The 46,326-nt window shown below is 62.8% G+C and carries 45 protein-coding genes and 4 pseudogenes; 30 read left to right on the top strand and 19 right to left on the bottom strand.

Going from position 1 to position 46,326, the window contains the following annotated elements:
- Nucleotides 1–728 precede the first annotated feature (728 nt).
- Complete coding sequence (ald, locus tag ACLRGI_RS19495) at nt 729–1,844, bottom strand: alanine dehydrogenase (protein ID WP_253033914.1); 1,116 nt, start codon at nt 1,842–1,844, stop codon at nt 729–731.
- 413 nt (nt 1,845–2,257) lie between these two features.
- Between ald and ACLRGI_RS19490 the strand changes: the two genes are divergently transcribed.
- The 6 genes and pseudogenes from ACLRGI_RS19490 to ACLRGI_RS19465 form a co-directional block, all read left to right on the top strand.
- A complete protein-coding gene (locus ACLRGI_RS19490) occupies nt 2,258–3,514 on the top strand; it encodes an aminotransferase family protein (protein ID WP_253033902.1) in 1,257 nt (418 codons plus the stop codon).
- Between the two features lie 206 nt (nt 3,515–3,720).
- Complete coding sequence (locus ACLRGI_RS19485; RefSeq protein WP_263661286.1) at nt 3,721–4,491, top strand: MFS transporter; 771 nt, start codon at nt 3,721–3,723, stop codon at nt 4,489–4,491.
- Nucleotides 4,492–4,530: 39 nt separating this feature from the next.
- Nucleotides 4,531–5,043 (top strand): annotated as a pseudogene (locus ACLRGI_RS19480) (MFS transporter); the annotation flags it as partial.
- 1,083 nt (nt 5,044–6,126) lie between these two features.
- Entirely contained in the window at nt 6,127–6,345 is a 219-nt protein-coding gene (locus tag ACLRGI_RS19475; protein ID WP_253033905.1) for a hypothetical protein, read from the top strand.
- On the top strand, nt 6,324–6,773 hold the full coding sequence (locus tag ACLRGI_RS19470) for a hypothetical protein (protein ID WP_253033906.1): 450 nt from the start codon (nt 6,324–6,326) through the stop codon (nt 6,771–6,773). The genes ACLRGI_RS19475 and ACLRGI_RS19470 overlap by 22 nt, the downstream gene beginning before the upstream one ends.
- Before the next feature lie 65 nt (nt 6,774–6,838).
- Nucleotides 6,839–7,339 (top strand): annotated as a pseudogene (locus tag ACLRGI_RS19465) (transposase); the annotation flags it as partial.
- 78 nt (nt 7,340–7,417) lie between these two features.
- Here ACLRGI_RS19465 and ACLRGI_RS19460 read toward each other — a convergent pair.
- The 6 genes and pseudogenes from ACLRGI_RS19460 to ACLRGI_RS19435 form a co-directional block, all read right to left on the bottom strand.
- Complete coding sequence (locus ACLRGI_RS19460) at nt 7,418–8,101, bottom strand: LysR family substrate-binding domain-containing protein (protein ID WP_253033915.1); 684 nt, start codon at nt 8,099–8,101, stop codon at nt 7,418–7,420.
- 48 nt (nt 8,102–8,149) lie between these two features.
- Nucleotides 8,150–8,323, bottom strand: a pseudogene (locus tag ACLRGI_RS19455) (LysR family transcriptional regulator); the annotation flags it as partial.
- Between the two features lie 276 nt (nt 8,324–8,599).
- Entirely contained in the window at nt 8,600–9,799 is a 1,200-nt protein-coding gene (locus tag ACLRGI_RS19450) for an acyl-CoA dehydrogenase family protein (protein WP_253033907.1), read from the bottom strand.
- The gene (locus ACLRGI_RS19445) at nt 9,799–11,046 is read right to left on the bottom strand and encodes a CaiB/BaiF CoA transferase family protein (RefSeq protein ID WP_253033908.1); all 1,248 of its coding nucleotides are present in this window, start codon (nt 11,044–11,046) and stop codon (nt 9,799–9,801) included. Before ACLRGI_RS19445 ends, ACLRGI_RS19450 begins: the two co-directional genes overlap by 1 nt.
- Before the next feature lie 174 nt (nt 11,047–11,220).
- On the bottom strand, nt 11,221–12,096 hold the full coding sequence (locus tag ACLRGI_RS19440) for a 3-hydroxyacyl-CoA dehydrogenase family protein (RefSeq protein ID WP_253033909.1): 876 nt from the start codon (nt 12,094–12,096) through the stop codon (nt 11,221–11,223).
- Nucleotides 12,093–12,854, bottom strand: coding sequence for an enoyl-CoA hydratase/isomerase family protein (locus ACLRGI_RS19435; protein ID WP_253033910.1), 762 nt, complete (start codon nt 12,852–12,854; stop codon nt 12,093–12,095). The genes ACLRGI_RS19440 and ACLRGI_RS19435 overlap by 4 nt, the downstream gene beginning before the upstream one ends.
- A 172-nt stretch (nt 12,855–13,026) precedes the next feature.
- On the opposite strand from ACLRGI_RS19435, the gene ACLRGI_RS19430 reads away from it, so the two are divergent.
- The gene (locus ACLRGI_RS19430; protein WP_342451805.1) at nt 13,027–14,448 is read left to right on the top strand and encodes an NAD-dependent succinate-semialdehyde dehydrogenase; all 1,422 of its coding nucleotides are present in this window, start codon (nt 13,027–13,029) and stop codon (nt 14,446–14,448) included.
- 92 nt (nt 14,449–14,540) lie between these two features.
- Entirely contained in the window at nt 14,541–15,755 is a 1,215-nt protein-coding gene (locus tag ACLRGI_RS19425) for a thiolase family protein (protein WP_253033867.1), read from the top strand.
- Between the two features lie 552 nt (nt 15,756–16,307).
- On the opposite strand, the gene ACLRGI_RS19420 is transcribed toward ACLRGI_RS19425, so the two are convergent.
- Nucleotides 16,308–17,141 (bottom strand): IS5 family transposase, encoded by an 834-nt coding sequence (locus ACLRGI_RS19420; RefSeq protein ID WP_253033868.1) that lies wholly within the window; start codon nt 17,139–17,141, stop codon nt 16,308–16,310.
- Here ACLRGI_RS19420 and ACLRGI_RS19415 point away from each other — a divergent pair.
- Complete coding sequence (locus tag ACLRGI_RS19415; RefSeq protein WP_263661262.1) at nt 17,034–18,125, top strand: NAD-dependent epimerase/dehydratase family protein; 1,092 nt, start codon at nt 17,034–17,036, stop codon at nt 18,123–18,125. The two genes, ACLRGI_RS19420 and ACLRGI_RS19415, sit on opposite strands and share 108 nt — an antisense overlap.
- Here ACLRGI_RS19415 and ACLRGI_RS19410 read toward each other — a convergent pair.
- The 6 genes from ACLRGI_RS19410 to ACLRGI_RS19385 form a co-directional block, all read right to left on the bottom strand.
- Entirely contained in the window at nt 18,048–19,919 is a 1,872-nt protein-coding gene (locus ACLRGI_RS19410) for a hypothetical protein (protein WP_253033870.1), read from the bottom strand. The genes ACLRGI_RS19415 and ACLRGI_RS19410 overlap by 78 nt on opposite strands.
- 13 nt (nt 19,920–19,932) lie before the next feature.
- Nucleotides 19,933–20,724, bottom strand: a complete 792-nt coding sequence (locus ACLRGI_RS19405; RefSeq protein WP_253033871.1) for a hypothetical protein — start codon at nt 20,722–20,724, stop codon at nt 19,933–19,935.
- A gap of 60 nt (nt 20,725–20,784) precedes the next feature.
- The gene (locus ACLRGI_RS19400; RefSeq protein WP_253033872.1) at nt 20,785–21,120 is read right to left on the bottom strand and encodes a hypothetical protein; all 336 of its coding nucleotides are present in this window, start codon (nt 21,118–21,120) and stop codon (nt 20,785–20,787) included.
- A 12-nt stretch (nt 21,121–21,132) separates the two neighbouring features.
- Nucleotides 21,133–22,326: a MinD/ParA family ATP-binding protein gene (locus ACLRGI_RS19395; RefSeq protein ID WP_253033873.1), complete on the bottom strand. Its 1,194-nt coding sequence runs from the start codon at nt 22,324–22,326 to the stop codon at nt 21,133–21,135.
- 172 nt (nt 22,327–22,498) lie between these two features.
- Nucleotides 22,499–23,032: a hypothetical protein gene (locus ACLRGI_RS19390; RefSeq protein ID WP_253033874.1), complete on the bottom strand. Its 534-nt coding sequence runs from the start codon at nt 23,030–23,032 to the stop codon at nt 22,499–22,501.
- Nucleotides 23,032–24,159, bottom strand: a complete 1,128-nt coding sequence (locus tag ACLRGI_RS19385) for a M23 family metallopeptidase (RefSeq protein ID WP_253033875.1) — start codon at nt 24,157–24,159, stop codon at nt 23,032–23,034. The genes ACLRGI_RS19390 and ACLRGI_RS19385 overlap by 1 nt, the downstream gene beginning before the upstream one ends.
- Nucleotides 24,160–24,436: 277 nt before the next feature.
- Here ACLRGI_RS19385 and ACLRGI_RS19380 point away from each other — a divergent pair, with 277 nt between their 5' ends.
- The 8 genes from ACLRGI_RS19380 (at nt 24,437) to ACLRGI_RS19345 (ending at nt 31,363) form a co-directional block, all read left to right on the top strand.
- A complete protein-coding gene (locus tag ACLRGI_RS19380; protein WP_253033876.1) occupies nt 24,437–25,174 on the top strand; it encodes a hypothetical protein in 738 nt (245 codons plus the stop codon).
- Nucleotides 25,171–25,935, top strand: coding sequence for a hypothetical protein (locus ACLRGI_RS19375; protein WP_253033877.1), 765 nt, complete (start codon nt 25,171–25,173; stop codon nt 25,933–25,935). Before ACLRGI_RS19380 ends, ACLRGI_RS19375 begins: the two co-directional genes overlap by 4 nt.
- A gap of 14 nt (nt 25,936–25,949) precedes the next feature.
- Nucleotides 25,950–26,255 carry a hypothetical protein gene (locus tag ACLRGI_RS19370; RefSeq protein ID WP_349472055.1) on the top strand — a complete coding sequence of 102 codons (306 nt, stop codon included), beginning with the start codon at nt 25,950–25,952 and terminating at the stop codon, nt 26,253–26,255.
- A gap of 104 nt (nt 26,256–26,359) precedes the next feature.
- Nucleotides 26,360–26,662, top strand: coding sequence for a hypothetical protein (locus tag ACLRGI_RS19365; protein ID WP_253033878.1), 303 nt, complete (start codon nt 26,360–26,362; stop codon nt 26,660–26,662).
- Nucleotides 26,663–26,804: 142 nt separating this feature from the next.
- Complete coding sequence (locus ACLRGI_RS19360; protein WP_419203155.1) at nt 26,805–28,646, top strand: hypothetical protein; 1,842 nt, start codon at nt 26,805–26,807, stop codon at nt 28,644–28,646.
- A gap of 441 nt (nt 28,647–29,087) precedes the next feature.
- Nucleotides 29,088–30,002, top strand: a complete 915-nt coding sequence (locus ACLRGI_RS19355) for a ParA family protein (protein ID WP_253033881.1) — start codon at nt 29,088–29,090, stop codon at nt 30,000–30,002.
- The gene (locus tag ACLRGI_RS19350) at nt 29,999–30,370 is read left to right on the top strand and encodes a ParB family protein (protein WP_253033911.1); all 372 of its coding nucleotides are present in this window, start codon (nt 29,999–30,001) and stop codon (nt 30,368–30,370) included. The genes ACLRGI_RS19355 and ACLRGI_RS19350 overlap by 4 nt, the downstream gene beginning before the upstream one ends.
- Nucleotides 30,371–30,541: 171 nt before the next feature.
- The gene (locus ACLRGI_RS19345; protein ID WP_253033883.1) at nt 30,542–31,363 is read left to right on the top strand and encodes a hypothetical protein; all 822 of its coding nucleotides are present in this window, start codon (nt 30,542–30,544) and stop codon (nt 31,361–31,363) included.
- Between the two features lie 28 nt (nt 31,364–31,391).
- On the opposite strand, the gene ACLRGI_RS19340 is transcribed toward ACLRGI_RS19345, so the two are convergent.
- Nucleotides 31,392–31,961, bottom strand: a complete 570-nt coding sequence (locus ACLRGI_RS19340) for a recombinase family protein (protein ID WP_253033884.1) — start codon at nt 31,959–31,961, stop codon at nt 31,392–31,394.
- Nucleotides 31,962–32,192: 231 nt separating this feature from the next.
- On the opposite strand from ACLRGI_RS19340, the gene ACLRGI_RS19335 reads away from it, so the two are divergent.
- The 4 genes from ACLRGI_RS19335 (at nt 32,193) to yiaA (ending at nt 35,932) form a co-directional block, all read left to right on the top strand.
- Nucleotides 32,193–32,702 carry a hypothetical protein gene (locus ACLRGI_RS19335; RefSeq protein WP_253033885.1) on the top strand — a complete coding sequence of 170 codons (510 nt, stop codon included), beginning with the start codon at nt 32,193–32,195 and terminating at the stop codon, nt 32,700–32,702.
- A gap of 819 nt (nt 32,703–33,521) precedes the next feature.
- On the top strand, nt 33,522–34,811 hold the full coding sequence (locus ACLRGI_RS19330; protein WP_419203152.1) for an IS110 family RNA-guided transposase: 1,290 nt from the start codon (nt 33,522–33,524) through the stop codon (nt 34,809–34,811).
- Nucleotides 34,812–34,999: 188 nt separating this feature from the next.
- A complete protein-coding gene (locus tag ACLRGI_RS19325) occupies nt 35,000–35,236 on the top strand; it encodes a hypothetical protein (protein ID WP_419203151.1) in 237 nt (78 codons plus the stop codon).
- Nucleotides 35,237–35,404: 168 nt separating this feature from the next.
- Nucleotides 35,405–35,932 carry an inner membrane protein YiaA gene (yiaA, locus tag ACLRGI_RS19320; protein WP_253033887.1) on the top strand — a complete coding sequence of 176 codons (528 nt, stop codon included), beginning with the start codon at nt 35,405–35,407 and terminating at the stop codon, nt 35,930–35,932.
- A 754-nt stretch (nt 35,933–36,686) separates the two neighbouring features.
- Here the strand turns inward: yiaA and ACLRGI_RS19315 are convergent.
- Nucleotides 36,687–37,523, bottom strand: coding sequence for an IS5 family transposase (locus ACLRGI_RS19315; protein ID WP_253033888.1), 837 nt, complete (start codon nt 37,521–37,523; stop codon nt 36,687–36,689).
- A 97-nt stretch (nt 37,524–37,620) separates the two neighbouring features.
- Here ACLRGI_RS19315 and ACLRGI_RS19310 point away from each other — a divergent pair, with 97 nt between their 5' ends.
- Genes ACLRGI_RS19310 through ACLRGI_RS19295 form a run of 4 tightly spaced genes read left to right on the top strand, consistent with a single transcriptional unit; the run spans nt 37,621 to nt 39,042 of the window.
- Nucleotides 37,621–37,896 carry a glutaredoxin family protein gene (locus tag ACLRGI_RS19310; RefSeq protein WP_253033889.1) on the top strand — a complete coding sequence of 92 codons (276 nt, stop codon included), beginning with the start codon at nt 37,621–37,623 and terminating at the stop codon, nt 37,894–37,896.
- A 54-nt stretch (nt 37,897–37,950) separates the two neighbouring features.
- Nucleotides 37,951–38,493 (top strand): single-stranded DNA-binding protein, encoded by a 543-nt coding sequence (gene ssb / locus ACLRGI_RS19305; RefSeq protein ID WP_349472059.1) that lies wholly within the window; start codon nt 37,951–37,953, stop codon nt 38,491–38,493.
- Complete coding sequence (locus ACLRGI_RS19300; RefSeq protein WP_253033890.1) at nt 38,486–38,743, top strand: ParB family protein; 258 nt, start codon at nt 38,486–38,488, stop codon at nt 38,741–38,743. The genes ssb and ACLRGI_RS19300 overlap by 8 nt, the downstream gene beginning before the upstream one ends.
- Before the next feature lie 5 nt (nt 38,744–38,748).
- Nucleotides 38,749–39,042: a helix-turn-helix domain-containing protein gene (locus ACLRGI_RS19295; RefSeq protein ID WP_253033891.1), complete on the top strand. Its 294-nt coding sequence runs from the start codon at nt 38,749–38,751 to the stop codon at nt 39,040–39,042.
- A 478-nt stretch (nt 39,043–39,520) separates the two neighbouring features.
- Here the strand turns inward: ACLRGI_RS19295 and ACLRGI_RS19290 are convergent, their stop codons facing one another.
- Both ACLRGI_RS19290 and ACLRGI_RS19285 read right to left on the bottom strand, forming a co-directional pair.
- On the bottom strand, nt 39,521–39,841 hold the full coding sequence (locus ACLRGI_RS19290; RefSeq protein WP_253033892.1) for a hypothetical protein: 321 nt from the start codon (nt 39,839–39,841) through the stop codon (nt 39,521–39,523).
- A gap of 9 nt (nt 39,842–39,850) precedes the next feature.
- Nucleotides 39,851–40,090: a helix-turn-helix transcriptional regulator gene (locus ACLRGI_RS19285; protein WP_253033893.1), complete on the bottom strand. Its 240-nt coding sequence runs from the start codon at nt 40,088–40,090 to the stop codon at nt 39,851–39,853.
- Between the two features lie 427 nt (nt 40,091–40,517).
- On the opposite strand from ACLRGI_RS19285, the gene ACLRGI_RS19280 reads away from it, so the two are divergent.
- From ACLRGI_RS19280 to ACLRGI_RS19260, 5 genes and pseudogenes are all read left to right on the top strand, one after another.
- Entirely contained in the window at nt 40,518–40,907 is a 390-nt protein-coding gene (locus ACLRGI_RS19280) for a MobC family plasmid mobilization relaxosome protein (protein WP_253033894.1), read from the top strand.
- Between the two features lie 3 nt (nt 40,908–40,910).
- Nucleotides 40,911–42,551, top strand: a complete 1,641-nt coding sequence (locus ACLRGI_RS19275; RefSeq protein ID WP_253033895.1) for a relaxase/mobilization nuclease domain-containing protein — start codon at nt 40,911–40,913, stop codon at nt 42,549–42,551.
- A gap of 29 nt (nt 42,552–42,580) precedes the next feature.
- Complete coding sequence (locus ACLRGI_RS19270; RefSeq protein WP_253033896.1) at nt 42,581–43,777, top strand: hypothetical protein; 1,197 nt, start codon at nt 42,581–42,583, stop codon at nt 43,775–43,777.
- 59 nt (nt 43,778–43,836) lie between these two features.
- Nucleotides 43,837–44,877, top strand: coding sequence for a PDDEXK nuclease domain-containing protein (locus tag ACLRGI_RS19265; RefSeq protein WP_253033897.1), 1,041 nt, complete (start codon nt 43,837–43,839; stop codon nt 44,875–44,877).
- Between the two features lie 190 nt (nt 44,878–45,067).
- Nucleotides 45,068–45,371 (top strand): annotated as a pseudogene (locus ACLRGI_RS19260) (DUF4193 domain-containing protein).
- Between the two features lie 88 nt (nt 45,372–45,459).
- On the opposite strand, the gene ACLRGI_RS19255 reads toward ACLRGI_RS19260, so the two are convergent.
- Nucleotides 45,460–46,173 carry a hypothetical protein gene (locus tag ACLRGI_RS19255; RefSeq protein WP_253033898.1) on the bottom strand — a complete coding sequence of 238 codons (714 nt, stop codon included), beginning with the start codon at nt 46,171–46,173 and terminating at the stop codon, nt 45,460–45,462.
- Nucleotides 46,174–46,326: the final 153 nt, after the last annotated feature.

The following is a 46,326-nucleotide window of genomic DNA, read 5'->3' as shown; positions in this document are numbered from 1 at the left end:
CGCCGCATAAAGCACCTCAATGGCTTCTTCAACAATAGAACTCACGCCATAAATCTAGCCGTAGTGCTACTCGTCCCACTTCAACACGTCCCGCTGCCAGTCGAGTGGGACGAGTAGAAGTGGATGAGATAACTCGTCTCAACCTTGCGGATCGAAACTATTTGCCTGCTTGCTGCAGAGCAGTTCCGTCGAGCAACCGCACGTGGTCGTCGGCCAGACATTCGTAGATCAGCCCAGGGGGAATACGGGCGCTTATTTCGACCTTGTATGACCGAGGACAGTACCAGGTAACTAGTACCCCAGGCGGTTCGCCTGTAGGTATTTCCGCTACGAGCCGGTTCTGCCTTCCGATTCCCGCGGAAATAGTTTTGACCAATTCATTGCCGCTGGGAGACATGGGCTTCATGAGAGAGTCACAGCCGGTGGGGTCCTGAAGCCCCCTGGGTGACGGCGTCGTCCGGCCCTACGTCAAAACCCTCCGACCTCTCAAAGAGCCGCCGTGGTTCGGCCCCCTCTGAATCGAGCCACAGCACCCGGTCGTCCCCCGTAACGGCGTCGACAGTTCCGTGCCGTACGACTTCGCCGTGAAGCCGGATTACCACTCGTTGACCAACGAGGGGATGCCACGCGCGCTGCAAGTGAAATGCCACTTATGCCCTCACCTCTACCTGATGGACCCGTGCCCGGCCCCGGAGGGATTCACCCCGAGGCAAGTCACAGGACATGGATTACACGGATACCAGGTCCTGCCAGGAGGCAAGCTCGAGCCCGTGGGCGTCGCTGACGGACTTGTGGGCGACCCTGCCTGCGGCCACATTGAGGCCTGCCGCAAGGACCGGATCCTGCGCCAGCGCGGTCTTGACACCCTTGTTCGCCAAAGCGACAGCGTAGGGGAGGGTGACGTTGGTGAGGGCATAGGTGGAGGTGTTTGGAACCGCCCCCGGCATGTTGGCCACACAGTAGAAAACGCAGTTGTGCACCTGGAAAGTAGGGGACTCATGCGTGGTGGGACGGCTGTCTTCGAAGCAGCCTCCCTGATCGACTGCGATGTCAACCAGCACACTTCCCGGTTTCATTCGGGAGACCAGTTCGTTACTGACAAGCTTGGGGGCTTTTGCCCCCGGAATGAGCACAGAGCCAATCACCAGGTCGGATTCGACTACTGAGCGTTCGATTTCATAGCCGTTGGAAGCCACTGTCTGGAGACGGCCCCCGTACTGGGCATCCAGTTCCCGCAACCGACTGACATTGATGTCCAGGATGGTGACGTTCGCGCCCAGGCCCAGCGCCATGGCGGCGGCGTTGGTGCCTGCGACACCTGCACCGAGGACGGTCACCTTCGCCGGCCGCACGCCCGGTACGCCGCCGAGCAGAACACCTTTGCCTCCTGCAGGTGCCATGAGTGAGTTCGCGCCCACCTGGACGGCGAGCCTGCCTGCCACCTCGCTCATAGGCGCAAGCAGGGGCAGGAACCGTCCGGTTTGAACGGTTTCGTAGGCGACGGCCGTGACGCCGGATGAAAGGAGGGCTTCGGTCAGATCAGGCTCAGCAGCCAGGTGGAGGTACGTGAAAAGTGTGAGACCCTGGCGAAAATGACGGTACTCCGCCGCTACAGGCTCCTTGACCTTGAGGACCATGTCTGCGCGGCCCCAGAGCGCGTCGATGTCCTGGACAATCTCAGCGCCGGCGAGCACATACTCCTGATCCAGAATGCCGGAGCCTTCACCCGCGCCGGTCTGGACGAGGATCTCGTGGCCGTTGGCCTTCAGCTCGTGCACGCCAGCAGCAGTGATGGCCACGCGGAACTCATTGTTTTTAATTTCTTTGGGAACGGAGATGATCATGCCGATGCTTTCTGAGAGTGGAAAGTGGTTGGAAGACAACGACGGGTTCGGTGTCTCATGGCGTGTATCGCTCACCTCACCGTGAAAGATTGACGAGTCTTCAGGCGCTACTCTTCCACCTAGATTACGGCTCAGTCCAATACCAAAGGGTCCTTGACTGATGTCAAACAAATCATCAATGAGGGCGGCGGGCGGCGGGAACGCTGCGATCTGGCCATTTATGATTGGTTCCACATTAATTGTTTCAGGTTTGGTATTTGTTTGTCATCGATGCACAGAGGAAGCTGGTGTGGGGGGCAGCACATGCGCAGCGGACATGGGCCGTTCTACAACGCAGTCGCGTTCTATGCCTGCTCGTGGGGAAGCTAGTGCCAGCCGCGCTGAGCTGCACGCCAATATCTATAGGAGAAGAAATGTCAAGACAGCAGGCTCTGTGGAGCGCCCAAGCTCACATGCCAACCGTGCTCGCCAACGAACCAACGGTGATTGTCGAGGCCCATGGGGCTTATATCACGACTGACAAAGGCGAACGTTACCTCGATGGGGCTGGCGGGCTTTGGTATGCCAACGTGGGCCACGGCCGTGAGGAAATCGCCGAGGTGGCAGCGGCGCAGATGAAAAAGTTGGAAACCTGGCACGTATTCGGCCGTTACCTCAACGACCGCGCAGTTGAACTGGCAGAAAAGATCGCAGCTCTTGCGCCTATCGTCGACCCGAAGGTCATCCTCACGAGTGGTGGGTCCGATTCCGTCGACATGGCATTGAAACTGGCCCGGCGGCACTGGCAGTTGCAAGAGAAGTTTGAAAAGTTGACTATCGTCAGCCGGCACAACAGCTATCACGGTCTTCATGCCTTTGGGACCAGCGTCGCGGGCCTCGAATTCAATAGGGTTGGCCATGGACCCGGTCCGCTCATCCCAGACACACTCCTCGTTGATCCCTTCGACATCGACCTGGTTGAGAAAACCATCCGGGATTTCGGCGGCGAACGCATTGCCGCTTTCATCGCAGAGCCAGTAATGGGCACAGGCGGTCTTGTGCCTCCACCAGCCGGCTACTTTAAAAGGATCAAGGAACTCGCGGCGGAGTATGACTTCTTGGTTGTGGCCGATGAAGTGATTACCGGATTCGGGCGTCTCGGTACATGGTTCGCATCCGAGCGATTCGATATTCAGCCCGACATGATCACCTTTGCCAAGGGCATCACGTCCGGTTACATGCCGCTGGGCGGCGTGCTCGTCGCCCCGAAGATTTGGAAGCAGTTCTTCGAGGGTCAGGACGCTCCGATTCTGCATCAGGGGCTCACCTATTCCGGCCACGCCACGGCTGCGGCCGTTGCGCTCAAGAACCTTGAAATCCTTGAACGGGAGGATCTTCTCGGACGGGTCCGTTCGCTCGAACCCATCCTGGCCCAGGAGTTGGAGTCGCTCCGCGGCACCCCGGGCGTCCAGGACGTTCGCTACGTTGGCCTGATGGGCGGCGTTGATCTTGCACCCGGTATCTCCGGCGTAGAAGTGGTGGCGGAGATGGAACGCCGCGGTGTCCACCTGAGGAACCTTCCGAATGACATCCTCATGATCTCACCTCCGTTTATCGTGACGCAGGACGAGCTCAGGCTCATTGTGAGCACTATTCGCGACTCGCTTTCCACAGTCCTGAGTCGGCACTGATTCTGGGGAATTCCCCTAGGCCAACCTAGCCAGGTTGGCCTAGGGCCTCGCGCACTAAGGCCCCGTTTCAAGCATCAGGACTTGCGTGCCAGTGGTACCGCAGCCAGTAATAAGGGGCCCGGAAACCTGTGGAAAATATCGCTGCCACAACCTGCCTTCGATCATTGTCAGATTAACCGCACATTTACTTCAAGGGAGAAGTTTCGTTGATACCACCTCAGAAGAAGGGGTCTGGCGCTCGTCGGGCCGCCTTAGGCTCATTTATAGGTACCACCGTAGAATGGTATGACTTTTACGTATATTCCACTGCGGCAGCCCTCGTGTTCGGGACGGTCTTTTTCCCCGATACAGGGGATAGGCTGACCGGCATCGTAGCTTCTTTTGCCACCTTGGCTGTTGGGTTTTTCGCGCGGCCCTTGGGGGGAATCGTTTTCGGCCACATTGGAGATCGCTTTGGCCGGAAGAACACCCTCGTAATCACCCTGACGATGATGGGCATCGCCACCCTTCTGATCGGTTTCCTGCCTACTTATGCTCAGGTAGGTTCGTTGGCCCCTGTACTGCTTGTCATCCTGCGCTTCATCCAGGGATTGGCTGTAGGAGGCGAATGGGGTGGGGCAGTACTGATGGCAGTCGAGCACGCTCCGGAAGAAAAGAAAACCTTCTACGGAGGCATCGTCCAAGCAGGCAACCCTGCAGGCGCCCTGCTCGCCACCGGGGCATTCAGCATTCTGACGTTGAACGGCAAAGAGTTCCTGCTCGAGTGGGGGTGGCGCCTGCCATTCCTCGCTTCCGCCCTGCTAATTCTGGTCGGAATTCTTATTCGCATTGGTGTCCAGGAATCCCCGGTCTACGAGAAAGCAGAACGGAGCAATGCCACCGGCCAGCAAAAATCGCCACTCCGGGAAGCGGTCGGCAAGAACTGGCGCACGATCCTCCTGGGGATTGGAACTCTGCCGGCGGTTATCGGTGGCTAATACCTTGTAACTACCTTCGTTACGGCATATGCCACAGGACCGGAGATCGGTGCCTCAGAGACATTGATCCTGAGCGCACTGTCTGCCGCCTCCCTTGTTGAACTTGCGTTCACCTTCATCGCCGCACATTTCGGAGACCGATTTGGAAGAATCCGGGTTGTAAAATTTGGGGTTATCGGCATGGCGATCTTGGCGGTACCGCAGTTTCTCGTCTTCGACTGGGGAAATGAAACCGCGATCTTTGCCGTGTTTATACTCATGCGTGTCGCGATATCCAGTATTTACGGGCCCGCAGCCACCATGCTGGCCCAAATGTTTCCGCCAACTGCGCGCTACACGAGTGTTTCGCTTTCCTATCAAACGGCTGGTGCAATCTTCGGTGGACTTTCACCTCTCGTCTCGGCGATGCTGCTCCAGGCAACCGGGAGTATCTGGCCGGTTATCTTGTTGCTGCTTGCGATGTGCGCACTCAACTTCATTTGTGTAGCAGTTGCGCCGCAGAGGAACGATGCGGAAGACCTTGCCCGAGAAGTCGAACCAGCACACCAGTAACCAATCTCGGCCGTGGATCGGTGGTTTTGTTCCTAGTGACAGCCCCGTATTGAGGCACGGATAAATGGGGCCCGCGGTCTGCACGGTGACCGCGGGCCCTCGCCAGTGCACTCGAACAGTCGCTGCGGATGTGGCGGCCGCTTTTCCAAGTGGCCGCCACTCCCATGCACCAGCCCATCATGGAATCGTGGACCGCAATCGCGACGCGGTCCCCGCCAAGCTAAGCCAACGCAACCCCGACGAGCTATCCGAAGCCATCCCCTGTTGGACGCATTCCACGACCCGAAATGGGGCCCTTCGCAGTTAAGCATGGTTGGGCTGGAGGCCCGGCAGAGGCACTGGCGGTCGGTGTTGTTTAGACCGAAGACCGGGCCACCGGGGCGCGGAGAACGTGGCCTTGGAAGTTGCCGTTTCGTATTTGGCCGTGTTGACCGGGAGGTGCGCCCGGGCTTGCAGAGCCGTAGATCGTCCGCGCCGCAGGCCCATTCCGGTGGCGGACGGTGTGCCTGCGGCGCGGATGATCTGCAGCGGGACGAACCCGCCCGGAACTCCCCTTGGCGTACCGGGAGCACGTCGCGAAAGGACCACGGACCCTGAACAACCCGAAGGACAGACCGATGACCACTAATTCCTCCCGTCTGCCCCTCACCGCCACCTACCGGGGCGCCGGAAGGAAGCGTTCGCGCACCCATCGCGGGACGAGTCCCAAGCCCTGATCCAACCGTTGATCCTCGAAATTTCCGGCAGGATCAGCCGCCGGGTTGCGCTCCTGGAGGCGTCATCGAGTGACCCGGCTCAAGGCTCCGAGGACCTGGCCGCCCTCGCATGGATCCGGCAATCCCTAGAAGATATTGAAGCCACCATCCTTGGACTGTCGGAAGCAAATCGCCGCCGTTCTCCAGCGTCCCCGAATCCGGCCCCTTCTTCTGCCGGAAGCCTGGTCTCCTAAGTTCCGCCGGACCGGCCGCCCGCCTGGATTTCAGCCCGGACCATGCCGGCAGGCTGCCGCTCCTCCCCACGACGCCAGAACATCTGGCGTGTCCGAAGTACTCATCACCGCCCTGAGAATAAGGACTCATCACCATGCACGCACCACCCGAACGTCTCCTCATCGCCGTCCACACCCGAAAAGAACTGGACGCCGCCCTGGATAAAGCGGTGGATTTCCTGAAGCCGGCGGCGGTAGCTGAACAAGTCGGCATCTCTGTCACGCGGCTGGCACCGGGCCGCTATGAAGCGCGCCTGGACAGCAACGTTCCCCCGGGCGTGACACTCGAAAAGTGGGGGAACGAGCCGCGATGAACGGACGGCAGAGGGATCTCTCCGGCGCGCCGGCCGGCAGCGTGTTTAATCTGCTCTGTCCCGCTGCCCGCCGGGCCGGGTGCTCGCTGCGCACGGCGGCTCTGAACGCCGGGCCGGGGAGAACCGGGTTGAAAGAGTCGCTGACGGAATGCGAAATCGACATCTTCCTGTCCCTGGTCCGCGGCGACCGCGTCGTTGTGAGGGATCACGAAACCGGGGCACTGTGGGGCGGCTGGATTGACATGACGTTTTCCGACCACGGATTCATCTGGGTGATCACCGACGTCGGTGAGCGGAAGCTGCTCGACATCGGCGTGCACACGCTCTGGCGGCCGGAGGAGTCCGGAGCGTGTGGCAGCGTTCGCCGGGAAGCCGGTCGCCTTGAGGACGACAGGGCTCTGACCACTGACATCAGCCCCGGCAACTAGAATACGGTGCTGAGCCTGTTCCTTGCCCGGTCCAAGAGCGTGTTCCCGGCCCGCAGGAGCAGCCGCTGCCGGAGGCCATCACCACCGTGTGGGAACCCGCCGTGGTCCAGACCTGCATTGTTCACCTGATCCGCAACACCTTCCGCTATGCTGCCCGGCAGTACTGGGATGAAATGTCCCGGGATCTGCGCCCGGTCTACACCGCGCCCTCCGAAGCCGCGGCGAAGGAACGCTTCGGGGAGTTTTCCGGCAAATGGGGCAGGCAGTACCCGGCGATCACCCGGCTGTGGGAAACGCCTGGAGCGAGTTCGTGCCGTTCCTGGACTACGACGTGGAAATCCGCCGGGTCATCTGCAGCACCAACGCCATCGAATCCGTCAACGCCCGCTACCGGCGCGCGGTCCGGGCCCGGGGACATTTCCCCACCGGGTAGGAGGCCCTGAAATGCCCCTACCTGGCCACCCGGGCACTGGACCCCACCGGCAAAGGCAGGGCACGATGGGCCACACGATGGAAGCCGGCACTGAACGCCTTCGCTTTTCCCCTTCGAAGGAAGAATCAACTAAATGCCAACCGCGGATCCACCGTTAAACAGACACTCCCGAGTTCACCGACCCCATAGTAGAAATATGGCAGGCGAACACTTAGGCTCCCGGCAGTTCTTGAGGCAAAACCTCTTCCGCCAGGCTGAGGATGGTTTTGAGTCCGGGATTTTGCGAGTCCGTCTTCCAAGCCATCCGTAGTTGTACGCCGTCGATCTCGTCGGAAACAGGGATGAATGAAACTCCATGGTGATCGGTATTCTCCGCCACGGAGGAGATGGTGAGCATTGTCCCTACCTCTGCTGAGACAAGCGCCAGTCCGGTGTACGAGTCCGGGGCTTCTTGAACAATGCGGGGCTCGAATCCCGCTGCATGGCAGAGGCGGAAAAGGCGGTCCGTGAGGACCGACCCGGGATGGGCTGGCAGGACGACGAACGGCTCGTCTTCGAAGGCCGAGACTGGGGTGCTGTGCCTGCCTGCGAGGGGATGGTTTTTGGGCACGGCGAGCATAAGTTGCTCGTTGACCAGAACTCGCGTCTCGATGCCTGCGGGAATGTGATCCCAGCGGCCAATACCGATGTCCACCTCGCCCGTCAGAACGCGGGACATGGCAGGCTGTGCGTAGTTTTGGCTGGAGAGTTCGAGCACGAGGCCGGGAAGCCGGGAGCGTGCGGCGCGAGCGAGGCGGCCGACCATCACGTGGGTGGAAGCACCCGCGAAGGCAATCCTCACGCGGCCGGCTTCTCCACGGCCGGCCGCGGCGACGTCCTGCTTGACTCGTTCCACCTCTGCAAGTATCCGTTGGGCGGGGCCAATAAGCGCTTCGCCTGCTGCCGTAAGACTGACCGAGCGGGTACTGCGTTTAAATAGTTCAGCGCCAAGTTCATGCTCGAATGCTTTTATCACGCGGCTAACCGGGGGCTGAGCCATATGGAGCCGGCTGGCGGCTCGCCCGAAATGTAGTTCCGTGGCGACCGCCAAGAATATTTTGAAGTCCTTGATCTCCATGGCCTCATTATATCTGGATCAAGTAACATTGCTCCCCTCATCTATGACAAATGAATTATGGCTTTCAGGCTCCTCTTCCCGGCCCCGATGAGGCTAGACCGGTCACTTCATCAAGCACTAGCACTGAGGGATGGCGTCGGCTCGTTCCTTCCGCGCCTCTGGAGTACGAGCTGGACAAGGTCACCAGGCTGAGAAGCCAAGAAAGCACGGCCGTCCCGTCGGACGACCGTGCTTTTTTGTTACTACAAGCCCCGCCGGAAGCGCGGCCGGAACAGGTCAGGAGAAGGCCGAGATGCCGGTGATCTCACGCCCCAGGATCAGGGACTGGATGGAATCGGTGCCTTCGTAGGTGTGGACCACTTCCATGTCGGTCAGGTGGCGGGCCACATGGTGCTCCAGCAGGATTCCGTTGCCGCCGAACATGTCCCGGGCATCCCGGCACAGCGTCCGTGCCTTGTCCCCGGTGAACATCTTGGCCAGGGAAGCCTGCTCATTGCTGAGCCGGCCCTCGTCCTGAAGCGCCGCGGTGCGGAAGCAGATCAGCTGCATGGCGGTGAGGTCCGCGAGCATGTTGGCGAGTTTATTCTGCACGAGCTGGTAGCTGGCAATCGGGCGGCCGAACTGGACCCGTTCCCGGGCGTATCTGACCGCCATCTCGTAGGCGGCGGTGGCATGGCCGAGCGATTCCCAGGCCACGGTGCTGCGGGTGGTGTTGAGCACCGCTCCGACGTCGCGGAAGGACCGGGAATTGGCCAGCAGGTTTTCTGCGGGGATCCGCAGGCCGTCGATCTCGATCTGTGCCTGCTGGACGGCCCGCTTTGCCATCTTTCCCGTGATGGCCTCGGCGTGGTACCCGGCGGGGTAGCTGCCGTCGTCGTTCTTTTCCAAAACGAACGCCTTCACCTTCGCATCGGCGGTGTCCCGGGCCCAGATGATGACGAGGTCCGCCACATGGCCCAGCCCGATCCAGCGTTTGGAGCCGTTGATGACGTAGTGGTCGCCGTCCCGGCGCGCGGAGGTTTCCAGGGCCACGGAGTCGGAGCCGTGCTCCGGTTCCGTCAGTGCGAAGGCGCCCAGCTTTTCCAGTTTGGCCATCGCCGGGAGCCAGCGTTGCTTCTGCTCGCCGCTGCCGAGCAGGTTGATGCTGCCCATCGCCAGTCCCGAATGGACGGCGTTGAAGGTGTTGATGCTGCCGTCACCGCGGGAGAGTTCCATCGCGACGAGGCCGGTCTGCAGCCGGGTCAGGCCCGGGCAGCCATAGCCCTGGATCGCTGTGCCGATGATTCCCAGCTCCGCGAACTTGGGCACCAGCTGATACGGGAAGTCCGCCTTCTCCCAGTATTCGTTGATGACGGGGGTGACGTCTTGTTCGACGAAGGAACGGACACGGGCGATCAGTGCCCGGTCGGTGTCATTGAGGTAGTCGTCCACTACATAGAAATCGGAATTGACGGACAGGTCCGTGGCGGCGGTCATCAGTGCTCCTCAGGGGATCGTGTGGGAGTGCCGGCAAGGGCGCCGGCCAAAACGGGCTCGTCCGCGCCGAGCCAGGCCCGGACCAGCCCGGCGCCGCTGTCCAGATCGGGCGGGGTGAGGTCGTAGCTCACGGGGGTCTTGGACAGCCGGATGGGGTTGCGCACCCCGGGCTGCGTGCCCTCTCCGTGCCCTACCGTCACGACGGGCTCCAGACCGATCCGCTCGGCGAATGCGATCCCGGCGTGCAGGTCCTGGATCGGTGCGCACGGGAGCTTCGCGTCGGTGAGGATGTCGAACCATTCGGAGGCGGTCCGGGTCGAGAGGCATTCCACCAGGAGCGGCCGCAGTTCCGTGCGGTTGGTGCTGCGCAGCGGTGCCTGCTCGAAACGCGGATCCACGGCCAGTTCCGGCCGGCCGATGGTGGCGCAGAAGGTGCGGTACTGGGCGTCGTTGCCAATGGCGATGACCAGCTTCCCGTCGCCGGTGTCGAAAGGCTCGTAGGGGTAGATGCTCGGATGCTCGTTGCCCAGCCGGGCCGGGGCAACCCCGCCCAGCACCACGGCTGCGGTCTGGTTCACCATGCCGGAGAGTGCGGAGGACATCAGGTTCATTTCCACCAGCTGGCCTTCCCCGATGCGGTCCCGGTGCCGCAGGGCAGCGAGGATGCCGATGCAGGCATGCAGGCCGGTGATGACGTCGAACACCGCAACTCCGGAACGGAAGGGCTCGGTGTCCGGCGCTCCGGTGAGGTCCATCAGCCCGGACAGCGCCTGGATCAGCAGGTCGTAGCCTGGGAGCTGTGCACCGCCGGTGGTCCCGAAGCCGGTGATTGAGGCGTAGACCACGTCCTTGTTGGTGGCCGCGACGGTGTCATAGTCCAGGCCGTAGCGCACCAAGTCACCCGGTTTGAAGTTTTCCACCACGACGTCGGCCCGTTCCGCAATGCGCTGGGCGGTCCTGCGGTCGTCCGCATCACGGAGATCGAGCTTGATCGAGGTCTTATTGCGGTTGATCGAGAGGAAGTAGGTCGAGTCATCGCCGCGGGTGGGCGGGCGCCACGCCCGGGTCTCGTCCCCGGCCGGGCTCTCGATCTTGATCACGGTCGCCCCGAGATCGGCCAGCAGCATGGTGCAGTACGGTCCGGCCAGCACCCTGCCGAAATCTGCGATCAGGATGCCGCTGAGCGGGCCATCTGAACTGCGGCCGAATACCGACCTCTCAGCGGTGGCGGAGTGTTGGCTGTCCATCAATGGGCTCCTCGCATAGTGTTCTCTTCCTCCACCATGACGGACCGCATTGCTATCCGTCCAATACCTATTGATGGCGGTTTTATTGCACGACAGACATAATTGGCCGGATCAACAACAGAGCGCGCTTACCTGGCCATACTGACATCACGCTCGGTTGCTTGGGCTCACTGTTCAGGAGTAGTCGTAGAACCCTTTGCCGGACTTGCGTCCAAGCTCGCCGCGCGCCACCATGTCGCGGAGGATCCGGGGCGGGGCGAACCGCTCGCCGAGCGTTTCATGCAGGTATTCGGCGATTCCGAGGCGGACGTCCAGCCCGACGATGTCCGTGGTGCGTAGCGGTCCGGAGGCGTGCCGGTAACCGAGTTCCATGGCGGCGTCGATGTCCTGGGCACTGGCCACACCCTCTTCCAGCATCCGCATGGCCTCCAGCGCAAGTGCAACGCCCAGACGGGAACTCGCGAAGCCTGGGGCATCGTGGACCACGATTGGAGTCTTGCCCAGCCCGCGAACCCAGCCGGTAGCGGCGTCGGCAAGTTCAGGGGCGGACTGCGGGCCAAGCACGACTTCCACAAGCGTGGACGCCGGGACCGGGTTGAAGAAGTGCAGCCCGCAGAGCCGCTCCGGCCTGCTCAGTGGGGCGGCCAGCCGGGTGACGGACAGCGAGGACGTGTTGGTGGCAATCCAGGCGTCCGCGCCAAGGCTGCGCTCAACATTGAGCAGCGCTTCCTGCTTGAGCGTGAAGTCCTCCGGAACGGCTTCGACAACAAGGCCCGCACCGCCGAAGTCCATGGCGTCCGTCGAGATGGCGAACCGGCCGAGCAGCGAGCCCAGATCCTCCGTCACGGCCGCCCTCTCAATGGCCTTGGCCAGCGTTCCGGTGACACGGTCCCGGGCCGCTGCGGCCGCCGCCGTGTCGCGTTCGACGACGGTGACCTCCGCTCCGGAAACCAGGAAGGCGTGGGCGATGCCGGCACCCATCCGGCCTCCGCCGAGAACACCTACCTTTGTGGGGACGCCCGGGGTTTTTATTGAGGTGGAGTTGGTCATTTGGTGGTTCCTTTGTGTTTTTTTCGGTCCAGAAATGCCTGCATCCGCTCAAACTTTGCCTCTGATTCAAAGAGGATGCCCTGGGCGAGTTCATCGATGGCCGGGTGGGCGGACCTGGGCGCGTGGAGGACACTCTTGGTGAGGCGGACCGCAAGCGGATCCTGGGACGCGATCCGGGCCGCGAGGGCGAAGGCCGCGGAAATCAGTTGGTCCGGTTCATGCAGTTCAGTGACGAGGCGAACCGCCATCGCTTCTGCGCCGTCGAGCACTTTGCCGGTGAGCAGTATTTCCTTCGCCAGGGGCTCGCCCACCAGTTCCACGAGGCGCCAGCCTGCGCCGGCGGCAGCGAGGATGCCGAGCCCGGTTTCGGGATTGCCGATCTTTGCCCGTGCTGTGGCGATCCGGAAGTCCGCCGCATAAGCCAGTTCAGCACCACCGCCAAGCGCAAAGCCGTCGATGGCTGCGATCACCGGCATCGGCAGCCGGGCGATCCGCTGGAAGAGGCCCGAATTGATGCCGGCCAGCGCATCATCACGGCGGCGTTCGCGGAGCTGGGCGATGTCCGCTCCGGAAGCAAAGATGCCCCCGGAGGCAACGTGCGCCCCGGAGAGGATGAGGATTCGGGGATTCCGCTCCAAATCGGCGCAGACGGTGTGCAACTCGTCCACCATGAGCCGGTCTATGGCGTTGCGGACTTCCGGCCGGTTGAGTTCGACGTGGACGGTCGCGCCGGCGTCGTGGATCTGGATCGTCTTCACCCGCCCACTGTGGCATTACTCATTAGTCATCGTCCAATACCTAACATTGGTCAACTTATTACTTTTGAGTCATAGATGGGCCTTTAGGGAAATGGGTTACGGCGATTGATCCATAATGATCATTGATCACCCTACTAATAAGTATTGGACGGCATAGCCGGAAGCTGGGATCGTGAGTGCTAAGACAAGGCCGTACCCGCAGAAAGAGTTCCGGACCATGAGCAACTACGCGACCATCAACCCGGCAACCGGAGAACGCGTTGCCGCGTTCCCCACCCTCACCGACGAGGAAGTGCAGGATGTACTCAAGCGCTCCTTCACGGAATACCGCACCTGGCGCTGCGCCCCGCTGGCGGAGCGGGCCGCAGTACTGAGCCGCATCGCCGAACTGCACCGGGAACGCTCCGAGGAACTTGCCGCGCTGCTGACCCTGGAGATGGGCAAGCCTATCGCCGAGGCCCGCGGTGAAGTTGCCCTCGTGGCCTCGATCTACGCCTACTACGCCGACAACGCCGAACGCTTCCTCCGCGATGAACCCTTGGAGATCAGCGGCCCCGGCTCGGCCGTCGTCCGCACCGAACCTATTGGACCGCTTGTCGGCATCATGCCCTGGAACTTCCCCTACTACCAGGTCGCCCGCTTCGCCGCCCCCAACATCGTGTTGGGCAACACCGTGATCCTCAAGCACTCACGCAACTGCCCGCAGTCTGCCCTGGCCATCGAGGCTGTCTTCCGCGACGCCGGGCTGCCCGCCGGTGTCTACATCAACGCCTTCGCCACCAGCGGCCAGATCGCCACCATGATCGCCGACCCGCGCGTGCAGGGCGTCTCCCTGACCGGCTCCGAGAAGGCCGGATCCGCCGTCGCGGAGGTTGCCGGGCGCCATCTGAAGAAGTATGTGCTGGAACTGGGCGGCTCCGACCCGTTCATCGTCCTGCCGGATGCCGACCTGGACAAGGCCGTCGCCGGCGCCGTGGCGGGCCGGATGTACAACGGCGGCCAGGCCTGCACGGCCTCCAAGCGCTTCATCATTGTCGGCGACATCTACGACGAGTTCCTGCGCCGCTACACTGAAGCCATGTCCAAGATCACCCCGGGTGACCCCACGGATGCCCAGACGTCCTTCGGGCCGTTGTCTTCCCAGGCCGCTGTCGACGAAATCGCCGAACTCGTCCAGGACGCCGTCTCTAAGGGTGCGACCGCCGTCACCGGCGGTGACGCCCCGAACGAAGCGGGCGCCTACCACCCGGCGACCGTCCTGACCGGTGTTACGCCGGAAATGCGGGCCTACTCGGAAGAGATCTTCGGGCCGGCCGCAGTCGTCTACCGGGTGGATTCCCCCGAAGCTGCCGTTGACCTGGCCAACGACTCGCCCTTCGGCCTCTCGAGCTCCATCTACAGCGCCGACGTCGAGGCCGCCCGGCAGCTCGCCGACCAGCTGGAAACCGGAATGGTCTGGATCAACAGCATCAGCCGCAGCGCCCCTGACCTGCCCTTTGGCGGGGTCAAGCGCTCGGGCGTCGGACGGGAACTGGCCCAGTACGGGATCAACGAATTTGCCAACAAGAAACTCATCCGGATCCCGACGGCCTAAACACGCACTGCAATCGCTGCCCGACGTCCTCAACAACGGCGGGCAGCGCCAACCTGCGCCTGCAAGCGGCTTCAAAGGAAAACGAGGAAAGTGTGAACCAGGCCTATATCTATGACGCCGTGCGGACACCGTTCGGCAAGTTCGGCGGCAGTCTCGCCGGGATCCGCCCGGATGACCTGGCCGCGCACGTGATCGGCGAGTCCGTGAAGCGTGCCCCGAAGCTGGATGTGGAGCGGATCGATGAGGTGGTGTTCGGCAACGCCAACGGCGCCGGGGAGGAAAACCGCAACGTCGCCCGGATGGGCACCCTGCTCGCCGGGCTGCCGGTGTCCATCCCGGGCACCACGGTCAACCGGCTGTGCGGGTCCTCGCTGGACGCGGCGATTATCGCCTCCCGCCAGATCAGCACCGGGGACGCCGAGCTGATGCTCATCGGCGGGGTCGAATCCATGTCCCGGGCCCCGTGGGTGCTGCCCAAGACCGAAAAGCCCTACCCGGCCGGGGACCTGACCCTGGCCTCCACCACGCTGGGCTGGCGCCTGGTGAACAAGGCCATGCCCGCCGAGTGGACAATTTCTTTGGGCGAGGCCACCGAGCGTTTGCGCGAAAAATACGCCGTGGCCCGTGAACAGCAGGACGAATTCGCCGCCGCCTCGCACAACCTGGCCGCCGCGGCCTGGGACGAGGGGTTCTACGACAACCTCGTCACCGTGGTCCCCGGCACGGACCTGGTCCGGGACGAGGGCATCCGGCCCGGGTCCACCGCGGAAAAGCTCGCGGCCCTCAAGACCGTGTTCCGGAACGAGCCCGAGGGCGCCGAGGCCGGCGGGACGGTCACCGCCGGAAACGCCTCCCCGCTCTCGGACGGCGCGTCCGCGGCGTGGATCGGGTCCGAGAACGCCGCCGGGCTGCTCGGGCTGGAGCCTCTGGCCCGGATCGCCGGGCGCGGCGCGCACGCCAACGACCCGCAGTTCTTCGGCTACGCCCCGGTGGAGGCGGCGAACAAGGCCCTCGCCAGGGCCGGCATCGGCTGGGACGAGGTCGGCGCCGTCGAATTGAACGAGGCGTTCGCCGCGCAGTCCCTGGCCTGCATCAGCGCCTGGGGCATCGACCCGTCCATCGTGAACCGGCACGGCGGCGCGATCGCCATGGGCCACCCGCTGGGCGCCTCCGGTGCCCGGATCCTGGGCACCCTGGCCCGGTCCCTGCAGGCCTCTGGGCAGCGCTGGGGCGTCGCCGCGATCTGCATCGGCGTGGGCCAGGGCCTGGCCGTCGTCCTCGAAAACGTCACCGCTCCGGCTAGCTAGGGCTTCGGCACTGAAGCTGCACTCGTCTTTGATGAGACAAAAAGCATGAATGCGGCAACTTAAGTGAAACTGCGCCAACTTAGTTGAAACAGGACATTAACTGGCATGCGCGGGTATTCGTGGGCCGGGAGTAGGGCCCTGCGTGGGCGCCCCAATCGTAGGCAGCAGGAATGGAAGCCGGCGGCCCGCATCGAGCACGTGGGGTGTGAGTCAATGGATTCGACCTCGCTCAAGGTGCGCTGGCTCCGGATGACCGCATCCATGGCGGAGAGGGTGGCAGCCCGTTCGAGTCGGGCCGGGTCCGGGGGTCCCTGCTTTTGGCAGGGACCTGTCTCTTATACACATCTGACGCTGCCGACGAGGAGCGTGTAGTGTNNGCTTTTGGCAGGGACCCCCGGACGCGGCCCTTGGTCAGAGAAGGCAACCGGGTGGCCTCGGGCAGTCATCTATCGCGAGTGTGCTGTTCGCGTGCTGCGGCGATGTACTGGGCGTAAGCGGCGGCCGAATCGGTGGCGTGGCGTTCGATGGTCTTAGTAAGTGTTGGGAAAGGGGTCACGGCGCTTTGGCGGGTTGCCAGGGCCGGCGCCCGGGGGCCGGAGCGAGCCGGCGGGCCATGAGCCCGATCATGGCCCATTTGACCATGGCCTCGGCGTGTCCGGGGAGGCGTTCGTAGTCCCGTCCCAGGCGCCGGCAGCGGACCAGCCAGGACAGGGTGCGCTCGACGACCCAGCGTCGCGGCAGGACCTCGAAGGTGTGCTGCCCGGCCGGTTTCACCACGATCTCGACGGTGATCCGCAGCAGCAGGCGTGCGAACTCCACCAGTTTGCCGGCATAGCCGCCGTCGGCCCACACGAGCACGATCGAGGGCATTTTCATCCGGGCCTTTTCCAGCACCCGGCGCCCGCCGTCGCGGTCCTGCACGCTGGCGGCGGTGACCAGCACGACCACCAGCAGCCCGATCGTGTCCACCACGATGTGCCGCTTGCGCCCGTTAGTCTTCTTGCCCGCGTAGTACCCGCGGGAATCGCGGCCGACGGTGTCGGCGCCCTTGACGGTCTGGGCGTCCACGATGCCGGCCGAGGCCATCGGGTCTTTCCCGGCATCGTTGCGGGCCGCGTCGCGCAGCGCGTCGTGGATCCGGTCGGTGATGCCCTCGCGGTTCCACCGCTTGAAGTACCAGTAGACGGTGTCCCAGGGCGGGAAGTCGTGCGGCAGCATCCGCCAGGCACACCCGGTCCGGTTCAGGTACAGGATCGCCTCCACGATCCGGCGCCTCGAATGCTTGGCCGGCCGGCCTCCGGTCTTGACCGGAACCATCGGCGCAATCAGCGCCCACTGGTCATCGGTCAGGTCCGAAGGATAGGGACGCGGGGAAGAGCCCTCCATGCCTCCACGCTGAACCCGTCGGCCGCGGCAGTCAACAGGCTCGCCCCACTTTCCCAACACCTACTTAGGGACAGAAAGATCCTCGTCACCGGGGCCTCGGGCCGGATTGCTTCGGCGCTCAGTATGAAGCTGGCCGGGCAGAACGAGGTGTGGGGCATCGCCCGCTTCGGCAACGAAAAGGTACGCGGGGAACTCCAGGAAGCCGGCGTGAAGACCTGCTCCGTCGACCTGGTCAACCCTGATTTTTCCGGGCTGCCGGAGGACTTCGACCACGTACTGCACCTAGCCGCGTACCTTGGCGGCGGTGATGATTTCGGTAAGGCACTGGACATCAACGCGGTCGGCACGGGCTTGGTGCTCTCGCACTTCCGCAGGGCGGCGTCGGCGCTGGTGATGTCCACGACCGGGGTCTACCGGCCGCACCCGGACCCGTGGCACCGGTACACCGAAACCGATCCGCTGGGGGACCCGATCAACCCCTCCACCCCGACCTATGGGGTCACCAAGGTCGCCCAGGAGGGCACCGCCCGGCTCTGTGCACGCCTGTACGGCCTGCCCGTGGTGATCGCGCGCATGAACGCCTCGTACGGGCCCCGCGGCGGGCTTCCCGTGACGCACTTGGACAAGGTCGCCGCCGGCGAGACGATCCGGCTGCGGTCGGACCCGGCTCCTTACAGCCCGATCCACGACGACGACATTGCGGACCACATCGAGGGGCTCCTCGCCGCTGCTTCCGTGCCGGCCACGGTGGTGATGATCGCCGCCATCCCCGAAACCAGGGCAATGCTGAGCCCGATCCACTCAGGACCGGTACGGTTCCCGCCCCACAAACCACGGCGGGAAACCTCACCACCGACAACAACCATGCGTCCCATCAGACCTACTCCCCTGCTTTCGTACTGCTCATTACCGTCCGCTGATGTGATCGGTATCAGGCACCATCGAGTTCACGCCCTGACGGCCGCGCAGTGCGGCCTGCCGTGATGCTTCACGCCCGGCCAGCAGGAACGCTGTCGCCCCGCCGGCGGCAATCTTGGCTGAGCCTCGTCCTACACTCGCCGCTCCGCTGCGGGCAGCGGCAGCAGTTTTTCCGGCCGGAGTACCGGCCCGGTCATCCCGCTGCGCCTGGGCAATGGTGCGGGTATCAGGTGCAGCCGGTGCATCCTGGCCAGGGGCTCCCATCGCGGCGGCCCCCTGTCTGGTGGCGCCGGCACTTCGACGGCCGCTGCCTGTAGCCGCGCCGGCCCCGGCTGCACCATCGGTCAGACCCCCGTCAGGACCGGCAGAAAAGCGAGGCCCGCCTGATACCTGGGCTGCCGCCCCGCTGACGGCGGCACCGGTGCGCCCACCGCCGGCCGGGCCGGACTGTGCCTGCATGGTGCGGCGCTGACGGATCATCGCACCGATCCCGGCACCGGCCCCGGCCACCATCGCCGCCCCGGCAATGGAGGGACGGTTAGCACCCAAAGAACTGGCCGAGGATGGCAGTATCGGGACGAATTTGAACAGCAGCGCGGGTGAGAACGCGAGGACGACCATGGCGGCGGCTGCGATGAACACCGAGGAGGCGTTCACCAAGGCGTCTCCGGTACCTTCGCCCTGGAACGCGGGGCGGTTCGAGATGAAGCTGAACAGCGCACCCATGATCAACAGAATCAGCGGCTTCGACAGAGCGATACCCAGCCACAGCGAACCGGCCTTGGCAACCCGGCCGCGGTGTTCGGGATGGATCATGAAGCCGATCATCAGCGCAATGCCTACGCCCAGCAGTGACAGCGCGAGTGGCTGCAGAGCGAACAGCCCCAGGAGCGCCCAGGCCCCGACGAAGAGCAACCCGAACAGCAGCACAGCTGCCAGCGGTCCGAAAACGCCACTGGACTCATACGAGGCGAAACGGGAAATGCTTGTGGCGAAGTCCCCGATCTGGTTTGAGGTCCATGGGCTGATCGAATCAGTAACCTGAACCAATGCGTTGTTGCCCACGTATCCCAGAACCGGGCCGAACAATGCCAGCAGAACCGCGAGTGGGGCGTACCAGATCACCGATTCACGCATGGCGTCAGGATCGATTTTTTCATCCGAGTAGTCCCGGAAGAGTTTGAAGAACATCAGTGCCAGCAACACGATCCCGACGCCGGAAAAGACTGACCAGGTGTCTCGGAAGCCGTCATCGACCTGAAACTCTGAGACTTTCAAAAGGTTCACTAAAACCTCGTTCGTGGCCGTCACTCCGGCTTCCTTGGTCGAGTTCGCAAACTTCTCAAACCCGTCCTTGGCATTGGCGATAAACGCCACTGTGTCCACCGCGCCCAGCACAAACTGCCCGCCAGGCTGTGTAGAAACAGCTGTACGCAACACAGCGCCAGCAAGCGGGGCGAATTCGTTCCATGTGCTCGATACCGCACATATGCCCAAGGCAGCTGGCGGTGCCCCTTCCCGCGCCAACGATGAGCAAAACTCGCGCTGTCCTTCTGCAGGTCGGTAGTCCAAGGATTTCTCGGGGGTGTCCAGAAAACTGTTGAAAGCGCGGGTTGCCATTCCCGTGCAGTCCTGGCCGATCATCGTTGCACCGAGAAATTGAGGCCCACAGACGTTCTTGGCGAGTTCGCCGTTGAGACGGTCACGAATGCCGTCGCGCTGGTCTGCCGGCAAGCCCGCCAGCCGCTTCAATTGATCGGCATTCAACTTTTCTGAGGCGTTGATGTCATCCGCTGCTTGAGCGGATCCGGCTGTGAGAACACCGAAGCCCAAGAAGAGCGCGAGGAGTGCGGCAGTCAAGCGGATCCTGCTGCTAGCGCGTAGCGTTTGCATATTCCACCCAGCCTTCTTTACTCAGGTTTTCGAAGTAGCGGCCGACCAGCCCGTTATCGAGAGTGGGCATCTCTCCGGTTGCAGCGCCGACGAGACCGCCCGCAGGGCCTTGGTCAGGGAACTTGTCGGCAAGTTCTGTGTCATCAATACGCACCAGGGCGTCAGAGATTTTCCAATCTCCGTCCCAAACGAGTTCCAGGGAATCGGTACCGAAGTAGCCACCGGGTTCTGCTTCACCGCCGCGGAGACCGCCATAAACCACCTGAATCAATGCGCGGTTCTCGGCTTCGCAGGAAACGAGCCGGTAGAGGCCCCCAGCTTTGACATCAACGCGGTCGAGCCAGCCGCCATCGAAGCTCTTGAAGCTTCCGGACGCGGCCGCCGTCGTGTAGGTGTCGCCAAGCAGAACTGCATCCTTGATCCATGCTTCGTCCGAGGCCAACGTCTTCATCGTGGCTTTCTGGGCTTCCCAGGTTTTAGTGTTCACATCGTGCAGGACCGGTGTGTAGTTGGCTGCTGCTTGGGCGGCGGAGTCGCAGGTGCCGTTGTAGCCGATGGGCGTTTTGCCGTCGGCGGCCGTTGTGGTTCCGCCTTCTCCGATGCTGATTTTGGAGACTGGAAATCCGAGCTTGCCAGCGACCATGTCCGTGCCAGCGGTGGGTTCGGGCTGTGAAGCCTGTTCCGTGGGGCGGAGATTTATCAGGACGACGGCGACTGCCACGATCACCACGACGGCGGCAATCGCGATCAGTAGCTTCCATTTCGTTCTCATGGTCTGGTTCCGTTCTTCGGTAGGAGACAGCTGCCAACGATGAAGTGTGCCACCAGTTGGCTAGGCTCCTGCTGCGGCAGTCAGTGCGAGGATGCCGCCGATGATGACGCTGGCGCCGGCGACGGCGGCGAAGGCGACACCGCTGCGCTTGGCACCGTCCGCGCCATCTGCAATGTCGTCCGAGTGGCCGCGCTGCCGTGCGATTCCCCACTTGCCCAGGTTCATCAGGAAAGCGGCGGTGACCAGGATCAGCACCAGTGCCCAGAGCCCGCCGAGGATCAGCTGGATCGCGCCTTGGAACTGAACTCCGAAGACGTTGATGTTGGGGGTCACCCCGTCCAGGGGGTTATCTGCGGCCGCGGGGATGGTGACGTTGGTGAGGATGCTCTTGAACATGGTGTGGGTTTCCTATCGGTTGGTGGTGTGGATACGTGCGTGGGCGTTGCGGTTGTCTACCTCGAGCAGGCCTGCGGCGATTTCTGCGGTGACGCGTTCGAAGGCGCGGCGGGCGGGATCGCCCACGAGCTGCCAATCGATGATTGAGCCGTTGTCCAAGGCCGCGTCATAGGGGATATCGATGATGGACCGCACCGTGGATTCGAGCTGGGCGCGGAGGTCCGCTTGATCGGTCGCCGAGACTTTGGCGCCCCCGCCCTGGGTGATGACGACGACGGCGTTGGCGACGAGGTTCTTGTAGTGCGGGTTGCCCTGGCGCTCGGACATGGATTCGAGCTGTTCGATCATTCGCAGGGCCGAGACGACGGCGTTTCGCTGGAGCCGGACAGGGATCACGAGCTGGTCTGTGACGTCGATAGAGGCCAGCCAGTTTTCGGAGCGGGTGTTGTTTCCGGTGTCCAGGACGATGGTGTCGTAGAACCGGCTGACCACCGTGTGGATGCGGTTGAATTCTTCCGCGCCGATGGACTTCATCCGATCCGGGTCTTCGTCCGATGCCAGGACGGAGAACTGGTTCTTGCCCTGGTGGCGGGTGTAGTAGGAGAAATCGCCTTTACGGGCCTCGATGGTTTCGAACTTTTCCAGCACGTTCAGCAGGTCCCACACGGTGCGGGTAGAGCCGTTGGCGTTGGTCCGCACACCGAGGGTGCCCATCATTTCGTTGTTGTCCCAGACGATGGCGTGCTGGCCGGAGTGGATCCCGAAGGTTGATCCGATTCCCACGCTGCACATGGTCTTGCCGACCCCGCCCAGGGGCTGGGCGACCATGATGCGCATGGGCCTGGAGTAGACCCGTTGGATCGCGGAAAGGTCGGTGCGGCGGGCCAGCTCGGCTGCGCCGACCTTGGGCTTGATCAGCCCGAACGTCACGGTCCGCAGGAAGGCCTGCCAACCGGTGGCCGGTGGCAGTTCATCGTTCATGTTGTCTTTTTGCAGCACTGATGCGCTGCGCCGGCCGCTGACCAAAGGGGCCGCCTGAGCTTCCACGGCCGCCTGCTGGGCCTGTGCCGGCTCACTGATAGCAACGGTCACTGTCGCGGTTTCCTTGACGGGTTCTGCGGCGTTATCTTCTGCCGACGGTTCGGGGTTCAGCAGGCTGATGGGGGCGCGTGACTTCCGCTCGGCGCCTGACCAGTTGGTGCTCATCGGGTCTTCCTTTCGGGGTTCTGACTTCTGAAAATCTCTGGTGCCGGTTCCTGGAACAGGACCGGGACACTGCTTGCGGCCGTGCCCTGCGGGCTGTGCCGTTCCGGGACGGTTAGCGGGTCGGTGAACAGCGGTGCTGTGCCGAACTCGTCAGCACCGGCGGTGGGCGTGCTCACTGGGGAGTCACCGGGCTGATGGACGTGACAAGCCAGGGATCGTCCTGGCCGATGCGGTGGAGCATCATCGTCCACGGCCCGGCGTTGGTGTCGAAGGACGCCGTAACCGTCATGGGGTTTTGTGCCTCCCGGGTGATCGCGGGACCGTCCGTGACGGTGGAGAACGGAACACGGGCCGGATCGATGTAGCGGGCGTCTTCCTTGTACTCGGTCGCGAGCATCGGTTCCAGATCCTTGAACCAGGTCTTCTCCTCCACCGAAGGCCGGCCGAACAGGACCATGGCCTTCGCGGCGGTCTCTTTGACCCTCGTCTCGGCGGCGGCATCCCAGGTGACGTTAGGGCCGTGGTACTGCTCGGAGGCCTCGTCATGCCCGTGGCCATCACCGGCTGAGTGCGCGTCAGCATCCGCCGTGATGGTCGGGGCCGGCGCGGCCGCTGTGGTGGTCGTCTGTGCGGCTGGGGTCCCGGCGCAGGCCGTCAGCAGGGCAGCGGTGGCCAGCAGGGCCGGGGCGAGTGCGGTTCTGCGCATCACAGGATGCCTTTCTCTTTGAGGATCGGTGTGGGGTCGATGGTGGCGTTGATCGGGATCATCGGATTCGGCAGGGCCCCGGCGTAAAACTCCATATGCAGGTGCCGGCCGAAGACGTTGCCGGTCGCACCTTCAGTCCCGAGGGGGGTTCCGGCGGCAACGGTGTCGCCTTCCTTGACCTTTAGAGAGCCGGCCTCCATGTGGTACATCCCGATGGTCAGCTTCCCGTCCAGGGTTTGGCCGGTGATGCCGGTTCCGAACTGGCCTTCAAGGTTTCTGATTTTCACGATCTTCAGATCCGTGATCGCCACAATCACCCCGGCCTGGCCAGGAGTGGAGAAGTCGATTCCGTAGTGGAAGTTGGCCAGCACTCCCCCGGCCGTACCGGGAGGGGCCGGCCGCGGGCCGTACCCGCTGGTCATGACAGCCTTCTGCAGGGGCTTGACCCACTTCCCGGCAATGTCGCCGACAACCTGGTTTCCCTCGACCGGGCACACCCCGGACGGGTCCACCATGGAAGCCGACTCCCCGCCGAGTGCCTTAACGATCTGCGTGGCCTGTTCCCGGAACCGGGTGTAGTGGTGTGGATCCGCGTTCCGCTGCGTGCGGTGGATGGCAATGGTCGGTTCAAGGTTTTCCCACCCCTGAACGTTCTGGAGAGCCTTGAAGAAGTTTGTAGCGCTGGTGTGGGGGTCCATGCGGTCTTCGTAGGAACCCCACGAACCATTTGCGCGCTGCTGGAACAGCCCCCGTGAGTCCGGGCCAGCACCGTCACCGAAATCAATGACCCGCAGCGTGGACTCGCCAATGGCAGCCTGAACACCGATTAGCTGTGCGGCCACGGGCAGTTTCAGATCCTCTGCAGCCTTCATGATCGCGGCCGCGTTCTTCATCTGCTCACCATCGAACCCGGCCACTGTGCTGCCAGGGACCGCTGATGCTGCGGATACAGCTGACGTGCCAGGTGCCGCACAGGCAGAAGCGGCCTGAGCCGGCGTTCCGCCATCGTCAAGAACCACAACAACGAAGCCCAGGGCGAGGGTGGTAGCGGCGGCAACAGGAACGACGACTTTTCGAAACGCCTTACCTGCAACGGCTGTTGCTGCCCCAGCAGCAGCGACACCCATTAGGACGACCGCCTGATTCTGTCGGCGCGAAACCAGCAGCCGATGAACAGGTAAGTCCCGCCCCTGCACCGCATAGTGACTCGCATATCGCCCCTCCCCTGGGCTATTCCGAGGCTTGTCCCCCGGACGGAAAACCCATCCCGGCTAAACTCAGCCGTAAAGCTAGGATGGATTTGAAACCAACGGTTAAGTATTTGCGGATGCTTAACTATTGGGATCATTCTAGCAGAATCAATCGTGCGCGTCTTGTCGTGTTTGCCCCATCCAAGGAGTGTTTGTGCCTGTCTCAGCCTCAGAGTTCAAGAGCTGGCTGGACGCTCAGTCCATCAGCACTTCCCCTGCCGCTCTGAGCGCTCTGACGGGGCTGCACCGAGGCACGTTGGGCAACCAGCTGCGGCGTGGAAACGTTGCAGAATCGACGGTCGTTGCCGTCGCTCGCGCGTCCGGAGCGAACGTGCTGGAGTCCCTTGCCGCCTTTGACCCGTACAGGAACATGTACACCAGACAGATTGAGCCCACGCCGGCAGAAGTGCTCAGCCAGGTCCACCACGCAGACCTCATGGCCGAGCTACAATTCCGCACCTCGAAGAAGTACTACCCGCGGGATCTGCGGAAACATATTCCGCTCATAGACTTCCCGCACGAGGGATCCAATCGGGCATGGATTGACGCCATCGACTCCGGCGACATCAGGCACCGCATGGCAGAAGAGACTGGCATGGCCCTGACATACATCTTCACGCAGCTCACCGAAAACAAACTGACCCCACCGCTTGCGGTAGCAGCCTCCAGGGCAGCAGGCACTTCCTTCGCATCAGGTCTGGTGGTCGTCGGCCTCGTGCTTCCGGCTGAGGCAGGCTGGCAACCACGCGCCAGGGAGGACGAGCTGCTTGAAATCACGGACGATGCACTTGTCGAGCTAATCTCCGGCCGCATAAACCTGCTGCAGCGGCGCGTCAAACAACGTAAGGAAGCCCAGGAGTATGCGGAAAAGATGACGGAGCTTCTGGGATGAATCCACTAGGTGTCGTCCCGGTGACGCTCATGCTCATCCTTCTGGGCAGTCTTACGTTCAAGCGTATAAATACACCCGCATCCGGGTTTGAGCACGCCTTGCGGGAAAAGGCGAGCAGAATCGCTTTGTCGGGCATCTTTCTCACCACCGCTTATCTGCTGCTGGTACCGCCCGTGTACTACGCGCTGGATTCGATCATGCCGATCACCAACGCTACCGACCTCATCTCCAAGTACTGCGCACTGGTAGCCGTCGCCTTTCTGGGCGGGCACCTTAGTGTCGCCTACGGATCCCCCTTTGCCCGTCGTTGGACAGTGGGCGCTCCCGGAACCGTTGTGCTGGGCCTCGTCTCCGCTGGCCTGCTATGGACTGTCGTGGCCACAGACGCCCCGTATTCATCCCCCCAGATGCTCGACTTCGCCACACAGCCCAGCGTTCGCATAAACACCTGGTTAGTGCTGTTCTACGTGGCCTACATTGTCCTTCCCCTGGTGCGGCCGGCGTACCTCGACTCCACGAAGAACCCTCTCCGGACAGGCCGGATGGCTTCAGGCATGATTGCCGGCGGTTTCACCCTCTCCCTCTTGCGCGCCGGAGCGTACCCCGTCGAGTGGTTTGGTAGCGGGAATGTGGTTTACCTGTACATGCTCATCTCCTATGCCTCCACTGCCCTCGTGGTCGTGGGACTCGCGCTGTTTGCTTACGCGCGCAGGAACAGAAAAGTGAAAACCGAGCTGGGATCTGCCCTCTCACTCGATTAGGAAGGCCGGGAGACATGACTACCCCTCAACAAGCGCAGGAAGCAGTCAAAAGCGTCTTAGCGGAAGTACCGCGGGAGCATGAGGCTGCCTATCGCGTCATCTACCAGGCAGTGAAGGTGTGCCTGGCAGATGGCATGGAGCGGCGGGCAGCTGCCGCCTACTTGGGAGTCTCGCGGTGGCGTATCGACCGCCAGGGACGCTACTTTCGGTCTTTGAGAGCGACCAGGACCTTGTTCCGGGATGCCATGGCTGCCAATCCTGCAACTGATCCTGCCGGCGAGTCCGTGGAAGCCATAGTCCGAAGAGCGTGGAAGAAGTAGCCCTCAAAGGGTCCCAAATCCCAAAATTCTTGGTTTCATGACATATTGGAATCATGCAATCTGGAATCTGTCACGAGCTTGCTGGGCGAGTCACACCCCACGCGATGACTCTTTCAAAAAGAGCGACACGCCGCGGCGACGTGCAGGGTTTCGTTTATCAAAACCGCTTAGATAGCACTATGGCAATTCAGAAGCTTGCTCAGGGAGGCCGCCCTTCCAAGGGGCCCCGGCACACGTTTGTGGTCAAGCCCGATCTTGCGCGGGCCGAAAAGCTGCGGGCCATTATGGAAATTCTTGGCACGAACGCAGTTGATTACCTGACACCGCTGGTTGCCAGGCATATAGATTCCATCGACCTTGAAGAACTGCGCAATCAGGAGACATTGCCTATACCGAAAGCCAGTTAATAACTGAAGGCCCGCACATGGCGGGCCTTCGTTAAGTATTTAGTTCAGATCTCGTTCTTGGCGGGATGTCGATCTGAACTTTTGTCCAACACCCACCCAGTGGGTGGATTTTGTCGTTCCCCCGAAGGAGTAACTGCTGTCTATGGTACCGGAAGTCAATTCCGCGTCAACGCACGCACGTAAGGGTGTCGCGGGCCAACCTAGCCCTCAGCAGGCGTGGATCCTTGCACCCCTGATCGCCGGCCAAGCGTCCTACCGCCTAGGCCGATGGATGGGCACCAGGTTCCAATACCCGCGGCCGGCAACTCCGCCCACCATTACGACGTCTCTGCCCGAGCACCCCGCAGCAGTCATGATCCACGGTACGGACGGTTCCGTAGCCACTCTCTGCATCGACTTGGATACATCCAAGGCACTGAAGAGCGTCGTGGACTCAGACGCAGCCCGGCTCAGGAAGCTTCTGAACGAAGCCAACGTCAGCTACGTGGAGGACTTCTCCCCCAGCGGCGGCAGGCACATCTACATTCCCCTTCAACAACGCCTCACCGCCGCCAAAGCCCGCGAGCTTGTCGAAGCCCTCGGCCTTCTCGCCGCAAGCCTGGACCCGAGCCCCCACCAGAACATCACCGACGGCTGCATCCGCGTCCCGGGCTCAAGGCACAAGGCTGGCGGCCACCAAACCCTCATTACTCCCCTATCCCAGGCCTACGCCACCCTCCGCGTCCGCAACTCAGCGCGTGCCATAGCAGCATTGCGCGCCGCACTGGCCCCGGAGCTGGCCCGCAACAAGGCCATCCAAAAACGCCAAGCCAAAGCAGCAACAACAGTACGGACCACTGCTGGACAGCTGCCCGTCGCTGGCCGCAGCGAAACCCCCCTGCGCCGGATTGCACGCACTGGCCTTTACGACACGGCTACGTACGCCAGCGCCTCGGAGGCCCGCATGGGTGTGCTGAACCACTTCGCTGCGTGCGGATGGACCCTGGAAGAGGTACGGAACGAACTCACCGGCCAGTTCCCGGGCCTGGCAGCCCTCTACGGCACGCAAGCCAAACAGGCGCGACTCCTTTCCAGCGAATGGGCCAACGCCCAGGCCTTCACCAACGCCGGCAGCACCCAAAAACGTAAGTCCCGTGAACCCGGAAAAATCAATGCCCTTATTAACAACACAAGCCCCACTGAACCCACAGGGGGGGCACTCAACCGCAGTTCCGCGTCAATCCACCAACTCGTAAACGACTTGGAAAATGTCCTGTACGCCGTCCTGGACCACCGCTTGGCAGCCAGGGGCCGCGAAGGACTCGGCCTCCGCCTCCTGGTCCGCGGCCTGCTGGGTTACATGAGGGCGAAAGAAACGGATCTTCTCGATGTCGGTTGTCGTACGCTTGCGGTCGCGCTGGGAAAGCACCATGTCACCATTGCCCGGTTACTTCCCGTTCTGGCCCAGGCCTCCGATGGAATTCTCACCAAAGTCGCGGATGCTCGCCACAAGACAGCAGACGTCTACCTCATTCAGTTGCCTCGGCACTATCAGCAACTAGCGAGGGAGCTGACGTGGCGCAAAGGACGCATCCATGCCGTGCGACCTGTGTTCCGAAGCCTGGGAGACGTGGCTGCCCTTGTCTATGAATCCATCGAACGAGCTAGGCACTCCCCCACCACCGCGGAGATTGTCCGTTTTACGAGCATCAGCCGCAACGCCGTATCGACCGCGCTGACCGAGATGGAGGCCCTGGGCATGGTTTACCGCGACCACGGTCACTGGAAGAGGAGGGCAGTTAATCTGACTAATCTGGCGGCAAGGCTGGGCGTGTTGGAGGACTACCAGGCCCACATCAGCCGTAACCGGTTCGAACGCGCCCGCTGGCACGCATACCTGGACCGTTTCCGGACCGTTGAGGTTGATGAAGGTGCACTGTACGACCAGGAACGGGAGGAGTATTGGCTGCCTCCTGGGGATGCTGCGATCTGGAACGCCGCATAGACGACGAACCGGGGGCTGCAGCGATGCCCGGGTTGCCTGTACGCATTTTTCCGGTTACCTCCGGCGCACTGAATATGCGGACGACGACAGGACGGGGGCTCCGAGAAAGCTGCCGCAAAACGGCAAGCACTGACGCCCAATGTGGACCGCTTTTGAGATTCATCCTCCGGTCTCCACCGGGGGCCGACAGCGGGGGACAGCGCGACGGAAGAGCTGCAGGGCGGCGCTCAATCGCTTACCTGCAGGGTTTCCTCATGTTGGTCATTCGCTTGCGAATGAAGCGTATACAGCAAAGCAATTGAAACTTGCTTTAGAAGTAAAACTTGCCATAACAGCTTTACTTTTTTGACTTGTGAAAAAAGTAAAGACACGCAAGCCAGCTTCACAAGTGAAACAAGTGCCGCCTGGTTACGCTGGGAACACTTGTGAAAGGAAGATTCGATGAAACACGATCTGGACCGCGGCGCGCTCAGCAGGGTAATCGCGGTAATCAACGGCAAAGGCGGGGTCTTCAAGACCAGCTTGGTAGCCAACGTCGGTGGACTCCTCGCGGAGGCTGGCTCACGCGTACTCCTCGTGGATTTGGACCCGCAGGGCAACCTTGCGGAGGACCTAGGTTATTCCGACAAGGGGGACGGCGGCAGGAGCTTGGCAGCGGCTCTCTGCTTCGGTGCAGAGCCGTCCCTGCTCACAAGTATCCGACCCAACCTGGACGTCATTGCCGGCGGACCCGAACTCGATGATGCAGCAGCGTTTCTCGGAGCCAAAGCCCAAAAGGACCGCGACGCAGCCCACCTAGCCCTGGCAAAGATGCTCGCAACCATCGCGGGGGAGTACGACCTCGTCCTCCTTGACTGCCCGCCCGGAAACGAGCCCCTCCAGGCATCAGCCGTCGCGGCCGCACGGTACGCACTGGTGCCGCTGAAGACAGACATGTCCAGCCGCAAAGGCGTCGCTGCGGTGGCAGCACGCATGGACAGCGTCGTGGGACTCAACCCAGCACTCGATCTCCTGGGTGTTGTCCTGGTGGGAACCGGAACCAACTCAAAACAGGTCCACAAAGTCACCCGCGACCACCTCATCGCCGACTTCGGCACCGACGAAGTGCTGTTCCCAATGACCATCCGACACGCAGAAGCAACTGCCCAGGCCTGCCGGGAGCGCGGGCTACTGGCGCACGAGCTCGAACGGGAACTTAGCAAAGCACCCAAATGGTGGGAGATTCGTCGCGGAGAAGCTAAAGCCACGAATGCAGGGCCAAGGTCTGCATCCAGCGTTGCTGAGGACCTGCATGCAGTCGCCATGGAAGTAACGCGGCGGGTAGCCGCTGCAGAGTCCCAGGAGGTTAGCGCATGAGCACCGAGCAGAACGCCGGCCGGCCCACCCTGGGCTTGCCGCCGCGACCCGCCGCAGCACCCACGACAGATGCACCACTAGCGCGCATGCTCTCCGGGCGCCGCCAGGAGGCGCCGGCGAAGAGGGAAGAACCAAAGGATTCCCCGACTGAGAACATGACGGTAAGCATCCCAACCGCTCTGCGCAATCGCGCCAAGGCCGCGTACAAGGCGACCAGCTACGCCGAGGGAGATAACACCTGGGCACATTTCGTTGCTAAAGCCATCGAAGCAGAAACCCGCCGCCGCGAAGCCGAACACAACCAGGGCGAGATGTACCCCTCATGGGGAGAGAAACTGCCCGGCGGCCGGAGGCTCAAGGATAGCTAACGGGGAAGTACGTCCCCCAAGCCAGATAGCAGTACCCGGGGGAGTGGTCGAACACCACAGGACCCGGGACCGGAACAGAGTAAACAGAGGAGAGAAGTGGGCGAGTCAAGTACCACTAAGGCCCGAATACAGCTGCCGACGTGGTGGGGAAACCAAAAGGATCTGGCGAGGTTGGTCACTTTGGTCAAGTCCCTGCACTCGTCCGCTTCCGCAGAAGCGCTAGAAAAGTTAACGGCCAGCAGGGCAAAAACTCGTGAGCTCAACGAGGCGAGAGTGGAGTCGTTGGCTGCGGCTATCGCAACCAATATTTCAAAAAATGGAGGGGACCCCGGTCGTTTCGCTGATCCAACGACCCTTATGGAAGAGGCCCGCATTCTGGGGTCGCTGGAAGAAGACGGCCATTACACCGCCGAACGCGCAGTTAAGGAACTGGATCTTGAGATGGCAGTCAGCCTAAAGACCTGGGACGAAAGGCGGACCGGTTCCCCTGACGTCCTCATTGAAGATCTGGACGAACGGGAAGTGAAGCGCATCGAACTATCCTTTGGCCAGCAGTACTCAGGTGGGACCTTCCTGCGGCTGGAACTCGGGAAGTATGGTAGTCAGGCGGAACTTGGAGGACCTGTTCACTGGGTTTCGTCAGCCGCCGGTCAACTCAAAGTTGAACTGAAGCGGCAAAGCAGCTGGCTTGGACGCCTCGTTGGTAGTGGATGGGGGCACACGCTAATCGCGGTACCCACCGCCGTGGTAATTGCGTTGCTCCTGCTGCCCTATGTCAAGAGCACATGGGATTTAGTGGCAATAGTTCTCGTTTTAAATGTCCTTGTATCGTTCGTTGCTGCTGCCGTTCTGCAGAAGTTCATCCCCAGATTTGAACTGATGAAGGACGGCAAGCCAAAAATAAAGACCTGGCTTGGATGGGTCGCCGGACTTCTCGGCACCGTCATCATAGGACTTGGGACAAATGCCCTGTCCAAGATGATGGGGCTGTAGAGGTCGGTCAGAACTGGCCGCTGTGAGTTCACCTTGGCGGGAGATGCCGATAGAGGGTTGTGCGCGCCAGTCCAGTCTTGGTGACTATTTCGCGGATGGGCACGCCCTTGTCCCGGAGCATCAAGGCATGTTCGAGCTTGTCAGGATCCACAACGGAAGGACGTCCGGTGTGACGGCCATGGGCGGCAGCTACCGCCCGGGCATGGGAGGCCCGTTCAGCGGCGTAGGTGCGTTCCATTTCTGCGAAGAGGGCCAGCATGACGACGGCCAGCTGCGCCATCGGACTGTCCGGAGTCGATGTGTCGATTCGGAGAGGATCGGCCAGTGTCCGGATCCCGACGCCACGTTCCTTTAATTCGTGAACCAGATTTAGCGTGTCCCGGACCGTCCGGCCTAACCGGTCGAGGGTGTGAACGACAATCACATCTCCTGGGCGCGCCTGGCGCAGCGCTTCATGCAGCCCTGGACGGTCCCTGGTGGCCCCGGACTTCTTGTCTACGTAGACATGCTCACTGTCAATGCCGGCGGCCGCCAGGGCGTCCAGCTGCCGCGCCACGTCCTGTTTAGGCGTTGAAACCCTCGCATACCCGATATCCATTGATGCACCGTACCTAAATTCGCTGTCGTTACGGTTGAATATGGCGACCATTGTGGATTGAATTCCGGGACAATCAGATTACGCGCCGTTCTGCGTATTCAGATGCGAGGGGGAGTGTCCCACCCGGGGTGTCCCGGTTCTAAGGAAGTGAGACATTTTTGTAGTACCTCTCATGCCGCCCACAATCCACGCAGTTGATGGCCGGCTAGGGGGGAGTAAGGGGAATGAGGAATGATTCTGGACATGACACCAGTTCGTACCTCAACTCAGACTAATCAGACTAAAGAGAACCGGAAAGGCTTCGTGGCCTTGATCTCGATTTCTGTTTTGACCTTCGTCGTCTTTGCGGTTATGGCCCAGCCACCTATAGCGAACTTCGTGGGAGCGATGTTCGTAGGAGTTGGAGGCATGCTGATGGTCGGGATTCGCTTTTTTCAGCAAAACGCTGCCAGGGCAGTTGAGGACGCCAAGGAAGCCAACCCAGACAAGGCTCCTGCATTAAAATCCCCGTGGGGCTCCCGCCCCATAACTGCCATGGTTGGCTGGGTGAAGCGGCCCTCATCCGCGGCGAGAAAAGCGGAGCGCGAACGCTTGAAGGCAGAAAAGAGCGAGGCGGCCGCAATTCAGAAGTCAGTCGAAGCCTTCGAAGACCTAGGGTTTGGCCTCTTGGGTCTCGGTGGTCTAATAGTCGCAGCAGCCGCCCTGCAAGGCTGTATTGAAGCAATTTTCGGAACTGTCTGACGAACTCTGATGCCCGTAACCCGACGCGCCTGTTCCGCCGTTCGGATAGCGATTGCATAGGAGTCTTCGGACTCCAACGATTCAGCGGCAACTCCGGGATGTGCCGATGTGGGTTCGCTAGGTCAGGCCGGCCCCTATCCCAGTTCTAAGGAAATGGGACGAAGAGATCTGAGGGAGTTGACCGGCCCTTGGTCGTAGTATCTGGGGCCGAAGGGCGAGTCAACGCAACTGCTACTTGCTTGGCATCCAGCTGTTCCAATCGTGCGTTGACCAGCTGCCAGATTGCCCGGGCTTACCCGGTGTCCCCAGGATGCCAGGCAGTCCTGGACGGCCGGCAACCCGGACGAACCTGGGGGATTCCGTGGGGTGCTGATGAATGGTTCGCAGGGCTCACAGGATCGGGCGTCCGCTGGCGCGGCCGGCTGTTGGGCCCGGCCCCGACGTCGCAGAGCTCCGCCTTGCCCGGACCTGTTGTGTCTACGACGTTTTTTGGCTGCTGTCCTGACGGATTGTACGTGTCCGCTCCGGCCCGTCCAGCCCCTCCTAATTCGTCGCTGATTTCCTTCGGGAATTTCCCGCCCTTGCCCTTACGGGTAGACAGGCCTCCGTCGGCCACAGCTCCGCAAGCTTCGCCAGCAGCCAAAACAACGAGGGAGAGGAGACGCTGGCCGATCACCTAAACCGCCCCGCTCACCGGCAAACATTGTGGTCCGCGCCCGCACCCGTTTCCACCCGCTTGACAGACTGTGAGTCTTTACTTGGCTGGTCCGGGACCGGCTGGCAGGGTTGACGTTGGTCGCTCCGCCGTGGTTGTGACTCATGACAAAACTGGCCCCCCGCGGGTGCCTTGCCTATGAACTGTCCGGCTGCGACGGGGTGACCGGCGCCTGCCCGGCCCACCTCAGTGGCTTGATCAGAAGCATGCCCGACCTCGCGGGGTCGTGGCTCATCACAGGTATGCCCCGAAGTGATCCCTTTCCGGGTCGGCGCCGGTCGTCAGCGACCGGATCATCGCCCGTGCAAGGAAAGGAACCGGACGCTGTGAGCACCATTGTCGCGCATACTCATCCGTTCGTCATCGGCGTGGATACCCACTCCAAAACTCACACCTACGCAGTCCTCACGGCGGCAGGTCAGCACCTCGGGACCGAGACGTTCCCGAACACTGCGGCGGGCCGTGCCCGCGCAATCTCCTGGGCCGGACGCCGCACCAGCGGTGTCGCCGACGCACTGTGGGTGATCGAGGGAGCCAACAGCTACGGTGCGCAGCTGGCGCGCAACGTCACCGACACCGGCTACCGTGTCGTCGAGGCCGCCCGCATGAGCGGTGGCCGGCGCGGGGTCGGCAAGTCCGACCCGCTCGACGCTCAGCGCATCGCCGCCACCGTGCTGTCCCTGCCAAGTGATCAACTGCGGATCCCGCGGCAGGATGAGGGCGTGCGTGCCGCCACACAGATCCTCCTGACCGCCCGCGACGAGCTCGCCGGGGAGCGCACCCGAGCAGTGAACGCGCTCACCGCCCTGTTACGCATCACCGACCTCGGCATTGACGCCCGCCGGCCCCTCGGCGCCCGTACGATCGCCGAGGCCGCGCGCTGGCGCACCCGGGAAGAACCTCTCGCCACCGCAACCGCCCGCACCGAGGCGATCCGTCTGGCCAAGCGCGTCCTGGAACTGGACGCCGAGCTCGACCAGAACATGGCGCGCATCAGCGACCTCGTCGAAGCCAGCCCGGCCGCCGGGCTGCTTCAGAAGACCGGTATCGGCCCTGTCACAGCAGCCAGGACTCTCGTCGCGTGGTCTCACCCGGGCCGGATCAACAGCGAGGCCGCCTTCGCCGCGATCGCCGGCGTGAACCCCATCCCCGCATCCTCGGGCAACACCACACGGCACCGACTGAACCGTGGCGGAGACAGGCAACTCAACCGGGCGTTGAATGTCATCGCGATGGTCCGAATGGTCCACGACCCCGACACCCGCGCCTACGTCGACCGCCGACGCGCCGAAGGCAAGACCGACCGTGAGATCCGCCGCATCCTCAAGCGCTACCTCGCCCGTAGCATCTACCGACACCTCAACACCGCACCAACCTCCAAAATTGGGGGTTGACGAGATATAGAAGCTTCATAGAAGCGTCGGGGGAGAAGGGAACTGCCGGTCACCTAAGCCGCCCCACCCACGTGGAAGGAACACAACCATGAGCGACAGGAGGTCCCGCGAGCCCTACTCGGGAATGCCGACGGAGAGGGGCCCGCCTCCTAAACGACTCGCATGCAAAGTACAAGAGACTCGGCGGCGTGCGTGGCGTCGACCGTGAGGACCTCTACCAGCTGCATGCGTACTCCTCGACGTTTGAAGCATCGATCGCAGCGCGGGCCTACCCGGCAACCAGCGCCGACCTTCCAATGGATGAGCGAAACACCCCGTGGCAGACCAGCAACAGGACGCTTTCGTTCCTAACTTTGCCGACCGAGAAGGATCGTTGCGTACCAAAGCTGGCGCAATGGCTCGGGAACTCTGATGCCTTGCGCTGACCCGCCCGGCCAACCAGTCTCCACCGTGTAGAACGCTTCGTCGAGGGTGGGACTTTCTTTCGCCTAGTGTTTAGTCAAACCGATTGAAAAATGGTGTTCATCGATTCAGACGCTTGAATACGCCGGAAGACATAAGTAATCTGCTCGATCCAACCAAAGGAAAATTACATGGCTGAATCTAAACTTGTCCCGCAGAAGCCCACTGGAGCATTCATCGGCGCTAGCTGGGTTGCGTTGCTCATTGGAGTGTCGTCCTACCTCATCGGTCTTTGGAACGCAACGAGCATGGAGCTTAACGAGAAGGGATACTACTTCACGATCCTACTCTTCGGACTGTTCGCGGTAATCTCGATCCAAAAGACGATTCGAGATCGAGCTGAGGATATCCCAGTCACGAATATCTACTACGGCGTGGCATGGTTCTCCGTTATTGCGTCACTTTCGCTACTGGTCATCGGTCTTTGGAATGCGGATATGCTTCTGTCTGAGAAGGGCTTCTACGGTCTCGCCATGCTGATGTCTCTCTTCGGAGCTATCACCGTTCAGAAAAACGTGCGAGACATGGCAGTGTTTGCCGAAGTCGAGAAAACCGAGAACCCAAAGCGAAAGCTCTTCTCGGGTCAGGACATGCCTGCCGCACCGCCTGGGTCTACTAATCGCCCTAGCTCCAATCCGATCCTCGGCAGACCAGAATGAGTTGAGGCTTTTAGGTATCGAGGCTGGTGTGTTTGCAGGCTGGGTTGTTGAGAAGATGATGCCCAACCCAGAAGATCGCCCTCCTAAGCCGGGAGCCGGACCAGCTTGATCTGGCACAACAAAGAAGAGGGACGACCTGCGGTCGTCCCTCTTTCTTATTCAGTTCGAAAGGCTGACCCTCCTCCGCGGCCAAAGTCCTTCTCGCGTGCAGAGCCGCGCGGCGCCTTGGCGAGTCCCCGTGAGGGTCTTCTTCAGAAGGGATGACGACCTCCCTTCCCACATTCGGAGCGGACTTTCGTGATCAGGCCCCGTTGCAGGCTCCAAAGCACCCGGGGTCTGCTGCCAGGACGTACCTGCGGAATGACCACGCCAGCTGTCATTTTCAGAAGCTGACTGCACTGACTTCCCGTGATTTCGGGGTAGTGCAGATGACTTCTGAACACTGGCTGCTCGATACTCCTCTGCACTAACGCCGCTTCTGCTCGATACTCACCTGCATAAAGGTCACTTCGGCCCGGCACTCCGCCGCCCAGTGGCTTAGTGCAGAGGACTCCTGACATTCAGTGCAGACGACTTCTGAAACTGACACTACCGCCACTTTGCTGACGGCCTGACGTCCCGCTATTCGCACTAAATTCAGCGGAAAAACCCCTAAAACACCGGCAAAAGAGCTATCCATTCAGTTGAATGATTGTTAGAATTGGAGTAGCAAGTCAGCCAGCCGAACCTAACTGAGAACGTGTTGGGAAAGGGCTCATTTTGGTGTTCCTGGCTGCCAGGGGCGGCGTCCGGAGGCCGGGGCCAGCCGCCGGGCCATCAGGCCGATCATGGCCCACTTGACCATCGCCTCGGCATGGGCGGGAAGCCGTTCGTAGTCATGGCCCAGGCGGCGGCAGCGGACCAGCCAGGACAGGGTCCGCTCCACCACCCAGCGCCGGGGCAGGACCTCGAAGGTGCGCTGGCCCTCGGGCTTCTTCACGATCTGCACGGTGATCCGCAGCAGGCGGCGGGCCAATTCCACACACCTGCCGGCGTAGCCCCCGTCGGCCCACACCAACACGATCGAGGGCATCTTCATCCGGGCCTTGTCCAGGACCAGGCGCCCGCCGTCACGGTCCTGCAGGCTCGCCGCGGTGACCAGCACGACGACCAGCAGGCCGAGGGTGTCGACAACCACATGCCGCTTCCTGCCGTTGACCTTCTTGCCTGCGTCGTACCCGCGCGATCCCTTGCCCACGGTGTCGGCGCCCTTGACCGACTGGGCGTCGACGATCCCGGCCGAGGCCATCGGGTCCCGCCCGGCCGCATCCCGGGCGGCAGCACGCAGCGCGTCGTGGATCCGGTCGGTCGTGCCGTCTGCGTTCCAGCGTTTGAAGTACCAGTACACGGTGTCCCAGGGCGGAAAGTCATGGGGCATCATCCGCCAGGCGCACCCGGTCCGGTCCACGTACAGGATCGCCTCCACGATCCGCCTGCGTGGATGGACCGCGGGCCGGCCCCCGGTCTTGACCGGGACCATCGGCGCGATCAGCGCCCACTGTTCATCGGTCAGATCCGAAGGATAGGGGCGCGGAGTTGAAGCATCCTTCATATTCCAATGCTGGACCCGTCGCCCGGTTCAGTCACCGGTAAGAGACCGACAACTTTCCCAACACGTTCTAAGAGTGATACGAAACCGAGGACTGAAAATGACTCTCACCATCTACACCAAGCCCGCCGGATGCTTTGGCTGCACCAAGACCAAGCAGAAGTTCGCAGAGGCCGGCATTGCCTTCCATGAAGTGGATGTCACCACCAACCCGGCAGCCTTCGAGTACATCACCGAAGAGCTCGGCTACTCCCAGGTCCCCGTCGTCATCTATGACAAGGACGGCACCGAGAACCACTGGTCCGGCCTGAACCCGGCCAGGATCGATCAGATCATCAGCATCGAAGCAGTCACCGGCCGCGTCCGCGACGCCTGAACAAACCCCCACCGGAACCGCCAGAACGAAACCAGCAGAGAAGGAACGAAACCAATGTCAGGCGAAACCAGCATCACCGTCATCGGCAACCTCACCAACGACCCCGAACTGCGTTTCACCCCGGGAGGATCCGCGGTCGCGAACTTCACCATCGCCTCCACGCCCGGCATGTTCGACCCGGCCTCCAAAGAGTGGGAGGACGGTGAAACTTTGTTCCTGCGTGCCACGGTCTGGCGCGAAGCGGCGGAGTACGCCGCCGCCTCCCTGGCCAAGGGCAGCCGCGTCGTCGCCACCGGCCGGCTCAAGCCCCGGTCGTATGAGACGAAGGCGGGGGAGAAGCGCACTGTGATCGAACTCGAGGTCGACGAGATCGGCCTGTCCCTCCGCTACGCGGCCGTCCCCCGGGGGTTCACTAAAAGTGAAGGGTCTTCCGGTGCGGACCCGGGTCCGGAGAGTGCGGTAAATGGAGGCATTCACCCGGCGGACGGGTTCGCCATCAGCGCGCGGGAGTACGCCGATGATGACCCCTGGTTCGGTCTGGACGCAAACCCGGGCGGCCGGATTAACACCACGGACCGGGAGGTGTCCGGTGCCTAAAAAGATCGCCGCCTTCACCCCGTACTTCACCGGGGAGGAAGCCGGGCAGGTCCGTGCCGCGTTCCTGGCCGCGGGGCACCTGGAAGGGGATGCGAGCGTGTCGGACTTCATCGTGCGGGCCACCCTGCGGGAAGTGAAGCGGCTGCAACGCAAGCACAACGGCGGCCGGACATGGGAGCCGGTTCCGGCCGGCGGGCTGCGGCGCGGGCAGCGCACGAAAGATGAACTGCTGCACCGGATTGAGGGCTGACCGCCATGGCACGTGACTGTGAGGATGCAGCGGTTGTGCCGGACCCGGAATGCCCCGGAGTACAGTTCCCGCGGATGCTGACGCCCGCCCGGGGGAAGGAGATCCTGAACGTGGGAATGCCGGCCATTTACGCGCTGCTGGCCTCCCAGGATCTGCGCGGTGTACAGCTCGGTGGCCGGCGTGTGTGGCGGGTCAGTGACGAGGACCCCGTCGCGTACCTGGAACGGGCATGTACAGAAACGCAGGACCGTATCGCCGCCGGCACCATGGAGGCCGCGCCCGGCGGGGACGGGGACTAAAAGTACGACCGCGCGGCCGTTCCCTGAAGCTTCCGCCGGCAGCGTTTGTCCGACAGCCGATATTAACCAGCCATGTTCCCACCAGCAGCGTCCAGGGATCGCCACCTGGGTATCAACCAGGACGCCATCAAGGCGCCCGCCGCGGCCACTCCGGACCTCGACTGACCGGCTCCGGGCAGCGCACCCTCCGGGGCTGGAGGGCCGGGACAAGGACGCCATGCCGGGCGCCGCTTCGACCATTGCCAATGCCTGAGCATCACACCCCGGGACGCCCCGGGACGCCCCGGGACGGGCCGGATGACTGGACGCAAAGGCAGCCCCGGGCAGGCACTGGCCGTCACGGAAACGTGGCGGCCATTCCTGCGTCCAGGGGGTCCTGGGAGGCGTGCGGTGTGGTCCGGAGCTGAGACAGCCGGCCCCGTCTTCTGGCGGAACGGGGACGGCTGTGATGGGCCCCGGGGAACGGTCCCGGTTTCTGCTACCCCTGTTCGATGGAAGCTTCCAGGGGGTCCCCGTGGGGCGGGGTGGCGGTGGTGGCTGCGGTGGTGCGTGCGGCTGCCTTGCGGCGGCGGCCGGCCGCGGCGGGTTCGAGTCCGAGTTTTTTGAGTTCCTCGGCGCTCCAGCCGTCTTTGGTGGCGCGCACGTAGGCGCGGTTGGCGTGGCGTTCGGCGTTGGTGAGTTGTTCTGTCAGGTCGGCCACGCGCTGGCGTGCGGTGACCAGGTCGGTGACGGATTCGATGCGGGAGTCCAGCAGTGCGCGGGCCTGGTTGCGGGTGGATTCAATGTCGTGGTTTGCCATGGTCCAACCCTAGCTTCCGGCCGGGACGTTCCGGCGGCACCGGGAGCCGGGTCCGTGACCGGGAAGCCCGTGCAGGTGCGCGTTGGCCGGGTCCGCCAGCCAGTCGGCGAGGTCGCCGGTGTAGTACCCGATGCTGCGCGGTGTGAGCTGGAAGTATTCGGGTCCGATGCCGTGCCGGCGCCAGCGGCGCAGCCGCGCCACAGGGATGCCGTATTCGCGTTTCACAGTGGTCGGTGAGATGAGAGCCATGACTGTACCTTTCGCTTGCCCACAGCCGAAGTTCCTTTCGGCACGCCCGAAAGCACTGGGCCGGTGAGGGAATTGGCCAGTCGGAGGCGCCGGAGCGTGGAATACCGGAGCGGAGCGAGGATATGCCGCGAAAGCCGGCGGTGCAGACTTGCCAAGGAAGGACCGGGCAGTAGCCTGACCAGCCGAAACGGAACGACGCAGTCGTTTTCCAGCGAGCACCGCGCGCAGCGTCCGCATCTTTCATGCCCACCCCGCGCACAGGAGCGGCAAAGCAGAAACCACGACCCGTCCGGAGCAAGCTATACGTTTACACGGGTGTAAATGGCGTGTCGCTCACGGCCCGGTGGTTGTTTGCTTGGCACACTGGCTTGTGTGGTCCCCGGGTTTCGGGGTCGCTGCGCTGGGCTGTTAAGGGATGGGGGAGTGCGTGTCTGAGGAGAGTGCGCCGCGTTCCCGGATTTCCAAGCGACGCCGGGAGAACAAGCCTGCCGGGTCCAAGAAGCGCCGTGACTTGTGGGTCACCGTCGAGGAAGAAGCCGCCCTGGTTGCCCGTGCTGTCCGGGAGAAGGTCACGGTCCCGAACCTGCTTATCACCGCAGCTTTATCGGAGGGGTCGGAGACGCCGACGGAGCGTAAGGCCGTGATGGCTGAACTGATGTCTATCCATACGTTGTTGGCGCGAGTGTCGAACAACGTGAACCAGATCGCCCGGCACGCCAACGCGGGGGATGAATTCCCGCAGGACGCACGCGCAGTTCTCGGGTATGTGCGCGAAGTGGCGATGCGGATTGACCGGACGATTGAGGGGCTGATGTAGGACATGATGCCGAACATTACCCGCGGGTCCCGGATGTCAGGTCTCCTGGTGTACCTGGCCTCCACCGATGCGGATAAGACGAAGAACTCCCACACCGACCCGCACCTGGTGGCAGGGGACGCGGCGATCATGGCCTGGTACGACGACGGGGTCCTGGACCGCGACGACGCGGTCGCGATTGCGAGGCACTTGGACCAGCCCCGCAAGGCCTTCGGCGTTGAGGTCTTGCAGAAGGATTTCCGCTGGGACCCCGTCAGAAAGGAACGCGTACCGAACGGGTACAAGGCCGCCGATGTGTGGCACTGCTCGTTGAGCCTGCGCGCCGAGGAGGGTGCCCTGACGGACCAGCAGTGGGGCGATATCGCCAATGACTTCGTGGACGCCATGGGCTTCACCGGGGCCGGCGGGAAAGCGCAGTGCCGGTGGGTTGCGGTCAACCACGGCACGAGTGAGAACGGCAACCACCACGTTCACCTTGCCGTGTCCCTGGTCCGTGAGGACGGGACCAAGGCCTCCACCCATGGTGACTACAAAAGGGCGCAGCAGACCTGCCGGGAACTGGAAACGAAGTACGGCCTCGAAGAGCTCTCCTCCGTGCACGCGACCCGTGGTTATGACCGGGCCGAGAAGGCCACCGCGGTCCGTGATGACCGCGAAATGCACCGGTCATCCCTGGCGCGGAAAGTCCGCGCCAGCGCCAGCTCCTCGGCGACCGAGGCGGAGTTCGTCCGCCGCGCCCGTGACACCGGATTGTTGGTCCGGCCCCGCTACGCGAAGAACACCACGGACGTCATCGTCGGGTACTCCGTCGCCGAACGCCCCAAACAGGGTGAGCGGCCGATCTGGTTCGGCGGCGGCACCCTCGCATCAGACCTGAAGCTCGGTGCCCTGCGCGAGGAATGGCCGGACTCCCCGCATCTGGCAACGGAGGCCGCGGCGGAATGGAACGCCGCTGCCCGCAACAAACGCACGGTCTCCAGGACCGGCCCCGAGAACGCAACGCCACCGGCGGAAGCATGGGTGCAGTACACCCGGAACGCCACGGCACTGGCGGACCAGCTCCGCACGATTCCGCGGGATGATCACGCGACCTGGGCGAAAGCAGCGCGGGAAGTATCGGGGGCATTCGCGGCCTGGTCTTACCGGCTGGAGCCAACGCCCGGGCCGCTGGCCGCCACCGCCGCTGAACTGTCCCGCACCGCCCAGCTGCGGGCTCCCCGGCAGCACGGCAAACCCGTCGCGCTGCCGTCCATTGCGGGGACGGCGATGTTGTTCATGGCCGCGTCGAGCAAGAGTAAGACTGCAGCACAGACTGCACTCATGGTGCAGCTGATCAACACCGCCTTTGCGGTGTATGAAATGCACGCCCAGTCCGGCCGGACGCGCGAAGCGCAGCGCATCCGCTCAGTGGTGGAGAACCAGCTGGCCCCGTTCACCGGAACCATGCCGAAGGCTGTACCAGTAGGGGCTGCACAGCAGCCCTCTGCAGAGGCCGCAGCGCCGCCCCGGGCGATCGACATTGCCCGGCGCGGCATGGTGCCGATCCGTCCGGGATCCGCGGTGCCGACGACGCTCACGCCGGCAACGCCGGCCAGGACCTACCAGCCCGGCCGACGCGACTCAGGGCCGGGCCTCGATCGATAAAGACCACCACCAACTGCAAGGGGAACAGCATGAGTGAATCAGATGGAATGGATGACGTCCTGGACGGCGGACTGCGGCAGTCGCTGCTGGTCGCCTCACGTGTTGCGGAGACCTTGGCCCGACGCCGGCAGGAAGCTCAGCGGCAGCAGGAACACCAGGACGCCCAGGTGGCGCACGAAGCGCAGGCACGCCTCGCCGCTGAACGCAGCGCGGCCCACGCGGCGCTGGCACCGGTGGAGAAGGATCAGTGGTGGGACAAGGCACAGCCCAACGACATCGCCACGGCACACGCCGTAGCGACAAGCTGGAAGGACCACGACCCGGCCGCCCTGGCAGCCTCGGAAAAAATCCGGCAGGAAGTCCTTGCCCGGTACGGCATCGACACCCACGACGTCGGCGCGGACGCCGCATACCTTGAATCGGGCATCGAAACGATCAGCGCAGAGCAGGCCCGACGCGCCGCGGCCGCCGAACACCGGAAGGGCATGGCTCTCATCGCGGCCGCCCAGGTCGAAGAACTCCGGATGAAGGCAGAGAAGTTGGCGCCGGAAATCGCACGGCACGACGTTCCCTTCGAGTATCTGAGCAACCCGGTCATGGTCCAGACGTTGCAGGCAGCACAGGATGCCAGGACCCCGGTAGCCATCGAAGCGGCCGATGCCGCCGTGAAGGAACGCCTGTACCTGATCGGCAAAGACGGTGTAAACGGTCCCACCATCGACCAGCTGCGGGAAGAAACCACAGCGAATTTCAATGGGGCCGGCGAAGACCACTTCAAGGACGCCGCCTTCGTGGATGCCGCCAAGGACTGGCATGAAGCGAAGCTCCTGGCGGAGGGCGGCTTTACAGGCACCCAGGAGCAGCCGCTGGAGCAACGCTATGCCCGCACCGAAGCCGAACTCTTTGCCCGCATCGAAGGCATGGGGCGCGAGCTCGAAAACCGTGTCACCGGCGGCGACAGCGCACGGGCCAACGACCAAAGGGAAAAGGCCGAGACCGCCGCCGCAGCGGAGTATGGCTCCGCCGGCCATCACCAAGCTTTCGCAGCGTCCCTGGCCGGCACCGCAAGCGAGGAACAGGTGAAGGGCAGGCTCGCAGCCGCCAGGGGTGAAGGAACGCACCCCAGCGCAGCACTCGCCCCCGGCAAAGGCCCAGCGAAGGCGCGGAAGACCAGCTCCGGCGCCACACTGGGGGCGCAGAAATCAAAAAGCGGTCCCAGCCGCTAGGGCTGCCGCTTCACAGCAGCTGCCGTGCGAGCCTGAGTCTGATCGATAGGATCGAACCCATGACAGACGCCCGCGACCTCGCCCTCCCCACCGGCTACTCCGACCTCCTCGGCGATCTCCAGGACCGGGTCCGGGCCACACGCACCAAGGCACTGCGGACCGTCAACACCCAGCTGATCGAGCTGTACTGGTCCATCGGGCAGGCAGTGCGTGTACAGCAGGAGCAGCAGGGGTGGGGGAGCCAGGTCATCAGACGTCTCTCCGAGGACCTTCGTAAGGAGTTTCCGGATATGAAGGGGCTCTCAGCCCGCAACATCCAGTACATGACGACATTCGCCGGAACTTGGGCCGAGGGACCAATTGCGCAGCAGCCTGCTGCGCCATTGCCCTGGGGCCACATCATGGTCCTCCTGGACAAAAAACTCGGTCCCGCCGCCACCCACTCCTACGCCGCCGCAGCGGTGGAGTACGGCTGGTCCCGGAACGTGCTGCTGAACATGATCATGAACAAGACCCTGGAACGCACCGGGGCCGCGCCATCGAACTTTGCGCAGCAGCTTGCTGCGCAGGATTCCGAGCTGGCCCAGCAGGTCGCCAAAGACCCCTACAACTTCGAATTCCTGGGCCTGTCCCGCGAGGTCGCCGAACGTGACCTTGAGCAGGCCCTCATGGACCGCATCACCGACACCCTGCGGGAAATGGGGCCGGGTTTCGCGTTCGTCGGCCGGCAGGTCCACTTCGACGTCGGAGGCGACGACTTCTACCTCGACCTGCTCTTTTTCCACGTCGAGCAGCTCCGCTACTACGTCATCGAGCTGAAGACCGGCAAGTTCCAGCCCGAATACGCCGGGAAGCTGAACTTCTACATTGCCCTGGTCGATGACAGGCTCCGCCGCGAAGCCCACGCCGACACTGTCGGCATCCTGATCTGCGGCAGCAAGAACGAGCACACCGTCCGCTACAGCCTGGGACGGGCCACCTCGCCCATGGCCGTGGCATCCTATACCTACGACGCCCTGCCGGCGGAGGTCCGCAATGAACTGCCCGACGCCGGCCGGCTCACCGCGGCCCTGGACTGGACCGAGGACACGGAAGACTGACGACCGCGGCGGCAATGGGTACTTCGGGGACGGCGCTTTGGCACGTTGTCCGTCCGCATCCCCGGTCAAGGGGGCAGGACAAATTGCCGGGCTCCGGGCGCGGCCGGCCGGTTCCCCTCGGGGAATACCGGGGCCATGGTGTGCGTTGCAGTTCCGTCAGAGAAGAACACCAGAAAAGAGAATCACCGCAGTGGCAGCCGATTACGACGAAGTACGTTCCGACGTCAAGGAATCCCAGGACCGCTCCCTGGAGGCGCTGCAATCCGCCAACGCCCCGGATGCCCGCAGCGTCGTCCGCGACCTCGACGAATCCGACGCCCTGGATGACGCCATGACCCCCCGGCGGGGAGTTTGTCGCCGAGGAACTGATCGTTCAGGTGATTCCCCAGGCCGAGGACGAGTTCACCTGTTACTCCTGTTTCCTGGTCCGGCACCGGTCCCAGCTCGCGCGCGAAAAGAACGGCCACTCGTACTGCAGCGAGTGTGAAGGCTAACGCGCAGCCCCTCCCCATCCCGGAACCAATAGCAGCCTCCACGGCGTGACACAGCCCGCAGGCCAGGCATCCCGACCGGGGGAGCGGATCAGCGGGCGTAAGGGGCAACGTGCCTTTCATCGTTGAAAGGTTCGAACCAGTGCTCCAGTGCCATGGGGGCGAGCCGGAGCTGCTGGTTCAATCGTTCATCGTGCTGGAAACCGTCGAGCGATCTGTCGTACAGCATGTCGCTGTCGGTGTCTTCGAGCATCCTGTCGGTGAGGATGCCCCGCCAGCCCGGGTCAAGGTCCAGGTCGTGGGTGTCTGCGGTGATCTCGACCTGGTCCAGGAGGCACCGTACGGCCAGCTCCTGGGCCACGCAGCTCGGCGGCGTCCAGCCGGCGGCCAGTTTCATGGTCATGTCAGCGGCTACGACCAGGAAACGCCGGGCAAAGAGTCCGTTGTACTTTTCCGCGTACTGCGGCGGCAGGCCCGAGAGAACCCAGGTCCCGGTGATGTCTTCGCGCGTGATCGACTCTTTTTCCTGCAGCGTGTGGATGTCCTGAAACAGCTCATCGATGAGAATCACGGAGGCATGCCAGATGGCACCGGCCAGCAGGCGGGCGCGGCCCAGACTCCGCCGGCGGTCCTCTGCCGGAATACGGGCCATCCAGTCCAGCGTTTCGGAATCCAATCCGGCCAGGTCCTCGTCCGACAGATTCCGGCGATCCGGAATGTAGCCGAGGTCTTCCAGGCTCAGGCCCTGCAGGCGATCGGCGTCGGCGTCCAGTCCGGCAATGATCAGCTCGCGTTCCTTGTCCATGCAGCAGATGCTATCCTGACCGCCGATGCAACGCTTTACTCCTGTGGACCAGGGAGAGGCGGGTGGACACAGCAAATGGTTTAGTTGAACCTTCAACTAAATTAGCTTACATAACGACGGCTATCGGCACCCAAGTGGGACGAGTAGAAGTAC

The organism is Paenarthrobacter sp. PPS72 (assembly GCF_048537125.1).
GTDB lineage: Bacteria > Actinomycetota > Actinomycetes > Actinomycetales > Micrococcaceae > Arthrobacter > Arthrobacter nitroguajacolicus_E.
This window is presented reverse-complemented; position numbering and strand designations above follow the sequence as displayed.

Excerpts from the sequence above, each read along its gene's own strand:
- ACLRGI_RS19405 (WP_253033871.1), bottom strand. The coding sequence starts at position 20,724 with ATGAGAACGAAATGGAAGCTACTGATCGCGATTGCCGCCGTCGTGGTG.
- ACLRGI_RS19385 (WP_253033875.1), bottom strand. The coding sequence starts at position 24,159 with ATGGGTGTCGCTGCTGCTGGGGCAGCAACAGCCGTTGCAGGTAAGGCG.
- ACLRGI_RS19310 (WP_253033889.1), top strand. The coding sequence starts at position 37,621 with ATGACTCTCACCATCTACACCAAGCCCGCCGGATGCTTTGGCTGCACC.
- ACLRGI_RS19375 (WP_253033877.1), top strand. The coding sequence starts at position 25,171 with ATGAATCCACTAGGTGTCGTCCCGGTGACGCTCATGCTCATCCTTCTG.
- ACLRGI_RS19340 (WP_253033884.1), bottom strand. The coding sequence starts at position 31,961 with ATGGATATCGGGTATGCGAGGGTTTCAACGCCTAAACAGGACGTGGCG.
- ACLRGI_RS19350 (WP_253033911.1), top strand. The coding sequence starts at position 29,999 with ATGAGCACCGAGCAGAACGCCGGCCGGCCCACCCTGGGCTTGCCGCCG.
- ACLRGI_RS19270 (WP_253033896.1), top strand. The coding sequence starts at position 42,581 with ATGAGTGAATCAGATGGAATGGATGACGTCCTGGACGGCGGACTGCGG.
- ACLRGI_RS19450 (WP_253033907.1), bottom strand. The coding sequence starts at position 9,799 with ATGACCGCCGCCACGGACCTGTCCGTCAATTCCGATTTCTATGTAGTG.
- ACLRGI_RS19475 (WP_253033905.1), top strand. The coding sequence starts at position 6,127 with ATGCACGCACCACCCGAACGTCTCCTCATCGCCGTCCACACCCGAAAA.
- ACLRGI_RS19390 (WP_253033874.1), bottom strand. The coding sequence starts at position 23,032 with ATGCGCAGAACCGCACTCGCCCCGGCCCTGCTGGCCACCGCTGCCCTG.
- ACLRGI_RS19415 (WP_263661262.1), top strand. The coding sequence starts at position 17,034 with ATGCTTGGCCGGCCGGCCTCCGGTCTTGACCGGAACCATCGGCGCAAT.
- ACLRGI_RS19360 (WP_419203155.1), top strand. The coding sequence starts at position 26,805 with ATGGTACCGGAAGTCAATTCCGCGTCAACGCACGCACGTAAGGGTGTC.
- ACLRGI_RS19295 (WP_253033891.1), top strand. The coding sequence starts at position 38,749 with ATGGCACGTGACTGTGAGGATGCAGCGGTTGTGCCGGACCCGGAATGC.
- ACLRGI_RS19255 (WP_253033898.1), bottom strand. The coding sequence starts at position 46,173 with ATGGACAAGGAACGCGAGCTGATCATTGCCGGACTGGACGCCGACGCC.
- ACLRGI_RS19490 (WP_253033902.1), top strand. The coding sequence starts at position 2,258 with ATGTCAAGACAGCAGGCTCTGTGGAGCGCCCAAGCTCACATGCCAACC.
- ACLRGI_RS19265 (WP_253033897.1), top strand. The coding sequence starts at position 43,837 with ATGACAGACGCCCGCGACCTCGCCCTCCCCACCGGCTACTCCGACCTC.
- ssb (WP_349472059.1), top strand. The coding sequence starts at position 37,951 with ATGTCAGGCGAAACCAGCATCACCGTCATCGGCAACCTCACCAACGAC.
- ACLRGI_RS19285 (WP_253033893.1), bottom strand. The coding sequence starts at position 40,090 with ATGGCTCTCATCTCACCGACCACTGTGAAACGCGAATACGGCATCCCT.
- ACLRGI_RS19335 (WP_253033885.1), top strand. The coding sequence starts at position 32,193 with ATGATTCTGGACATGACACCAGTTCGTACCTCAACTCAGACTAATCAG.
- ACLRGI_RS19370 (WP_349472055.1), top strand. The coding sequence starts at position 25,950 with ATGACTACCCCTCAACAAGCGCAGGAAGCAGTCAAAAGCGTCTTAGCG.
- ald (WP_253033914.1), bottom strand. The coding sequence starts at position 1,844 with ATGATCATCTCCGTTCCCAAAGAAATTAAAAACAATGAGTTCCGCGTG.
- ACLRGI_RS19395 (WP_253033873.1), bottom strand. The coding sequence starts at position 22,326 with ATGAGCACCAACTGGTCAGGCGCCGAGCGGAAGTCACGCGCCCCCATC.
- ACLRGI_RS19420 (WP_253033868.1), bottom strand. The coding sequence starts at position 17,141 with ATGGAGGGCTCTTCCCCGCGTCCCTATCCTTCGGACCTGACCGATGAC.
- ACLRGI_RS19290 (WP_253033892.1), bottom strand. The coding sequence starts at position 39,841 with ATGGCAAACCACGACATTGAATCCACCCGCAACCAGGCCCGCGCACTG.
- yiaA (WP_253033887.1), top strand. The coding sequence starts at position 35,405 with ATGGCTGAATCTAAACTTGTCCCGCAGAAGCCCACTGGAGCATTCATC.
- ACLRGI_RS19315 (WP_253033888.1), bottom strand. The coding sequence starts at position 37,523 with ATGAAGGATGCTTCAACTCCGCGCCCCTATCCTTCGGATCTGACCGAT.
- ACLRGI_RS19440 (WP_253033909.1), bottom strand. The coding sequence starts at position 12,096 with ATGACCAACTCCACCTCAATAAAAACCCCGGGCGTCCCCACAAAGGTA.
- ACLRGI_RS19445 (WP_253033908.1), bottom strand. The coding sequence starts at position 11,046 with ATGGACAGCCAACACTCCGCCACCGCTGAGAGGTCGGTATTCGGCCGC.
- ACLRGI_RS19365 (WP_253033878.1), top strand. The coding sequence starts at position 26,360 with ATGACTCTTTCAAAAAGAGCGACACGCCGCGGCGACGTGCAGGGTTTC.
- ACLRGI_RS19355 (WP_253033881.1), top strand. The coding sequence starts at position 29,088 with ATGAAACACGATCTGGACCGCGGCGCGCTCAGCAGGGTAATCGCGGTA.
- ACLRGI_RS19275 (WP_253033895.1), top strand. The coding sequence starts at position 40,911 with ATGATGCCGAACATTACCCGCGGGTCCCGGATGTCAGGTCTCCTGGTG.
- ACLRGI_RS19330 (WP_419203152.1), top strand. The coding sequence starts at position 33,522 with ATGACAAAACTGGCCCCCCGCGGGTGCCTTGCCTATGAACTGTCCGGC.
- ACLRGI_RS19400 (WP_253033872.1), bottom strand. The coding sequence starts at position 21,120 with ATGTTCAAGAGCATCCTCACCAACGTCACCATCCCCGCGGCCGCAGAT.